Here is a 55,629-nt window from a genome sequence, read left to right on the forward strand (position 1 = left end):
AAAGGGCCTCCGCCGTCGCTACAGCTGCTCTGCTATCCATACTCAAATCATCCCGCGAGGGTCTGACAATAACGGCGAGGCTGAATCGCTATGTGCATAACTCAGAAGCTACATGCCCCCAGCATGCGTCCATTCGACGAGCCGAGCAGAATCCTGCAGGGCCCATCGTGTCCTCGGACGCTGGCGTGGGCATAGATGTCCCTTTGCACCATCCGGGGGCTGAATGCCTGCCGTTTTGTGGATGGGCGGTATGCTCCGGTAACCTATTCAGGTTGGTGACGTGTCCGAGCGGCCGAAGGTGCAACACTCGAAATGTTGTTTGGTGTCAAAGCCAACGTGGGTTCAAATCCCACCGTCACCGCCAATTGGCAAGGCCCCTGCTTCCCTTCATAAACAAAGGGAAGCGGGGGTTTTGTTTTCCCGCAAACTTGGCCCCTTGATTTGTTGAGGTGGCCGTACATCGTGCAGCGCCGAACCTGAAGCAGGTCGGCGATGCGTTGGACAGTATGGTCGCCGGCGCACGTACGGCTGCTGGCGGCCGCCAGTTTCAGTGCCCCTGCAGGCGTTAGTGCTCAGTCCCAGCCGCAGCCGCCTTCTTGGCGCTCTTCTCTGCGTCCTTTTCGGCGCGCAGCGCCTCCGCCACGTGCTGCTCCTCGGCTTTTTCCTGGTGGATGACCTCTGCCAGGAGCTTCTCCATCTCCTTGGCCACGCCGGCGGCTGAGGCCGGGTTCTGGCCGGTCACCAGCCGGTCGTCGACCACGACCATTTCCTCAAAGACACCAGCGGAGACATGGGTGGCACCCTGCTCCTCAAGCCGGTCTACCAAAAAGAACGGGATGACCTTGTCCTTCCCTGCGGCAACCTCCTCGTCGTTGGTGAAGGCAGCGACCTTCCTGCCCTCGACCAGCCGAAAGCCGTTGGCCAACTCGACCTTCAGCAGTCCGGCCGGCCCGTGACAGACAGCGCCCACCACACCGCCGGCGTTGTAGACGCTGGCTACAAGGTTCTGCAGGCCTTCGCTGTCCGGGAAGTCCCACATGGTGCCGTGGCCTCCCACGAGGAAGACGGCGTCGTACTGGTCGGGATCAACGACGTCGACGCGGGCAGTGTTGTAGAGACCGGCGCGCGTGGTCTCGTCCTCCGTGAAGGCGACCTGGATGGGATCTTTTGAGTCCACCTCGTCGCGCGGGGGCTGGCCGCCCTGGATGGAAGCGAAGTCGACGAAATGCCCGGAATCCTTGAAGACCTTCCAGGGATGTGCGGCCTCGGCCACGTTGTACCCGGTCTTCTCTCCGGTATCGCCGATCTCGGAAACGCTGGTCAGTACCATGAGGATTTTCTTCATGAAGTGCTCCTTCCGTCTAGCTTCCACCCTACGCCCGGCCCAATTCGGGCCCTCCCTGTCTTAGAAGGCAAGGGCCTTTGTTGTACCCGAGGGACCGCTCCTCTGTTAGAGCTTGTCCGTCCTGTCGTCCCCCTTGTGCCCGCCGCGCAGGTTCTCCTGGACCTTGCCGAAGAGGTCCTTAATGGTGGACTCGGTGTTGGTGAGCATGTCCGGCTGCAGGTAGACGTGCTGACTGCCCGGGAGGCTGTAGCTGGACTGCAGGCCGCCACTTCCTTCGACGCCCTGCAGGGCGATGGTCACGCCGCCTTCCTTGCGCGCAATGGCCGAGATTTTTCCGAACACCAGCGTGAATTCGTCTGGCTCAAAACTGACGGTCTGACCCACGTGGGTCCTGTTGAGTTCGCTGGCCGGGGTGGCTTTTTCGTTGCCAGTTCCTGAGTAGTTCATCATGTGCTCCCTGAGGTGGTTGGCGACTTACGCCAGCAGTCTAGCCTCGCCCCCATGTCGCGGTACATGGCCCTACTGGATGCCTGCACAAACGGGTGCGGCAACCGTGGTCACATCCTCCATTGAGCAGACAGTGCCCTTGGGGTTGGATGTATTGGACCGGCATACCTGTCCGGCACCCGATCTTTAAGGACCAACCGTGACTTCGATGACGAATCGCGCCAATGGGCGGACGCAGACTCTTCCAGGTCTGCGAAGGCCTCGAAATCCCTTGGAGCCAGCCGTGACCGAAACCTGCCCCGACGACTGCCATTACTGCTCAGGCCCCGAAACAGACTGACTTCGCGTGCACAGATTGGGCAGCGGCCGCCAGCCCTGCGAGACTGGGTCCTGAAGCCAACGCCGACCTGCCAGGAGCTGCCCGCATGACGCCCGAGAACCGCACCTCCGCCCGGCCAAACCGCATCACCGAACTGTTCGGCACGGACGTTCCGGTGGTGCTGGGTCCGTTCGGCGGAGTGTCTTCCGTGGAGCTGACAGCAGCCGTGAGCGAAGGCGGCGGGCTGGGTTCCTACGGCCTCTACGGTTACGGTGCCGACGCCATTCGGAACACCGCAGCTGAGCTCAGGAAGGCAACGGCGAAACCGTTCGCCCTCAACCTCTGGATTCCCACCGGCGACGAAGCCACCTCACTCCCCCAAGCGGACTTCGACCACTACCTCGAAACCCTGAAGCCGTACTTTGACGAACTGGGCCTGCCGCTTCCGCACATGCCGGACCGCTACCTGCCCAATTACGAAGAACAGGTGGAGGCTAGCCTGGAGGCGGGTCCCGCCGTCGTCAGCTTTGTCTTCGGTGTGCCCGCGCCGGAACTGGTGGAGGAGGCTCACCGGCGTGGAATAGTCCTGGTGGGCACCGCCACGACCGTCGCGGAAGCCATCGCCCTGGAAACCGGTGGCGTGGATGCTGTAGTCGCCAGCGGCATGGAGTCCGGCGGGCACCGCGTCTCGTTCCTGAAGCCCGCGGAGGAGTCCCTGATCGGAACCTTTGCATTGGTTCCGCAGGTGGTTGACGCCGTCGACATTCCAGTCATCGCTGCCGGCGGCGTTGCAGACCGCCGCGGCTACGCTGCTGCACGAGCCCTCGGCGCCGACGCGGTCCAGGTGGGCTCGGCGTTCCTGGCCACCCGCGAATCCGCGGCTGTGCCTGAATACCGGGCCATCCTCCACAGCCCGGCCGCGCGGGAAACAGTGCTGACAAGGGCACTCAGCGGACGGCTTGCCCGCGGGATCCCCAACCGCATCATCGCCGAACTGTCAGTGGCCAAACTGTCAGAGGCCAAACTGGCGGCGGGTGGACTCTCGGAAGCCGGAATAGCCCCGTTCCCCGTCCAGAACTGGCTCACCGGCCGCTTCCGCCCACAGGCAGCCGCCCTGGGAAACACGGAGCTTATGTCACTGTGGGCGGGGCAGGCCACACCGCTGATCCGGCATGACTCCGCCGCTGATGTCCTGGCGGAACTGCTCGCCGGCAGTCCGGCTTTGTAAGCTCGATACATCCGCGGTTATCCCAGCCATCGAATGTGGGACGATCGCCCGTTGACACCGGAGGCACTCCTTGACCAAAAAGACCGGCAAATCGAAGAGCAAGAACAAGGACCGGCGGCACCTGAAGGCTGTTCCGTCGGCGCCCAAGATGCCGTTGCAGCTGGTCCTGAACCATCGGGCAATTGACTCGATGGCTGTCGATTTCATTCAATGGAACGCGGCTGAAGCCCCTGACCCTGCCGATGCGTTCGAGTGCCTCGAACTGGTCAAGCTCTTCCTCACGGCGCAGCACACCATCAACGGTTCGAGTTCGGCCACCGCAATCGACAGTGACGGCGTGGAGCAGGCGGCCGGAGCAATTGCGGTGTCGTTGGACCCCGATGAAATGGATGAGGTCTTCGACAACATCTACTTCGCACTGCACTCCTACATCCATTTCCTGAAGGCGACCGGCCGCTGGAGCGGCACGGACGCCGCCTACGAGGAACTCCATGCTGCGCTGGGAAACGGTATCACCGCAGCTGTCCCGCAATTGCCGGTTATCCAGGTACCTGACCTCAGCGACGACCACCAGGAGGCTGCGTTCAATGCCATGCCGCTGATCCAGCATGCCACCTCCCTGCTGGACTGGATCGGAACCGGCAAGGAAATCACCAGCACGGGTGCCCTGCGGCTTAAGGACATCGAGCCGGCAGCCGCAGCCGTAGGAGTACATGCCTGTGGAAAGCGGGCCGCGAGTCGGACCCTCCCACTTTTCGATCTGGAAACTGCCGAGAGCCGGCCCAAAACGTTGCTGGAAGTTGGAACCATGCACGACGTGCCTGTGCTCCGAGACATCTGGTCAGCTCTGGTGGGGGCAAACCTGATCACGCTCGGATCCACCAAAGCCATTCCCGGCCCGGAAGTGGCCGCCTGGAACAGCACGAGGATCGAGGAACGGCTGGACATCCGCCGGATGCTGTCGGTGGTCCTTTTGGTCGGAGTGCTCACCGACGAGGACCAGGTGTGGGACCAGGAAGCGGTAGCCGGGACACTGCTGGCCGTCCTCACCTATGGCACCACCGATGAACCGATGCCCGTGGCGGAACTCGAACGGATGGCGTCGCCGGACCTTGAGGGCGCCTTGCTTCAGGACGTAGACCTTGAAGACACGAAACTCGAAGAAACGGGCCTCGAAGAGGTCTACGCGTCGCTCGCGGCCCTGCAGGCACAGCAGAAGCTGACCCTTCTCGCCGAACTCGGATTGGTGGAGGCGGCGACCGATTACCGCGTTCCCCCGGTGGCCATCCAGTGCCTCGACCTGGCCATGGGTTTCTTCAACTTGGCAGACGAGCCATCCGAAACGACAGAATCTCCATCGAACGTGATCGCGCTGCACCGCCCGTCACACACCGGTGGCCCGCCCAAAGGCCGCTAGAATCTGAACGTCGCCGAAGAACACTGGAAGAACGCGACTGAAGCCCGTCACCGGCGACCGCAATAAGGAGGATCCGTGCGCACCAACCACGCCCGGCCACCCTTCCATTTCCTTCGCGCCGCCTCCCTGTCCACGGGAATCCTGACACTTGCCGCAGGCGCCCACGTCGCCGGCGGCGGCGACCTTCCCGCCCCAGGCATCCTGCTGGCCGTGCTCGCACTGACAGTCCTGGCAGCCACCACGGCCACGAGGCTGCGACTCAATTTTCCAGCCATGCTCACTGTCCTCGGCGCGGGACAGTTCATCCTGCACGAAGCCTTCACGGTCTTCAGTTCGTCGGGTACCGCTGTAAGCGCTGCCGCCTCCGGGCTCCATAACGCCCACCTCGCCGGCGCCGCCGCGCCCGTCATCGCTGCCACCGGACACGTCCACGATGCCGGATCAGCGGGCATCCTGATGCTCCTGACCCACGCACTCGCCACCGGCGCGTGCGCCCTCCTGCTTGCCAAGGGTGAAGCCGCGCTGTGGGCTCTGGCCGCGTGGCTGAGGCCCCTCGTCCGGCTCCCCGAAGCAGTAACACCCGACGCCGGCACACCGCGTGCGGTGACTGCCCCACCGGCGGTTCTCCCCCTCCGCCCCTGGCGGAACCTCAGGCAACACAGCCGACGCGGCCCGCCTTCCGCCGTCGTACTTTCCTGACTACGCCCGCACCGCACTTCCGCAGGCCGCGGGCCCCATCCCGTACTTCCGCACGCCCCCATCCGGCGTGCGTCCGAAAGGCAACCCCATGACCACCACATTCCTTCGCCGCACCCTCACCGCAGTGGCAGCCACCGGCGGCGCAGCCGTCCTGATCCTGACCGCAGCAGCAGGCGCGTCCGCCCACGTCGGCGTCAAGCCGGACAAGACCGACGCCAACTCGTACGCCCTCCTGACCTTCGGCATCCCGCACGGCTGCGAGGAGTCCGGCACCACGAAAGTGGCCATCACCCTGCCGGCCGAACTCAACGACGCCGAGCCAACGGTGAACCCCAACTGGACCGTGGAAAAGGTGACCGAACAGCTCGCCGAGCCCAAGAAACTGGCCGACGGCTCCTCCATCACCAAACGCACCAGCCAGATTGTGTACACGGCCAAAACTCCGCTGGCCCATGAACTGCGCGATGCCCTGGTGCTGTCGGTCAAGCTGCCCGACGCGGCAGGCTCCACGCTCTACTTCCCCACGCTGCAGTCGTGCGAAACGGGACAGACCGACTGGTCGGAGATCGCCAAGGACGGGCAGGACCCGCACTCCCTGAAGGCCCCGGCACCGTCCATCACCATCACCCAGCCGGCCAGCGCGGACGGCCACGGCGCTGCTTCCGCGGCGCACACCACCGAAACCCCGGCCACCGAACAGGCAGCCGCCGTGACTGACAGCGGCGCGGACGCCCGCAGCTGGGCTGGGCTTGCCGCCGGCCTCGGCGGCCTCGCCCTGGGCGGGGTGGCCTTCGCGCGCAGCGGCTCGAAGCGCCGGCAGGAATCCGCCACGTAACATCGCGGGATTTGATGTCCGGATGATCACGATCCGGGCATCAAATCGTCCTGCCTGCCCGTGGCATCGTTGACTCCCGTCGCAGCAGCAACAAAGGTGGTGCCATGACGTCTCAGCGCATTGCACAAGGGTTTGTTATTACGACGGCGGTCGCGGCGGCGGCGCTGATGCTCACCGCCTGCGGACAGAGCCAGCCGCAGGCGCAGGGGACGACGACGCCGGTGACGAACTCCGCCAGCCCGTCCAGCACTCCGTCATCTCCGGGCGCGTCCGCGTCGCCGTCGGCGACCAACACCCAGGCCGGTCCCGCGCTCTGCAAAGCGGCCACACTGTCGGCGGCTACCGATGCGTCCGGCGGCGGCGCGGCGGGCAGCGTCTACATGAAGCTGAACCTCACGAATACGGGAACGGCGCCCTGCCTGCTCAAGGGCTACCCGGGGGTGTCACTGACCGCCAACGCCGACGGTGCACCGATTGGTGCGGCGGCAACCCGCGACGAATCCACCCCCGTCGCGGACGTCCTGCTGGCGCCCGGCCAGACCGGAACCACTGTCCTCCGCTACACCCAGGCCGCGAACTACAGCGACTGCACGCTGACGGACGCGGCCGGTTACCGCATCTACCCGCCCGAAGACACAGCGTCGTTGTTCCTGCCCCAGCCCACCAGCGCGTGCACTAATGCGAACATCGCCCTCCTGAGCGTCGGAGCCTTCCAGCCTGCCTGAAAATGTGGGAAGGATTCGGTCCGCTGCCAGGTTAATTCGCCGGCTGCAGATGGGTCCGGAGTTCCTCGAGTGTCGGCGGATTTGCGCCGGGCCGCCGCACCGTGATGGCGGCCGCCATCGCAGCTGTGCGTCCTACTTGCTCAAGAACAGCGGGTGCCAAGCCATCGGGTCCCGCAGGCGAGGAGTCCCAGGATCAGGGCTGCCATATACGAGTCCCCGGCGCCAATCGTGCCAGCGACCCGGGAGGCCTCTGCCGGGATGCTGGTGTGCCGTGACCGCGAATTCTTCAGTCAGGCGAAGAACTGCGTGACGTTCAGGTTGTTTACGGTGGCTGTGCCACCGATGGAATAGAGCGCGAGGTCGGTACTGGTGGGTGCCGGGAAGATCAGCTCGGTCATGGTGACCTGGCCGTCCTGGGCGAAGACCTCAACGGAGCAGCGGTCCACAAAGATGGTGAGCTTGTAGTCACCGTCGATAGCCCGGATAGCGGCGGAGTCGATGGAGGCGAAAGTTTCGTGGAAACCTGTCTGCCCGGAATCGCGCCGGTCAACGACGAGGGTGCCTTCAACGGGTCTGATGCCGATGCGGGTTCCCTGGCCGCCGTTGCCGCGGACCACAAGCCCGAATTCCGTGGCGCTTCCGGGCCTCAGGGTGACATCGATGCGCTGGACGCTGCCCGCTGCACCATCAAGGATGTGTGTACCGTCGGCGATTTCCATATGCGCAAGCCTGAACGCCCGGGCAGGGTCGGAAATCGAGGCGAAATCTCCGGTGGCCTCTTGAATCAGTCGCGCATTTCCGTCAATGGTGCGGAGGGATACTTCGCGGGCCAGCGTCATGGGGCTGCGCCAGGGCGAGGTGGGGATCTGATTCGCGTATTCCCAGTTGTTCATCCAGGCGATCATGAGGCGGCGGCTGTCGGGGGCATCACTGAAGGAGACTGCGGCGTAGTAGTCCCGTCCCCAGTCCAGCCACTGGTACTCGCCCAACCGGTCCGGGTCCTGGAGTCCTTCGGTCACGGTGGTGGCCGAGGTGAACGTGGTCCCGTCGAAGTCACCTACAAAGTACTGTCCGGCGGAGCCGTTGTTGGGTCCGCCGGGGTTGAGGTTCACGGTGAGGACCCACTGAACGTTCTCTGGGTCGCCGTCGACGGGGAGGGGGAAGAGATCAGGGCATTCCCAGACGCCTCCGGTGGCGTTAGCCGGGCCGAAGGTGCTCAGCATCTCCCAGCTCTTCAGGTCCTCGGACTTGTAGAGCACCACTTGGAAGTCCTTGGCTTCCACGGCGACCATGACCCAGTAACTGCCGGCACCGCCGTCGTACCTTATGACCTTCGGGTCGCGGAACTCGGCGGATCCGCGGTTCAGTACGGGGTTGGCGGTGTGTTTGGTCCAGGTGTGGCCGCCGTCGCGGCTGTAGGCGAGGGACTGGGCCTGGAGGCCTTCGTGCGCGGAGCCGGGTTTGAAGGCGCTGGTGTAGACGGCGACCAGGGGCGGAGCCGAGTCGGTCCCGAATCCGCTGGTGTTGTCCCGGTCGAAGACGATGCTGCCGGAGAAGATGTCTTCTTCCTCGTCACAGGAGATGGCGACGGGGTGTTCGGTCCAGGTGGTCAGGTCCGGGGAGGTGGCGTGTCCCCAGGACATGTTGCCCCAGACGTTATCCAGCGGGTTGGTCTGGTAGTAGAGGTGGAAGACGCCGTCGTGGTGGATGAGGCCGTTGGGGTCATTGAGCCACGTGTTCCGGGCGGCGTAGTGCAGGGCCGGGCGGAAGGTGTCGGCCGTGGTGGCGGTCGCGGCAGTCATGAAGGTGAGGTCTCGTTTCTGTGCAGGTCTGCGGAGAACCCTTGTCCGCAGGGTTCCCTGAACGTGGGGTGGGCCGGTTTGCGCCGGCCCACCCGGCTTCTCGGAGCTAGGAGTTCTTTTTGTAGCGGTCGTAGGCCTGCTGGTAGACCTCGATCATTTTGTCGATGCCGACGTTTTTGAGCTGGGTGACGTAGCCGTCCCATTCCTGCTCGATGCCGCCGGAGACGATCCACTTGGCGACGTTCTGCTTGACCAGCGAGGTGGTGTCCGTCTGGATGGTGCTGATCTGCTGCAGTTCTTCGTTGGAGAGGGCCACCGGGGGGTAGCCGTCGTTGCCGGCGAAGGGCTTGTAAAATTCGTTGACGACCTTCTGGCGTTCAGCGGCACGCGGTTCGGGAGCGACGACGGTTGTGAAGTTCTCTGCGGTGTTCGCCTTCGGGCCGCCCGGGGCGACCTTTTGGCGTCGTTCGCCTTCGCTGGTTCCGGCCGGGGCGGGGATCTGGGTCAGGAGGCCGCTGGCGTCCTTCTGGAGGGTTTCACCGACGGGTCCCCAGTTCGCTTGGGCGGACTGGATGGGGTCGTAGAGGTTGTCGGCCCAGCGCATGGTCGCGGCCGGGTATTTGTTGGTCCGGGTGATGGCGAAGGCGCCGCGGGCGATTTCCTGGTTGTTGGACTGGCTGGCGATCCGTTTGCCGTCCACGCCTTCAAGCACGGGGACGATGGAGTAGTTGTTGGCGCGGTCAGCGCCGACCATTTCGGGGATTTCCCACCAGACAAAGGAGCCGAGGTTTTCCGTGGCGGACTTGCCCTTGGCCAGGTAGGCCTTGTCGTCCTGGGAGAAGGATTCGGGGTCGATCAACCCTTCCTTGTACCACTCGTGCAGGGTCTGGATGGCCTTCTTGTAGCCGTCCTGCGTGGCGGTGAAGATGACTTTATCGTCCTTGACGATGCGGTGGTCCATGTTGTCCGGCACTCCGCCAAGGGCCGCGATGAGGTCAACGATGTCGCCGGTCCAACCGCCGGGCCTGAAGCTCAGCGGGAGGGTCCTGCCGGTCCCGGACGCGTCCTGGGTCTTGAAGGCCAGCAGGGCGTCGTGGAACTCGTCGATGGTCTTCGGCATCGGGATGTTGAGCTTTTGCAGCCAGGAAGTGTTGATGATCAGTTCATTGGGGAACTGGACCAGGCCGAGTTCTTCCACCGATGGAAGGGAATAGATGTGCCCGTCCGAGGAGGTGATGGCTGCCTTGATGTCCGGCCGTTCGGAGAGCAGCTTGGAGAGGTTGGGTGCGTTCTTTTCGATCAGGCCCTCGAGTGGGATGAGGGTGCCGCTGGCGGAGTAGGTGGCGATTTCGGCGTCGGTCAGGCCGGTGTTGAAGAAGGCGTCGGGCAGGTCCCCGCTGGCGAGGATGAGGTTCTTTTTTTCCTGGAAGACCGTTTCGGGCAGGTTTTCCCAGTTGATGTGGATATTGGTGGTTTTTTCCCATTCCTGCACCACGGTCATGGTGTTGTAGTCCGGCGCCAGGGCGGTCTTGGTGCCGGAGAATGTCAGGTCGAGTTGCTTGCTGACGATCGGGAAGCCTGTTTGCTGGAAGCCGAACTCGGCGGAGGCGTCTTTGATCTCCGTGGTGCCGGAGCCTCCGCCGGAGCAGGCGGTGAACATCAATGTTCCGGCCAGGACGGCGCCGAGGGCGGCGTATTTACGGCTGAGTGACATGGTCATTCCTATTCTGAGGTGGGTTCTTGCGGTGGGTGTGCTGCCGTCCGACGGCGGTTGCCAGGGCGGTCGATGCGGGGAGGTGCTATTTGACGGCGCCGATCATGGCGCCCTTGGTGAAGTGCTTCTGCATGAATGGCAGGGCAATCATGAGTGGCAGGCTCGAGACGACGATCATGGCGTATTTGGTGAGCTCTGCGATCCGTTGCGCGGCGGCATAGGATTCGATGTCCCCGCCGGTGGTTCCGGTGGAGGAGACGTCTGACTGGATGAGGATGTTGCGCAGGACGAGCTGCAGCGGGTATTTGGAGTCGTCGTTGAGGAAGATCAGTGCGTCGAAGAACGAGTTCCACTGGGCCACGACGTGGATCATGATCATGAGCATGATCAGCGGTTTGGACAGTGGGAGCACCATTTTGAAGAAGAATTTGAAGTCGGTTGCCCCGTCCATCTGGGCGGCTTCGCGTAGCTCGTTCGGAATGGTGTGCTCGAAGAAGGACCTGGCGATGATGAGATTCCAGACGCCGACCGCGCCGGGAAGGACCACTGCCCAGACGGTGTCCAGCATGCCCAGGTCGCGGACCACCAGATACTTGGTGATGAGGCCGCCGTCGAAGAACATCGTGATGACGAACAGGAGCATCAGGATCTTCCGGCCCGGCATGTCCTTGCGGGACAGGGCGTAGGCGCCGCACAGGATGGTGCTGACGCTGACGGCGGTACCGAGCACGGTATAGATGACGGTATTGCCCAGGCCATTCCAGATCCGGCTATCGGCGAAGATCCGTTCGTAGCCTTCGGTAGTCATACCGGAAGGAAACAGCCAGACCTTACCTTCGTAGACGGCATTCGGGTCGCTGATGGAGGCGATCACGATGAAGTACAGCGGGTACACCACGGCCAGGATGGACAGCATCAGGACAGCTGTGGCGGCGATACTGAAGGCGCGGTCGCCGTATTTGTCGCGCAGGGTCCGCTGGGGGCGGCCCTGGTTGATGGTCCGGCTCGGGGTGTCGGTTGTGCGGGGGTTGGTTGTCAGAGACATTTCGGCATCACCACAGGGTCGCTTGGTTGGCCCGCCGCGCAATCGTGTTGAAGACGAGCAACAGCGCCAGGTTGAGGAGGGAGTTGAACAGGCCGATGGCGGCCGAATAGCTGAACTGCGCCTGCTGCAGGCCCGCATGATAGACGTAGGTCTGGATGATCTCCGAGGTCGAGATATTCAGGGGCGTCTGCATCAGCAGTGCCTTCTCGAAGCCGACGTTGAGCAGGTTGCCGATGGCCAGAATGAACAGGATGGTCACCACCGGCATGATGCCAGGGAGGTCGATGTGCCGGATACGCTGCAGCTTGGAGGCACCGTCCACCTTGGCCGCGTCATGAAGCGCCGGGTCGATGGCCGCCAGCGCCGCCAGGTACACGATCATCGAGAAGCCGGCGTTCTGCCAAACATCAGAGATCACGTAGATGGGTCGGAACCACTCCGCCGAACCCATAAAGAAGATTGGCTCACCGCCGCCCAGTTGGATGGCGTTGTTCACCAGCCCCGACCGTGGGGAGAGGACCACGAACATGATGCCCACCACCACCACGGTGGAGATGAACGCGGGCGAATACAGCACCGTCTGGGTGAACTTCTTGAACTTCTCGCTCTGGAGCTGGTTGACCAGCAAAGCCAGGATGATCGGAATGGGGAAGGCAAGCAGCAGGCCCAGGACGGCGATCCACAAGGTGTTACCGACCACTTGCCCGAACTGGTAGGAGTTCACGAACCTGATGAAGTGGGTCAGGCCCACCCAGGGGCTGTCAGTGAACCCGTCCACCGGGTTGTAGTTCTTGAACGCGATCTGCACGCCGTACATCGGCCAGTATTTGAAGACCAGGATGTAGATGATCGCCGGGGTTAGTAATACGTATAACTGCCAGGCACGGGAAATCCTCTTCAGGCGGAGCGAAAGAGAATTTTTTCGTTGCGGCAACGGCGCCGCAACCGGACGCCCGCGTCGGGCCGGGATGGTGCGGCTCATGGCATCTCCTTAGGGTGGGTCACTGAGTTCCGTTCGATCAGAGGGCAGTCCATGAGCTCGACCCGGCCATCGGGTTCCGCGTCCTGGAGGATCAGGTCAACCGCGCGCCGGCCCATGGCGACGAACGGCAATTCAAAAGTGGTCAGTCCGGGGCGAAGAAACGGCGCCAGAGTCGCCTGATTATCGAACCCCACGATCGAGACGTCCCCGGGGATTGAGAGCCGCAGGTCCGAGACGGCCTGGTAGGCGCCCCAGGCGCCACGGTCATTCGCGCAGAAAATCGCGGTGGGCGGGTTGCTGGAGGTCAGCAGCTCCATCGCGTACTTGTAGCCATGTTCCTCACCGCCTTGACCGAAACGGACCAGCGACGGATCAACGTCCAGCCCCGCTTCCTCAAGTGCCGCGCAGTAGCCCTCGTAGCGGCCGACGGCGGCAGGAAGACCGCTTTCCAGGGTTTCGATATTGATCATCCCCACCCTGGTGTGGCCTGCCTCGAGCAGTCGACTCGTGGCCGCATACCCGCCTTTGACCTCGTCCGGGGCGACACTCGGGACCCGACCGACCCTGTCTTGCGAATTCAGCACTACGGACCTGACGCCCGCCAGGGCCTCCGGAACTTCCAGCCGGCGGTGATACATGGCGGCGTAGACCACGCCGGCAACCTTATAAGAGAGCATGGTGTCCAAGGAAGCGGCCTCGAGCTGCCTGTCACCACCGGTGTTTACCGAGAGCAGGAGGAGCCCGTCCTCCCATGCCCGCTGCTGCGCGCCTTCGATGATGGCGCCCGCAAAAGGAGTGGTGGCCACGGAATCGCCGATGAAACCGATCATGCCGGCCACGCCCTCGCGAAGAACTTTAGCGTGGGCGTTCGTGCGGTAGCCGAGCCGGTTCACGGCGTCCCGAACACGCTTACGCGTATCCTCGGAGAAACGCGACCCGGAGGCCGAATTCAGCACCAATGACACGGTGGCCTGTGAAACACCGGCAGCAGCAGCGACGTCGTGCATTGTCGGTCCTGACTTTGGCCGTGATCCAGCCATGATGGGCACCTCCTCGGGCCAGTTGGTTTTGTGGGTTATTCGTATAACTTCGGTCAACTGTAGCGTGCATCACATCGGGCGTCAACAGATGATCCGCATCGCTCTGGGCTCTGGGCCTGACAGACGCTGATAAGTACACTTAGCTTCCATGACGTCGCTCTGGTTGGACCGCGGGCAATCATTCAGCTCTGACCCGTTCGAGGCAGGGAGCCGCTACGACACCGTGGTGGTGGGGGCCGGTCTGACGGGGCTGGTAACCGCACTGTTGCTGGCCAGGTCGGGGCAGCGCGTCCAGGTCCTGGAGGCCAGATTTCCCGGGGCCGTGACCACCGGAAACACAACGGCGAAAGTCAGCCTGCTGCAGGGGACCGTCCTGTCTGCCCTGGCCAGACAGTACGCGCAGAAGCAGGTTGGGGCCTACGTTGAGGCCAACCGGGAAGGGCAGTCGTGGCTGCTCCGCTACCTCGACGAACACCACGTGCCGTATCAGCGCCGGGATGCCTACACCTACGCCACCACTGCCCAAGGGACCGAGCGCCTGCTTGAGGACCTCGGCGCCGCGACCACCGCCGGCCTGGACGTGGAGTACGTGCGCGATGCACGCCTCCCCTTCCCCATCCAAGGCGCCCTCCTGCTGACCGATCAGGCCCAGATCAACCCTATGGACGTCCTGGATGCCTTGCTCAGGGACGTCCGTGCCCGCGGCGGGAGCGTAGTAGGCAGGACCCGGCTGCGGAATGTCTCCGGGAGCGGACCACTAATTGTCCACACAGACCAGGGCACCGTCACCGCCAACAACGTCGTTCTCGCCACCGGAATCCCCGTCCTCGACCGCGGACTCTACTTCACCAAACTCAAACCCCTACGCTCCTACGCCGCGGCCCTGGAGCTGTCTGCCGGGGTCACCGCGCCGCCCGGAATGTACCTCTCCGCCGAGGAACCCACCCACTCCTTGCGGGATTATGAGGCTGACGGCCGTCAGTTCCTGCTTGTGGGCGGGCACGGGCATCAGGTGGGGCGGACTGAATCGGAAAAGTCCCATCTGTCGGGACTGCTCGACTGGGCTACCGGACACTTCCCGGGTGCGGTAACCACCCACACGTGGTCGGCCCAGGACTACCAGGCCACCAACCTCATGCCCTTCTTTGGCAAACTGCCACGGGGCCGGGGCCACATCTTCTTCGGCACCGGTTACAACAAGTGGGGCATGACCAACGCGGGGGCCGCCGCCCTTGGCATCTCCGCGGACATCCTCGGCGGCAGCCTCCGCTGGGCCAACACGATCCATCACCGCGTGACGTCTCCGGGCGGGGCGCTGACCGCCGTCGCCGTCAACGCGGGCGTGGCTGCGCGGCTGGCCACCGACTGGGGGAAGCTGGCGGTTGGCAAGTCGGTGAGTGGCAGGCCGGTGGTTGAGCCTGCCGAAACCGCGGTTCCGGAGGCAACTGCCGGAGGTCCCGTACCGGCCGACGACGGCGGGCGGGTATATCGCGACGGCGCCCGGCCCACGGCGGTCTCCACTGTGGACGGCACCACCTGCAGGGTCTCCGCCGTCTGCACGCATCTGGGCGGGATCGTGCACTGGAACGACAGCGAACTGACCTGGGACTGCCCGCTGCACGGCTCGCGCTTCAGCCCGGACGGCAAGCTCCTCGAAGGACCCGCCACCAAGGATCTTCCGAGGCTTGAGCAGCGTTGATCCACGCCTCCAACGCTGCCGGCAATACTGTCGGTGGGGTAGGGCATGATGGAGGAATGCAGGAGGATCAGCCAGCGGAAGCGGGCCACGCAGCCCGCCCGGCCGGGCGCAAAGAGGAACCCATGGGCCGTTTCAGCCGGCCCACGCGGGACTGGTTCCTTGGCGCGTTTGCGGAGCCCACCCCTGCCCAGACCGGCGCCTGGAACGCCATCTCGTCCGGCTCGCACGCACTGGTGGTGGCACCCACCGGTTCAGGAAAGACGCTCGCGGCGTTCCTCTGGGCCCTGGATCGTTTGCTCGTTGAGGCCCCTTCCCCTGCTCCGGAACTGGGTGACCCTGAATTGCCGGGCGTGGATGCTGTATCGGTCAAAGGGCCGGTGAAAGGGCAGGCCAAAGGACGACGCCCCCGCCCGCCCAAACGCAAGACCCGCGTCCTGTACATCTCGCCGCTGAAAGCCCTCGGTGTGGACGTGGAACGCAACCTCCGCTCGCCGCTGATCGGGATCACCCAGACTGCCAAGCGGCTGGGACTTCCAGCGCCCCTGATCACCGTGGGGGTCCGGTCCGGTGACACCACGACGGCGGACCGTCGCGCGCTGCTCAGCAACCCGCCGGACATCCTCATCACCACGCCGGAATCGCTGTTCCTGATGCTCACCTCCAGGGCGCGCGAGACCCTCACCGAGGTGGACACAATCATCGTTGACGAGGTCCACGCCGTGGCTGGAACCAAGCGTGGCGCGCACCTGGCGGTCTCCCTGGAACGGCTGGATGCGCTGCTGTCCAAGCCCGCCCAGCGGATCGGCCTCTCCGCCACGGTGGAGCCGCGCGAGTTGGTGGCCCAGTTCCTGGCCGGTGCTGCGCCGGTGGAAATCGTGGCCCCGCCGTCACGGAAAAACTGGGACCTCACCGTATCCGTCCCCGTGGAGGACATGTCCGACCTCCCGGGCGCCGCGGGCGCCTTCGACTCCGGTCCGGCATCCGGGCTGCAGCCCCAGGCCTCGATCTGGCCCCATGTGGAGGAAAAGATCGTTGACCTGGTGCTGGCCAACCAGTCCACCATCGTCTTCGCCAACTCCCGTCGCCTGGCTGAACGGCTCACGGCGCGGCTCAACGAGATCTACGCCGAACGGCAACTGATCGCGGTCGGCGGCGGCTGGGACTCGCCTGATGCTGGTGCCGCAGATCCAGGTTTTCCGTCCGGCGACGGGGCATTCAGTCCTGCTTTCAGTCCTGCCTCCACTCCTGCGTCCACCGCGACGCCGGCCCACATGATGGCGCAGGCCGGCAGCACGGCGGGAGCCGATCCTTTGCTGGCCCGAGCCCACCACGGTTCCGTTTCCAAGGACCAACGGGCACTCATTGAGGATGATCTCAAGTCCGGCCGGCTGCGCTGCGTCGTGGCCACTTCGTCCTTGGAACTCGGCATCGACATGGGCGCTGTGGACCTCGTGGTGCAGGTGGAATCACCGCCGTCGGTGGCCAGCGGACTCCAACGCGTGGGCCGCGCCGGGCACCAGGTAGGGGAAATTTCGCAGGGAGTGCTGTTTCCCAAGCACCGGGCAGACCTGGTGCACACGGCCATCACCGTGGAGCGGATGCTCGAAGGGAAGATCGAGCGGCTCTTTGTCCCGGCCAATCCGTTGGACATCCTGGCCCAGCAGACCGTCGCGGCCACCGCCCTGGGCAGCATCGATGTGGAGGAATGGTTCGCCACTGTCCGGCGGTCCGCCCCGTTCGCGTCCCTCCCCCGGTCCGCCTACGAAGCAACCCTTGACCTGCTGGCCGGCCGATATCCGTCCGATGAATTCGCCGAATTGCGTCCCCGGATTATCTGGGACCGGAACGCCGGCACCATCGAAGGCAGGCCCGGGGCCCAACGGCTTGCCGTCACATCCGGCGGCACCATCCCGGACCGCGGCCTCTTCGGTGTGTACATCATCGGCACCGAGGTGGAAGGCTCCGGTGCACCGGGCGCTGATGGCAAACCCGCCGCGTCCCCTGCCAAGGGCGGCCGCCGCGTCGGTGAGCTGGACGAGGAGATGGTCTACGAGTCCCGGGTGGGTGACATCTTTGCGTTGGGCGCCACCAGCTGGAAGATCGAGGACATCACTCATGACCGCGTCTTGGTCTCCCCCGCCTTCGGCCAGCCGGGCAAACTTCCCTTCTGGAAGGGGGACTCACTGGGGCGGCCCGTTGACCTGGGCCGTGCCCTGGGCGCCTTCGTGCGTGAGCTGTCCGCGTCCGACGTCGGCCCTGCCACCGCACGCTGCAAGGCCAGCGGCCTGGATGAATTCGCCGCAAACAACCTGATCCAGTACCTCAGTGAACAGAAGCTGGCCACCGAGGTGGTCCCCTGCGACACCACGCTGGTGGTGGAACGCTTCCATGACGAACTGGGCGATTGGCGGGTGATCCTGCACAGCCCCTTCGGGATGCCGGTGCACGCTCCCTGGGCACTCGCCGTCGGGCAGCGCCTCCACCAGCGGTACGGCCTGGACGGCTCTGCCATGGCGGCGGACGACGGCATCGTGCTGCGGGTCCCCATGATGGAGGACGAGCCGCCCGGCGCCGAGCTGTTCTGGTTTGACCCCGAAGAACTGGAGCAAATTGTCACCGCAGAGGTGGGCGGCAGTGCGCTGTTTGCCTCCCGCTTCCGGGAGTGTGCGGCGCGTGCCCTGCTCCTTCCGCGGCAAACCCCCGGCAAGCGGCAGCCGCTCTGGCAACAGCGCCAGCGGTCGGCGCAGCTGCTCGACGTCGCTCGGAAATACCCCACGTTCCCCATCGTGCTGGAGACCGTCCGCGAATGCCTCCAGGACGTGTACGACCTCCCGGCCCTGAAGGACATTGCGGCCTCGGTGGAACGACGCGAACTCAGGATCGTGCAGACCACCACACAGCAGCCCTCACCGTTCGCCAAGTCCCTGCTGTTCGGGTACGTGGCCCAGTTCCTGTATGAAGGCGACTCGCCCCTGGCCGAGCGCCGGGCCGCGGCCCTGGCCCTGGACTCGACGCTCCTGAACGAGCTGCTCGGCCGCGTTGAGCTCCGTGAACTGCTCGACGCGAAAGTCATCGAGGCCACCGAGCTTGAACTCCAGCGCCTTGCGCCGGACCGCCGGGCCCGCGGCATGGAAGGCGTCGCCGATCTTCTCAGGTTGCTGGGTCCGCTGACGCCGGAAGAGGTCGCCGCCCGCCTGGAGGCTCCGCCTGTCGAAACCCCGGAAGCCGATCCGGGGGTTGAGCCATCGCCGGGGGTTGAGCCTGTCGAAACCCCGCATGCCGACACTCCTCTGGCCACGACGCACCTGACCACACTGCTGCGGGCCAACCGGGCCATAAGAGTCAACATCGGCGGTGCCGAGCGCTACGCTGCCGTCGAGGATGCCGCCCGGCTCCGTGATGCCATCGGCGTTCCGCTGCCCATGGGCGTTCCCCTTGCCTTCATCGAACCGGTGGCAGACCCCTTGGGCGACTTGGTTTCCCGGTACGCCCGCACGCACGGACCCTTCACGTCGACGGAAGCCGCGGCCCGGTTGGGGCTTGGCGTCGCCGTGGTCAACACCGCATTGAAACGGCTCGCCGCGGACGGTCGCGTGGTAGAAGGCGAGTTCCGGCCGCACGCCGCCCCGCCGGAACAGGCGGCCAACTATGGGCCATCGGACGACACACCAGTTGAGGATGTCCAAACGGCTCAACCGCTCCCGGAAGGATCCATGCAGACGCACCTGCCCGCGCCCACCACCAGCGAATGGTGCGACGCCGAAGTGCTCCGCAAGCTCCGGCGTCGTTCGCTCGCAGCCCTGCGCGCCGAAGTGGAACCGGTGGACGCCGCCGCCTATGGGCGTTTCCTGCCGGCCTGGCAGCATGTCCGTACGCCGGGAGCCGGGCGCGGGCAGCCGTCCTTGCGGGGGCTGGACGGAATTGTCACCGCGATCGACCAGCTGTCCGGCGTGCCGGTACCTGCTTCGGCGTGGGAGCCGCTGGTCCTGGCCAGCAGGGTTTCGAACTACCAGCCCGCCATGTTGGACGAGCTCATGGCCGCCGGTGAGGTACTCTGGTCCGGGGCGGGAGCGCTGCCTGGAAACGACGGCTGGGTCAGCCTCCACCTGGCCGATTCCGCCGAACTGACGCTGAATCCCGCCGTCGAATATGAACCCGGAGACGCGCAGCAACGCCTGCTTGACCACTTGAGGAACAACGGCGGCGGTTATTTCTTCCGCCAGCTGAAGGACGTGGCCGGTGGCATGGACGCGGTGCTCAGCGACCAGGAAGTGGTGTCCGCGCTGTGGGATCTGGCGTGGGCGGGCCGCATAACCGGAGATACCTTCGCCCCGGTCCGCGCCCTCATCGCCGGCGGCCACACGGCGCACCGCCAAGTGGCCCGCTCGCCCCGCGCCCGTGCCCCCAGGCTGAGCAGGCTCGGCCGCTCGCACGGTACCGGCCTTCTGGGATCGCCCGGGCTGGGCTCACCTGCGCTGGGCGGCGGACGGTACGGCTCATTGTCGGGCACTGCGGCAACACCCCCGCTGGCCGCGGGTCGTTGGTCTGCCCTGCCCTCGCCCGAGCTGGACGCCACCATCCACGCCCGGGCCACGGCTGAACTGTTGCTGGACCGGTATGGCGTGGTGACCCGGGGATCGGTCATGGCGGAGCAGATCCTGGGCGGGTTCGGCCTGATGTACAAGGTGCTGGCCCGGCTGGAGGAGGCCGGACGCTGCCGTCGTGGGTACTTCATCGAGCACCTCGGGGCCGCCCAGTTCGCTGTCCCCGCAACCGTGGACCGGCTGCGCTCCTATTCCGAGGACACTCAGCTGGCAAAGCCCGAGCCAATGGCACTGGCCCTTGCGGCCACGGATCCTGCTAACCCCTATGGGGCTGCTTTGTCCTGGCCTGCCCTCGACGTGGAGGCCGGAACGGGCCACCGGCCTGGGCGGAAAGCCGGGGCGCTGGTGGTCATGGTAGACGGCGCCCTGGTCCTCTATGTGGAGCGCGGCGGCAAAACGCTGCTGGCCTTCAGCGAGGACGCAGCCGTGCTGTCCGCCGCCGGCGCGGCTTTAGTAGGTGTGGTCACCCGGGGAGCCGTGGACAAGCTCATCATGGAAAAGGTCAACGGCCACGGCATCCTGGACACGCCGGTGGCAGCGGCGCTGGCCGCCGCCGGGGCATACTCCACGCCCAAAGGTCTGAGAATCCGTGCCTGAAGGTGATTCCGTCTGGCGGGCCGCCGCCGAACTGCACAAGGCCTTGGCGGGGCAGACGCTCGTTGCGTCGGACTTCCGCGTGCCGAGGTTCGCAACGCTCAACCTGGCCGGCTGGACCGTGGCGGAGGTGGTCCCGCGCGGCAAGCACCTGCTGATGCGCGTGCTGGGACCGGACGGGAATGGACCGGAGGAGCGGAAGCTCACCATCCATTCGCACCTGAAGATGGAAGGCACCTGGCAGGTCTATCCGCCGGGAGGGCGCTGGCGGAAGCCTGGATTCACCGCCCGGTGCGTCCTGCGCACGGCGGCAGCGGACGCCGTCGGATTCTCCCTGGGCATCGTGGAAGTGGTCCGTACCGCGGACGAGGACACCATCGTGGGCCACCTGGGCCCGGACCTGCTGGGTCCGGACTGGGACCCGGCCGAAGCAGAGCAGCGGATCCGCGCGGCACCCGATGTACCCATCGGCGTCGCCCTGCTGGACCAGCGCAACCTGGCGGGCATCGGCAACATCTACCGCTGCGAGGCCTGCTTCCTGTCCGGGGTGCACCCGGCGACTCCGGTCTCAGCTGTCCACAACGTCCGGATCATGATGACCGATGCCAAGCAGCTGTTGGAAGCCAACCTGGGCCCGGCACGCCGGGTGACCGTCCTCAACCCGCGAGGCATGCCCGTGGGACGGATGGCGGGCCGCCCGGGCTACTGGGTGTACCGGCGCGAACACCAGCCCTGCCTGAAATGCCGGACCCCCATCCGCCGCGGTGTGCTGGGCAAACCCAACGGCGAGGAAGAACGGGACATCTACTTCTGCCCGCAGTGCCAGCCGATGCTGCCCTGAGCGTCGTGTCCTGAGCGGTCCTAGGCAATCCCAAGCAGTCCCAGGCCGTTCGAGGCGGTCCTAGGGAGTCCTGGCCACGCGTTCGACGGCGACCGGCTCGCCAGCGTCCAACTCGGCGGCATCGAACTCGCCGGCATCCTGTTCGAGGACTGCAGGTTCGGCTGGCAGAGCTGCGGGCACCATAAACCGCGGAAGCAACAGCTGGACCAAGGGCCCGATGGCGAGGGCGTAGACCACCGTGCCCACACCCACGGAACCGCCCAGCAGCCAGCCGACTCCCAGCACCACCACTTCGATCAGGGTGCGCGAGACCCGCACGGGCCAGCCGGTGCGCCGTGCCAGCCCGGTCATCAGGCCATCCCTGGCACCGGGACCGAACCGTGCGCCGATGTAGCAGGCGGACGCGATGCCGTTCAGCAACACGGCACCGGCAAGCATGCCGATCTGGCCGCCAAGATGCGAGAACGCAGGGATCAACGCGAGGCCGATGTCAGCGAAAACGCCCACCAGCACGGCGTTGCAGAGCGTGCCGAACCCTGGCCACTGCCGGAGCGGGATCCATAGGAGCAGCACCAGGAAACTCACAATGATGACCACCACGCCGATGCTCAGCCCAGTCCGGCCGGCCACTCCCTGATGGAAAACATCCCATGGATCCAGTCCAAGTCCGGCACGGATAAACATGGCCAGGGAGATGCCGTACATGGCGAGGCCGGTAAAGAGCTGGAGTAGTCTGCGAGTCAACATGACGACCACTCTGACAGATATCTGGCATTGAATTACATAGCCAGTCTGAGATACTGGCATCATGTCCCCTTCGCTGAACCCGCCCGCGCTGGCCCGTCTCCTGTGCGAGTGGAACCTCGGCGCCGCTCCCGCCTACCGCGAGCTGGCCGACGTCGTCCGTCTCCTGGTCCTGGACGGCCGGGTGGCCCTGGACACGGCCCTGCCCAGCGAGCGGGCACTGTCTGAGGCGCTGGGCGTCAGCCGCACCACCGTGACAGCCGCCTACGGCCACCTCCGCGAGCAGGGTTTCCTCAGCAGCGGGCAGGGCAGCAGGGGCCGGACCCGGATTCCGCGCCTGACGGCGTTGGGTACCACGGTGCTCACGGACCCGGGCCTTACAACCGCGGGGCGGACGCCCGGAACAACGTCTCCCGGGCTCGCGGCACCGGAGGGTCTGATTGACCTCGCCTATGCGTCGCTGCCTGCCAGCGGCGAGGTGGTGCATCGCGCGTTCGCGGCAGCCCTCACCGAACTTCCCGCCCTGCTGCCGGGATTCGGCTACGACGCCATGGGCCTTCTCCCGCTGCGCGAGACGGTGGCGGCGCGTTATACGGCGGCCGGCGTGCCGACCACTGCCGAGCAGATCCTGGTGACCTCGGGCGCGCAGCATGCCCTGAACATCATCATCCGCGCCTTGGCGGGCCGGCAGGACAGGGTGCTGGTGGAACACCCCAGCTACCCAAATGCCCTGGATGCGATCCGCGCGGCCGGGTGCCGGGCCATTCCGGTGGCGTTCACCGCAGCCCACGGCACCGGCAGTGACAGGGCCGACGGCGGTCCCGCCCTGGCGTGGGACATGCACGCCCTGCAGGCCGCCATGACACAGCAGCGTCCCAGGATGGCGTACGTCGTGCCGGACTTCCACAACCCAACCGGGCAGCTGATGCCCGATGTCCAGCGCCGCCAGCTGGTCCGGGCGGCCGTCGCTGCCGGGACGGTCCTGGTGGTGGACGAGACCCTCCGCGAGCTGAACCTCGACGGCGTCGAAACCAGCCCAGTGGCAGCCTTCAGTCCCGCCGTGGTCACCATCGGCTCGCTCAGCAAATCCCACTGGGCCGGACTTCGGACAGGCTGGATCCGCGCCTCCGAAGCCATGATCCAGCGCTTTGCGGCGGCACGGACGTCCCTGGATCTGGGCGGACCGCTTATGGAACAGTTGGCGGCCGCCCACCTGGTCCGCGCCCTCGACGAGCCGCTTCCCGCACGGCTCAGCGCCCTCCGGGACAACCGCGCCGCACTTTTGGAACTCCTTGCTGGACACCTCCCAGAGTGGGAAACGGCACGCCCGGCCGGCGGACTGTCCGTCTGGTGCAGGCTGCCAGCACCGGTCAGCACGGCGCTGACCATGATCGCCCCGGACTTTGGTATCCGGCTGGCCGCCGGGCCGCGGTTTGGCATCGGCGGCGCGTTCGAACGCTACCTCCGGGTACCTTTCACCCTGCCGCCGGACCAGCTGGAGACCGCCGTCCTGGCCCTGCGCTCAGCCCAGGACCGGCTCGATGCCGCCCCGCAGCTCCGCCGGTCCCTGAAGAACGCGCCGGCCCTGGCTATCGCGTGAGGCGTGGGTTTTCGGGATCAGCTGCCGCCGGCACCGCGGCCTGCGGCCCGGCCCATCCGCTGCTTGGCCGTATTGGTCCCGGCCCCGACCGGGACGTGAGCCGTAGCCTTGGCCAGCCCAAACTCCGGCATCCCGTTGTAGACAACCTCGATCCCGCCGGCCGGCACCTGGTACGTCTCATGCCACACGCCGACGTCGCCGGTCCCGGAGAGTTCCTGCATGAATCGTCGCCACGGTTCCAGGTGCGGGGACTCCCGGTCCGCGGCGAACTTCCGCAGGTGCTCGGGGCTCTCCCAGTAGCTGAGCAGGATGGTGGTGCGCCCGAACCACTGCTCACAGCCGAGCATTCCCGCCGCGGGGTCGGCGGCCAGGTGCTGGAGCATCCGCGGCATGGCGGCAGCCACCTTGCCGACGGTCCCGACCTTCCACCATCGGTTCGCCCGCATGCCGATCAGGAAGACCGTCACCGATTCGCGGCCCGGGTCAGCGGTGTACCGGCCCGGAAATACCCTCTGCGCCATGGGAACTCCTTCGGTTCGCGGTTTCATAACCTTGTTTCATAACACCGTTACGAAACAAGGTTATGAAACAATGGACTCCATGGCAAGACCCGTAGTGCATAACGATTCCCTCAGGCAGGGCCTTCTGGCCGTCACGGCTGACCTGATGGACCACGACGGTCCCGCACGCGTCAATCTGCGGGATGTGGCAGCGGCCGCCGGCACGTCCACCACGGCCGTCTACTCGCTGTTCGGCGGAAAATCCCAGCTCCTGACGGCCGTCGTGGACGACGGGTTCCGGTCCTTCCGCGACTCACAGGTGGCCGCGGCCCCGGGCGGGCTTCGGGGACTCGGCGCGGCCTACCGGACCTGGGCGCTGGAGCATCGGGCACTCTACCGGCTGATGTTCGGCGGCGCACTGGCCGCCTACGTCGATTGCCAGCCCAGCCCCGATGCTGCCGCCGATGCCATGGAGCCCCTAATGGAAGCAGTGGCCTCCGCCCAGTCTGCCGGCACCGTGCTGCAGGCACCGGCGGAAATGGTCGCCGTCGCAATCTGGGGGCAGGTCCACGGCCTTGTAAGCCTGGAACTGGCCCAGGTGGGCCCGCCGGACGCAGACTGGGCCGCGGCCTACAGCGCCTCCCTCGACGCGGTCGCCCGCGGCTGGGCCGCCTGACGCGACCGGACTTTCCCGACGCGCCGATCCGCCCGCGACGCGCAAATTATCTGACGCAGGTGGATTTCCCGGTGCGCCAGATAATGTGCGAGTCGATAACCGTGCGCCGGCCTCAGGCCAACCTACGCGTAGACCTTTTCGAGGAAGCCGCTCCAGGCCTCGGTGGTCGCTGAAGAGTCACCACTGCCGCTGAAGTCGTGCACAGTCATACCCACCGGAGCACCGAAGGCGTTGCGGCCGAAGAACCGGTACATCGCATCCGACGTCCGCAGGCCCAGGAAGTTCTCGTTGGAGAAGTCCACTTCCCCAGACAGCCGCCCCACGCCGTCGAGCTCCAGCTCAACGGCGGAACCCCGCGCCGCAGAATCCACGCCCATAGCTTTCTTCAGGCGGTCGAAACCGTCCGGGGTCTGCGACGCTGCCGGAGACAGGATGTCCGTAAATACCGCCGGCTTGCCGTCGAAGTACTGCAGGTACTGGCCCAGCGTGTGCAGGTAGAACGCCGTGTGCTTGCTGGCGCCGTCGTACTGCTCGTCCCATTGGTCGGCGAAGATCCCGCTGTGGACATAGTGCAGCCGGGCGCGGCCGCCGTCGAGCGGTTCCAGCACGTGCTCCAGCTGGTTGAACCAGCCATCCGGGCCGTCCATCCGGGAGACGAGATGCGTGGGATGCTCCTGCACGGTCTTGACGTCCGGCCACTGGTCCGTGGGGAACATCCACGCCGGCGTTCCACTTGTCACGGCTTCCCAGACACGCTCGGGCGTGCCGGGCAGTTCGGTGTCGTACACGATCTCAAATTCACGGTTGTCAGTCATTGTCCTGCTCCTTCGCTGAGAGGGGTTTGATGGGGGTTTTGAGAACGGGGTGAAGAGCGACGACGAGCCGGTGCTTTCGTCCGCCCCCCGCCGAAGTGCCACTTGGGGGCGAGCCGCCTGCCGGGGCGCCGCCCGGGCCGGCGACCGCGCCGCCGTCGTGATACTTCTCCACCAGGCGGGTCACGGCGACACCGAGTTCCTCGGCAAACGCTGCCCGGTCCGCGGCCGTCCGGAAGGTGATCTCGCCGTCGATGGCGAACGTTGCCAGTTTCTGCCTGGCCGCGGCCGCGCCGGCGATCAACTTACCCACCTCCTGGACCATCCGCCCGGCGAGCGCCAGCAGCCAGAAGGCCGAAAACCTGTCCGAGAACCGGTGCGGATCCGGTGCCACCGACGCGAGGGCCACCGGGGAAATCAGGTAGGAGGCTGCCGTCGCCTGGAGGACGCGCTCGGTGACGTTCCCCTTGCGCCGCTCCTCCACGAGTTCCACGAGTCCGTGCCGCTCGAGGGCCTTGAGGTGGTAGTTGACCTTCTGCCGCGGCAGGCCCACCTTGGCGGCAAGCTGCGTGGCCGACCCCGGCTCCGCGAGTTCCTGGAGGATGCGCGTCCGGATCGGGTCCAACGACGCTTCCGCCGCGGCCGGGTCCTCGATCACTTCGATGTCCAACATGCGTCCATCTTGCCAACCGACAACTTTTATTGTCAAGAACTTTTTTACCGTCGGTTGTCAGGGTCGCCGGGAACACTCCGATTCGATGGTTCCCTGCCCGATCGATGGGTCCAACCATCGAGTGCGCAGGGAACCGTCTAAACGGGCGCGGGCTGGGGCGGGCTCGGGGCGGGGCCAAGGGACCCGGCAAAGTAGAATGGACCGGTGATGCAATCCCCCCTCCCCGTGCGCGAAGGCGTCAACGCCACCCGCCTGCGCCTGCCGGACGAGGGGCCGTGGACCACCGCGATGGACTACATGATGCACCGGTGGGGCCACATCGATCCGCAGGGCATCGAGGACAGGTTCGACGCCGGCGAGATCGTGGGCGAGGGCGGCGTCGCCCTGGACCGGGCCACCAGGCTCGAGGACCACACCTTCATCTGGTACTACCGCTCATTGCCGCCGGAGACCCGCATCCCGGTGGAAATCAGCATCCTGCACCAGGACGACCACCTCCTCGTGGTGGACAAGCCGCACTTCCTGCCCACCACCCCCGGCGGTACCTACATCCAGGAATCGGCCCTGGTCCGGCTCCGGAACCAGCTCAACCTGCCGGACCTGATCCCCATGCACCGCCTGGACCGGATGACCGCCGGCGTGCTGCTGCTGTCCACCAACCCCGAAACCCGCGGAAATTACCAGGTGCTCTTCGAGAAGCGGCAGGTGCAGAAGGAATACGAGTGCGTCTCCGCCGCGGAGCCCGCCGCCGGACACCCCGCCGTCGACTTCCCCGTGGTGGTCCGGAACCGGATGACCAAGTCGCGCAGCTACCTGCTGGCCGAAGTGATCGACGGCGAGCCGAACGCGGAGACCCGGATCGAACGGCTTGAAACGTTCGACGGCGGCACTTCAGCAGGTGCCGCTGGCACCCGCGCGCCTGGCACCCCTGCGGCTGGCACCAACCTCGCCGAAACCCACTCCGCCCGCCTGGCGCGGTACCGACTGGAGCCGCACTCCGGAAAAACGCACCAGCTCAGGGTCCACATGGCCTCGCTGGGGCTGGGAATCGTGAATGACGCGTTTTACCCCGATCTGCTCGACAAGGCCCCGGACGACTACTCCAAGCCGCTGCAGCTTCTGGCCCGCGGCATCCGCTTTGTCGACCCCATCAGCAAAAAGCCCGTGGAGTACCGCAGCGGGCTCCACCTCAGCAAGGCTACTCAAACACCGCGCTGATCGAACACCGTCTTGAAGGCCTGCTCCATCTCGGGGCTGAACAGCACAAACTCCGCCAACTCGAGCGCGCTGGCCGGAAGTGAGGCACCAAACCCTGTGACGGCGTCGTACGCGGCCTCCGCCACCTGGCGCCCGTGCCAGCCGTACACTCCCCCGCCCACCGCCGGGACTGCGATGGAAGCCGCACCCAGCGAGTCCGCCAGCCGCAGGCTTTCGCTGAAGCACGAAACCAGTAGCGCCGGGTTGGCCTGCCCCACGTGCCGGTTGGGCCCAACAGTGTGGATTACCCAGCGTGCCGGCAGACGGAATCCAGGAGTGGCGACGGCCGCTCCGGGCGCCAGCCCGTGCGGCAGGTCCGTTTCGCGCAGTTCGCGGCAGGCGGCCAGCAGTTCCGGCCCGGCGGCCCGGTGGATGGCCCCGTCCACACCGCCACCGCCCAGCAAACTGGAGTTGGCCGCGTTCACGATCGCGTCAACCGTGCGTGTGGTGATATCGCCTTGGAGGATGATGATCCGCATGCCGCCAGTTTCCCACCTACGGGGTGCGGCTCATAGGCCCCGCATCACCGCAGCCGAGGCACGCAACCAGGCCTCGCGGGTGGCCGGCATCAGCGCCTGGTAGTTGAGCGGCCCGCCGGAGACGAGGGACTTGTCATGGGGAACGTCGAGGACTTCCCTTGTCAGCGTCTCGAAGTGGGTCCGGGTCCTGTCATGAAGCTGCAGATCGGTGTGCAGTGACGGCGCGGCCAGCAGGGTTACGGCGTTGCTGACTTTGTCCTGGTAGCCGCGTTCACGCAGCCCGTCCACGAGCCAGACCGCACTGGCCACCGTGTCTTCGCGGACCGTGGAAACGATGACCAACTCGTCCGCCGCCGCCACAGCGGCTTCCCAGTTCGAGGACCGCATGTTGTTGCCGGTGTCCACCATGATGATCCGGTAGAAGCGGCGCAGCGCCGAGTGCAGCCGGTCGAATTCACGGCTGCCGATGGTGGCGGCCCCGGCCGCGTCCTCGTCCGAGGCCAGCACATCAAACTGCGAGGATCCCTGGTAGCGCACATAGCGGTCCAGGTCCCCGATCCGGCCAAGGACAGGGTCTTCGAAGCGGTCCACTTCCCGCATCAGGTCAACGGCAGTGCCGGCGTGCCCGGCCAGAGGCGCCCGCCACCCCATGGTTCCGCGCGTTTCATTGTTGTCCCAGGCAAGCGTGTACCCGCCGCGCTGGATGCCCAGCGTCGCGGCCAGAAGCAGGGTTGCCGTGGTCTTGTGGGCGCCGCCCTTGGGGTTAACCACGACGACGGTCCGGGGGCCGTCCAGGCGCCGCTGAACCTCTTCGACGGCGTCCAGGTGGGCGAGTTCCCGCCTGCCGGGACCGAGGCTCAGGGAATTGCGGCTGAGCCGCCGGACAGCGCCCTGCCAGCCCAATTCGGCGAGCGGCGGGGCGGGCTGGGTGGGCCTGTCGGCGAGGAAATCCTGGAGGGTGGGAACGTCGTCGGGAATGGCTGCGGCCGGGAGGGCCGCGCGGGCTTGAAAATGGGCGGGAGCACGCAATGGCGCCGGGGGGACCTCGTCGGGCATGGCCGCGGGAGGGACTGCGATAGCCATGGCGGACCTTCCTTTCTGTAGTGGCTTCCCTATCTGTAACGGCTGCCCCATCTGTAATGGCTTCACTGTCTGCGGCTTCACTGCCCGGAGGTGCCGTGGCACGACGGACTCCGGCTCCGCCGCCATTCGCCACAGGCGCCTGCCGAGGCGGCCAAGCAGGTCGAGGAGGACCGACAGCAACCGGTACAGCAGAATGGCCAGGCCGATCACCGGCAGCGACAGCATCAGGATGGACAGGATGGAGAGCGCAGCGGCCGCCGGGTCGCCGGCGGCGATGGCCTCGCTGGCGAGCCCCGCGTGCTGCCGGATGGCGTTAGCGGTCTGCTCGATGATCATGGGGAGGTTCAGCAACATCCAGCCAAGCGCCAGGCACAGGAGCGGCACCACCGTGACTACCCAGATGGTGACGATGCGGCGCGCGAACGTCCGGAGCTCGGCAACCCGCGGATCCACCGCGCGTCCGGGAATGAGGCTGAGCAGAACCGGGCGGATTCGGTTGAACAAGTCGGGGACACCGGCGATGTCGGCCAGGACGAAGTAGCCGTCGAAGCGCAGCGTCGGCACCAGCTGCTGGATCATCTCGAAATGCATCAGTGCCGCCGCCAGCAGGAAAAAGCCCTGCCCTGTCAGCAGGTAGGCGCCGCCCAGGCCGATCAGGCACAGGCAGTTGAAGTACAGCCCGCCAAGGTCGGTGCGGATCCTGCCCGCCCGGCCCAATCGGTAGGAGTCGGTGACGTTGGTGAAGAATGCCGGGAAGACCAGATAGACGCCGACGCCGATCACTCCCGGCCTGGCGCCGCCGTACCGGCACGCGGTGGCATGCCCCAGTTCGTGGATCACGGCTCCCGCCGTCAGCATCGCGAAGATGCCAAGGAGCAGCGCCGGCGTTAGAAGTACCTGCTCCAGGGAAGCCAGGAAGTCGCCCTTGGCCAGCACCAGGATGTCGACGGCGGCCAGCCCGACCAGGACGGTGGCCACCACCGGACTCCAATACAGCGGGGCCAGGATCAGGGCTAGCGTGTTGACTGCCTTTTCCGGCAGCAGCGTTCCCCTCAGCCGCAGGGCCAGCAACGGGTTTGCCCGCGGCGGCGGCCCGGCCTCGGCTAAGTTCGCATCGGCGTCGTGAACGAGGCCCATCGGCGCCAGCCTGGTGTCGATGAGGTGGAGGAGTCCGCTCACACCGAGTTCGCGGCCGTAGGCGTCGCTGACATCGCGCGCCAGCTCATCAGCGGATTTCTCCGGCGAGACGGTGGCCATGACCAGCTGGAGAAGCTCCGACAGCTGGACAATCTGCCCGTCTCCGCGCTGCAGCAGGTAGCTGCGGTCCTTGAGACCAGACCCCTCAACCGGTCCCAGGAAAACAAGCCCGGGTGACGGCGACCAATGCCGGACAAAGTCAGCTTCGGGTGCTGTGGTCACGGTCCCCACCTAGGTTGAGCCACTAAGAACGGCGGGCATGCTCCGACGCTGAAGCATGCCCTCCGGGTTTCCTGTTGATCCTGCGGACCTACTGCTGCAGGACGATCACTTCCTGCCAGGCGGCCGAGTTCGCGATTGAACCGATCGAGGCCGCATTGATGGCGATCGAAAGGTTCACGGCGATCACGGGAGCAACGTTGATGTTGAAGAACAGCGTTTCCCTCATTGGAAGCAGTTCTGCAACCTCGGCGTCGAGATCCACCGGTAATAGCGCGGTTGATGCCGTCATAGCACCTCACTTCTCTCCCCCGGGCAATCCCAGGGTCCAGATATCGGATGATAGACGGACTTAACCCTGGACTACGGCGATGTTCTGAAGCGCAGTGCTGTGTGCTACCGCAAAGAACGACGCAGCGTTCAGAGCCACAGACGAGTTGCTTGCGTAAACACCCGCCCAATTCGTGTCCAGAAACAGGGTCTCCCGCGAAGGCAACAGCTCCACTTTCTGGCTTTCCAGTTCGTGAACGGTAAGTTCCTTCATCATGTCAATCACCCCCTTTCGACGTCCCGCGATCAGTCAACGCGTAGCCCCGTTGTGGCTTCGTTACTGGGCTGTTATTTTTCCGTTGTCGCATAAGACTAATGTGGTGACAGTTATGACTTGGGCGCCGAATAATCTTTGCCTAAGATGGTCATACTGGACAGTAATGTTCCTGGACGACGTAAATTGCAGACAAGGAAAGCAGGCGCCGATTCATGGCGGACATTGAAGGCACCATGGTCATCCGCGCGTGGGCGGAGCCTGCCCAGAACCATCGTGTACGGGCACGCCTGATCTCCAGCCATCCGGGCCAGGACCAGGAAATTGTGGAGACGGCCGGCGATGCAGAAGAAGTCATTTTGGCTGTGCAGCGTTGGCTCGATGTGCTGAAGGCATCAGAAACCACTGCCAGCGCATAACCGTAGATTCCTTATCGGCTGAGTCGATTCCGGCAAGCCCTTATTGAATGACAACCGGCGCCATACTGATTGACCAGTATGTGGACTTATTGCCGGTATATAAACCTCAAAAACCCCTGTTACTAAATTGCCTTGACATGATGCGCCCCAGTGCCACGATGGTTATCTGGGGTATCGCGTGTTGTCCGGTCGCTTGAAGGGGATAGGCATGACGGTGGCTCTCGCACAGGATTGGCATCTAAGCCTGCTGGGGGCCTGGCGGTTGCGCCGCGGCACCAATACCGTGACGGTGGCCAGCCGGGAACAGCGGCTCATCGCGTGTGTGGGACTCCTGGGCTGCAGGCACCGGAGTTTCCTGGCTGGCCTGCTGTGGCCAAAAAGCAGCGAAACGCAGGCTGCCGGGAACCTGCGCACCACCGTCTGGTGCATCTCCCACGCGTTCCCGCACCTTCTCCTGACGGGCGCGGACACGCTGGAGCTTCACGAAGCGGTCAGGGTCGATGTCACGGCGCTGCAGCGCCACGTCGCCACCCTGCAGTCCCAGCCTGAAGCCCGGATTCCTGACGGCTATCTCGACGACCTGAGCCGGGCTGACCTGCTGCCCGGCTGGTACGACGACTGGGTGATATTTGAACAGGAGCGGCTGCGGCAGTCGCGCCTCAGCGCGCTGGAGCTCATGGCCCGGCAACATCTGGCGGCCGGTGAACCCGGCAAAGCTGTTATCGCGGCGTTGTCCGCGGCAAGCATCGAACCACTGAGGGAATCCGCGCATCTGCTGCTGGTCCAGGCCCATCTGGCCGCCGAGAACCGAGCCGCCGCAGTCCGCGCCTACACGATGTTTGCCAGCCGCCTGGAGGGCGAACTCGGCGTCCTTCCCTCAAGCCAGCTGAGCGAGCTTGTCTCTGCGTTCCATCCGCACTGAGCGAGCATCTGCACTGAGCGAGGAATCATCATGGATACCCTCATCGAAATCCCCGGAGACCGCACGGCGGCCAAGTTCGCCTACGCGGCCGCCGGCCTGGGCGTAGTAGGCGTGGCATCACTGGGCGCCATGTACGCCATCGAAGTGCCAAAGAACGGACCCTACGTCTTCGGCACCATCAACGATGCCACCGGCGGCGTCTTCCAGTTGGTGATCATCCCGGTGATCGTCCAGGTTCACCGGCGCCTGCGCCGCACACCCGGCTCCGAGGCCGCCAAATGGCTGGTGATCGCGGCCAGTGGCGCAGGATCAGCAAGCTCGTTCCTCCTGGTCGCGAAGAAGCTCGATTTCACGGTGTCCACTGGCATCTCGGTGGGGGCAATGATGGTCCAGGCCGGCTGGTTCCTGCTGGCCCACCGGGCACTGCTCAAGAGGGGCAGCTATCCCCGGGATCTCGCGAAGCTGGGACAGTTCATTGGCGGCGCCTTGTTGGTGGCGTTGCCCCTGGCGGCGCTGACCGCGGTGGAACAGGCGCCGGCCTGGATCCGCTGGGGCATCGGCGGGGCGGGAATAGCCTTTGGCGCCACAGCGTGGGTCGCCTGGCCGTACTGGTATTTCCTCGCGGCCCGGCACCTCAGCCACGTCCCCAGGGAAGTTCCTGGCGGAGCCCCAGGTCCACGCCGTCGAAACATCGGCACCGGGTACTGAAGCACTTGCTGAACCCAACGCCCGGCAAGTCCGTGCCGCTGGCCGGCTCAGGCCGTGCTGCCGCGCAAATGTGCGGTACTTTGTGGCCATGGACTTTGGCAACGCCGACAGCTGGGGGGCGGCGATTTACTTCTGGATCGTCCCCGTGGTCCTCGGCGATGCCATCTTCCCGCCCATCCCCTCAGAGATGGTGGTGATTACCGGCGGCGCCCTCTCGGCCGACGGCCGGGCCAACGTCTTCCTGGTGGGGGCACTGTCCGCAGTGGCGTCCTGGGTCGGCGACATGGTGGTGTTCCAGCTCTTCAAACGCCGGCTCAGCCATGTCCTGGACCGCTGGCGCTGGGGCCGCAAGGTCCATACGGGCATCCACGCGGCCATCGCCAAGGCCGGCCGCTCCTCCACCTACGGAACCATCATCGGCGCCCGTTTCATCCCGGGCGGGCGGCTGGCGACGTCGGCGGCTTCGGGCATCGCCGACGTTTCGGCCCCGGGGTTCAGCCTGTGCGCCGGCCTCGGCGCGGTCCTCTGGGCCAGTTGGCTGGTGGGCCTGGGCTACTTCACGGGATCGGCAACCAACCTGCCGTTCTGGGCGAGTTCGCTGATCGGCGTGTTGCTGGGCCTGGTGATCGGGGCCGCCGTCGGCGTCATTGTCACCCGCCGGCGCGGCACCCGCTCACCCGTGGACGAGCCCGCCCCCGGCGAGTGAGCTGGGACGGCTGAGCTAAACGGGCGCCCAGCGGCCGCGGTTACGGCGGAGCACCGTCAGTGAGCCGGTGAGTGCAACGCGTTCGACGGCGTCGCGCATCATCGCTGCCGATTCGCGCGCCTGCTGGTTCTCACCGCTGTATTTGGTCGCCTCCACGAGGAAGCGGAGGTTCAGTTGGGGGACGCCGGCGGCAAGTTCGATCTGGTTGGATTCCACATGGTGACGGGTCTCCAACGCCTCGACCGCTGCGGCCATCACGGCTTCCGGCGGGTTGCCAGGCTTCAGTCCGGTGATTTTCAGGCGGGTCTGGAACGAAGGCATGCCTCAACCCTAATACGGCGTGTTCCTGGTCCCTTCCCTGTGGTGGGACAGCTGGACGGCGCCAGCGTCAGGCAAATAACCTCAAGCAGCTGCCGAGGTCCGTCAGGAACCGCACCACCATGGTTTTCCGCGCGGGACAGGACTAGAATGTGGCCTCGGTCTCATAGTCACACCTGACAATCATCAAGAAAGAAGACCGAACATGAGACGGACCACAATGCGAGTGATTGCGGCGGTATCGGCAGGCATGTTGGCATCAATGTTAGGGATCGGCGTCGCCTCCGCCGGCAGCCGGAGTGACCTGGCCGAAGTGCGACAGGCCACAACCCAATATCACGACGTTAGTGCGGCCATTGCCGCGGGCTACCAGCCCGTGGGTGAGTGCGTTCCAGGCATGGGCTTTCACTACGTCAACTTCAGTCAGTTCGGTCAGATGAAGCCATTGGTCCCGGACGCACTGACGTATGCAGCGAACAAAACGGGCCAGCTCAGACTGGTCGCAGCGGAGTGGTTTAAGGTCGACGCCGACCAGGACCTGGCGACCGACACAGACCGGCCGAGCATGTTCGGCAAGGCATTCGACGGACCAATGCTCGGGCACGCTCCCGGCATGCCAATCCACTACGACCTCCATGCATACCTGTGGCAAGGTAATCCGGACGGCGTCCTGGCAACCTACAACCCGAATGTTCACTGCCCCGAACCGTAAGAGCGATCCGTTCGGCGAGGTCAGCGGGCCGCTGGCTGTGCAACATGGGTCCTACCCGGTGTTGCGCAGGCCGGCCGCCACCCCGTTGACGGTGATCAGCATGGCCCGCTGGAGCCGTTCGTCGATCTCGGCGCCGCTGATGCTCCCGCCTTCGGCGTTCTGGGCAGCCCGCACGCGGCGGAGCAACTCCACCTGCAGGTAGCTGATGGGGTCCAGGTACTGGTCCCGGATCTCCAGCGACCGCTTGAGCGTCGGCTGCGCGTCCAGGAGCACGTTCTCGCCGGTCAGGTTCTGGATCTCGGTGACCGTGAGTTCGTACTCTTCACGGATGGCGCGGAAAATGTGGTGCAGGTCCTCGGGAACCAGGGTGGCCACGTAGTACCCGGCGATGTCCATGTCCGTCTTGGCCAGCGTCATCTCCACGTTGGAGACAACGGACCGGAAGAAGTGCCAGTTCTCCATCATCTCCACGAGCTGCGGGGAGTTTCCGGCCTCGCGGGCAGCCTTCAGGCCCGAGCCCACACCGAACCAGCCCGGGACGATCTGCCGGGACTGGGTCCAGCCGAACACCCAGGGGATGGCACGCAGGCCGCCAAGCCCCGCCCCGGAATCCGGGCGTTTGGACGGGCGTGAGCCGATGTTCAGCGAGCCCAGCTGCTCCACCGGAGTGGACGCCAGGAAGTACGCTGGCAGGTCAGGATGGTCGATCAGGTTCCGGTACCGGTCGAAGGCGCCGTCGGAGATGATTTCCATAACGTGCCCGTACCGTTCGCGCTGGTCGTCCGACGTGCGCGGATCCCGGTGCAGGGCCGAGCCCTGGAGCACTGCCGCGAGGGACAGCTCCAGGTTTTCCCGGGCCAGCTCCGGCAGCGAGTATTTGTCCGAGATGACCTCGCCCTGTTCGGTGAACTTGATCTCGCCTTCCAGCACGCCGTTGGGCTGGGCCATGATGGCGTCGTAGGTGGGTCCGCCGCCGCGGCCCACGGAACCGCCGCGGCCGTGGAACAACCGGACACGGACGCCGTGCTTGGCCGCAACGTCGCGCAGGTTGCGCTGGGTCTTGTGGATCTCCCACTGGCTGGTCATCACGCCGGATTCCTTGTTTGAGTCCGAGTAGCCCAGCATGATTTCCTGGACGTCGCCGCGCAGCCGGACCAGGTCGCGGTAGGACGGAACGGACAGCAGCTGGTCCACGATCTCCGCCGAGGCACGCAACTCCTCCACGGTCTCCAGAAGCGGCGCGAACCCGATCTTGGCGTAGGGGGCGTCGCCGAACAGGTTGATCAGGCCTGCCTCGCGGGCCAGCACGGCCGCGGCCAGGACGTCGTCCGCGCCGCGGGTCATGGAAATGATGTAGGTCTCGATGACGTCCGGACCGTACGTGCGCAGGGCGCGGCGGATCTCACGGAAGACGTCGTACGTGCCGTCAGCGACGCCGTCGAGCTTAATCGGGTGGCCGGACAGCGGCCGGCGTGAGGCGAGCTCCGAGCCGAGCACCTCGAAGCGTTCCTCACGGCTCAGTTCGGCATAGCGGATGCCGGGGCCGCCCAGCCGGTCCATCAGCTGGCCAACGGCGTCGTGGTGGTGGTCCGCGTGCTCGCGGATGTCCAGGGTGGCCAGGTGCAGGCCGAAGGACGCGACGGCGCGGCGGACACGGGCCAGCGCGCCGTCGGCAGCGAGCGACGCCGAGTGGTTGCGGAGGGACAGCTCCAGCAGCTCGAGGTCGTTGAGGAGTTCCTCGGTGGAGCTGTAGTCACGGCCGTGCTCGTGCGTGGAGTCCGCGGCCACCCGCTTGCCCGTGTTGATGAGCTTGGCTTTGATGCAGGTGAGCTTGAGGCGGTAGGGCTCCTGGGCGTTGAGCTCCAGGACGCGCCGGTCCAGGCCCGGCAGCTTCTTCAGGTCCGCGTCGATGGAGTCCAGCAGGGTCTGGTCCGCGCCGGACAAGGCGGTGGAGTTGGACAGGATGGAGATCAGCTCATCCATCATCGCGATGCTGATGCGGACGGCGTGCTGGTTCTGGATCTGCAGGATTTCCCGGGTGACCGCAGCCGTGACGTTGGGGTTGCCGTCCCGGTCGCCGCCGATCCAGGACCCAAACCGGATGGGTGCGTCCTGGGACGAAAGGCTGACGCCGTGCTCACCGAGCAGTTCCGAGAAGTCCGAAAGCATCTCGGGCATGGCATCGGTCAGGATGCCGCCGAGGTAGTAGATCGCGTTGCGGGCCTCGTCCACCGGGGTGGGGCGTACCTGGCGCAGTTCGTCGGTCTGCCACATCTGGTCGATGACTTCGGAAAGCTGGCGGTCCTGCCGGCGGCGCGCGGAGGTGCCTTCCTTCGTGGGCTCGGCCAGGACATCAGAGAGCTTGCGGATCTTGTCCAGCACGGAACGGCGCGAAGCCTCGGTGGGGTGGGCGGTGAAGATGGGGCGGACGTCCAGCCCGTTGACCACTTCCTGCAGGACTTCGGGCCCCGCTTGGGCGGCGATTTCGGTGACGGCCTTGGCCAGCCACCCGTCCTTTTCCTTCCGTGTCCGCAGGCCGCGGACCCGGTGGACCTGCTCGGCCGCGTTGGCCAGGTGGAAGTAGAACGCGAATGCACGGACCAGGTCGGTGGCCTGCTCGATCGGCAGGGAGCCGAGCAGTTCTCGGACCTGTTCAACGACGTCGTGCGCGCTCCATGGGCCGGTGGCGTCGGCACCGCCGCGGGCGGCTTCCTTGGACTCCTTGGTGAGGAGGCGGACCTGCTCCACCAGATTGAGGAGTTCGGGGCCGTGCTGGCGGACCAGGGATTCACCCAGCAGTGTGGAGACGCGCCGGACGTCGGCCCTCAGTTCAGAGGCGAGGTCGGTTGAGGAGTTCATTGCAGTGTTAGCCATGGAAACTGTCTTTCGAGGGTTCGGACTTGGCTCGTACACTGCGCTGGATACTGTGAGCCACGTTACTAGCTATCGATGCTACCTGCACGGGATGGCGAAGGCGGAATCCGTCTCAGATATTGCGCCGGTCGCCGCCCCTGCCGCGCCGGACTTCAGCGGACGATCTTGAAATTGAAATCCGGGGTCCCCAGCACCGATCACAGTCGCAGCCACACCGGGAGCATCATCTCCGCTCCCCGGGCGGTGGTGATGTCTCCGAGGTCAATAATATCGCGGTGGCCCAGCTCCTGGCGGAGCGCCGTCACGGTGTTCTTGGCACCGGCGTCGTCGCCGGAGACAAACACCGAGTGGTCCCCGCCGCCCAGCCGTCCGGGGTCAACCTTCAGCCCTGCGTTCATCGTGTTCAGGGTTTTGACCACCCGCGCCTCCGGAAACGCGTGCTGGATCCGTTCGGCGTTGCTGTCCGTGTTGACCGGGTTAAGCACCGGCGGCATGCCCTGGGAGAAGTCGAGCGGGTTGGAAACGTCCACCACCACTTTCCCCGACAGGTTGGCCGAACGCGCGGCACTGAGGGCACTGAGGGCGCCCGCTCCGTTCGTTGCATTGACTATCAGTTCCGCCGCGGCTGCGGCCTCCGCGAACGTTTCCAGGGCTATGTGCTGGTGCGCTGCGTGCCATTCGCTGAAGGGCGGCGTGCCCATGGCGTCCGGCGCGCTGCGGGCGAGAGTCTCCCCCGGGTCGCGAGTACCCACCACCACGTCGTGTCCCAGCGCGGACAGCGCGCCCGCGAGGGTCCGGCCTGCGAAACCCGTGCCCAGGACCGCGATTTTCATGGTTCCTCCAAGGTCAGCCGTGGGAGTCCGGAAACGAAGCTCCGCGCTTTCGACGTTACTCTCCGCCGCCTGCAAGACAAGGGCCGCGGCAGCAACGCGGCGCGAGGTCCGTGGTGCTCCGCGGCGGTCCGTGGTGGAATGGACAGCGTCCGCGCCGGGTTGTAAACCCTGACGTCGTAGCCGGGGAATCAGAACCCCTTTTGGAGGAACCATGGACACCACCGCAACCGCGCAGCTGGAACGCTGGCAGCGTTTCCGCACGAACCGGAACAAGGCCCTCGCCACCCGCCACGGCTGGCTGACGCTCACCTCCTTCCAGTGGCTGGAATCCCGGCCCGCCGCCATCGACGTCGCCCCCGGCCTCTGGTCAACGGACGGCACGACGGCGACACTCACCGCTGTGGCGCACGACGGCCTGACGCTGGTGGAAACGGGCGAGCCCATTGACGGGACCATCACCGCCTCCCTCGCCAACGAGGAATCCCTGATGTGGGTGCAGTTCGGCGGCGCGGACGGGCAGCAGGTAGTGGTGGAACTCGCCATGCGCGCAGACCGGTACGCCATCCGGACCCGCGATTCCGGCTCGCCGGTGCTGACGGAGTTCGACGGCGTTCCCACGTTCGACTACAACCCGGACCTCGTGATTGAGGCCGCCTACGAGGCGTATCCGGAACCGGTGGCCGTCCCGGTCGGAACGGCCAATCCGCTGGTGGACGGCGTCCATTATTCAGTGGGCGAGGTGGTTTTCCGGCTGCCGGGCGTCGAGCACCAGTACCGTCTGCACGCCGAGGAGGAAAAACTGGGCGCACTGACCATCACGTTCCATGACGGGACCAACGGTGAATCAACGGATGAGTGGCGGAAAGTCTCCACGCCCCGGCCACGCATTGACGCGGCCGGGAAGGCCACGGTGGTCCTGGACTTCAACCGCGCCATCAACTACCCCAGCGCCTTCACCCCGTTTGGCACCTGCCCCATGCCCGTGAAGAACAACAGCCTCGACGCGAAGATCGAAGCCGGCGAAAAGCAGCCTCTCCTCGCTGATTGAGCGCGAAAGGACACTTAAGCCCAGCGGAACGGGGCCTCAAATGTCCTTTCGCGCTAAATGGTGGGTCAGACGATCGCTGAGACGCCGGTGACCGCCCGGCCCACAATGAGCGTGTTGATTTCGAACGAGCCCTCGTAGGTGTAGATGGCCTCGGCGTCGGCGAAGATTTTGGCCATCCGGTAGTCGGTCACGATGCCGTTGCCGCCCAGGAGGGACCGGCCCAGCGCCACTGTCTCGCGCATCCGGGCGCTGGTGTAGGACTTGGCGAGGGCCACCTGCGGCATGTCCGCCACGCCGTCGTCCTGCAGCTGGGCAATACGCGCCATCATGGCCATGCTGGCTACGGCGTTGCCCAGCATGGTGACCAGCTGCTGCTGGATGAGCTGGAATTTCGCCAGCGGCCGGCCGAACTGGTGGCGTTCGACGGCGTACTGCCGGGCGACGTCGAACGCCGCCAGCTGCTGCCCCACCGCCTGCCATCCCACCATGATCCGCGAGCCACGCAGGAGCTGGTTGGTGTCCTCGAAACTGCTGATGCCGGCGAATCGGTCGGCCTCGGCGACCTGGACATCCTTAAGCACAATGTCCGCGTTCTGCACGGTCCGGAGCGCAATCTTGTTCTCGATCCGGCTCCGGCTCACGCCCGGCAAGGAAGCATCAACGATGAACCCTCGGACCGCGCCCTGCCCGTTGGCAGCCACGGCCTCGTCCTTGGCCCACACGAGCATGTAGTCGCAGAACGTCCCGTTCCCGATCCAGCGCTTGGCGCCGTTGAGCACCCACGCGTCGCCGTCGTCGTCGGGCTCTCCCGTTGCACTGGAGATGCGCCGGGCACTCGTTTCCATCCCGCCGGCAACGTCCGAACCGTGGTCGGGTTCGGTGAGCGCGAAGGCGCCCGTGATACGCAGGCTTGAGGCGTCCGCAAGCAGCCGCTCTTTCTGGCCGGCCGAACCGAAACCGTAGAGCGATTCCACAAAAAGGTCGTGGTGGACCAGGAAAAATGTTGCGATCGAGGTATCGACGCGCGTCATCTCTGCGATGACCAGTCCGGCGAACAGGTTGCTGTAGCCGCGCTGCGCCGGTGTGCTCAGCTCCAGCGCGGCGAGCTTGGGCAGGATGTGCGCCGGGAACTCCGCCTTGTTCCACCAGTCCGACGCGTAGGGGGCGATCTCCGTGGCCAGAAACTCCCGCAGCTCGGCCAGCTTGGCCCGCTCCTTCGAGCTGAGGAGTGACTCGAACGCGAAAAAATCGGCGGTGGGCAGCTCGTCGATCGCCCGTTCAGTGGTGGAGGGCTCGGTGGTGGAGGGCTCGGACGTGCCCGGCAGGCTCATTTCGGCCCCATTCGGATGGCACCGTCGAGCCGGATGGTTTCGCCGTTGATCATCGCATTTTCCACGATGTGGGCCACCAGACTCGCGTATTCGGCGGGCCGGCCAAGGCGCGACGGATGCGGGACCTGCCGGCCCAGCGAATCCTGCGTGTCCTGCGGGAGCGTTGCCATCATGGGTGTTTCAAAGATGCCCGGGGCGATGGTCACCACCCGCACCAGGGAGCGGGCCAGCTCACGGGCCAGCGGCAGCGTCATGGCGGCGACTGCGCCCTTGGAAGCGGCGTAGGCGGGCTGGCCGATCTGCCCGTCGAAAGCTGCCACGGAGGCGGTGTTGATGATGACGCCGCGCTCGGGGCCGCCGAGCTCAGTACTGATCGGTTCGGTGGATACCATGGCCGCGGCGGCCAGGCGCAGCACGTTGAACGTCCCGATGAGGTTGACCTGGATGACGCGGTTGAACGTGTCCAGCGGAAGGACGCCGTCCCGGCCCAGGACCTTGCCCGGCGTGGCGACGCCGGCGCAGTTGACAACAATGCGCAGGGGTCCCAGCGCCACGGCAGTGTCGACGGCGGCCTGCACCTCAGCCTCATTGGTGACGTCCGCGGGGACAAAGGCCGCTTGTGCCCCCGAACCGCCGGCGGCGTTCAGCGCTGCCACGTTCAGCGCTGAGGCGTTGAGCTCGGCGGCGTAGGCTGCACCGGCAGAGGACGGCAGGTCGATCAGCACCACCGAGGCGCCGGCGTCGAACAGGCGCTTCGCTGTGGCAGCGCCCAGCCCGGAAGCCCCGCCCGTAATCAGCGCGACAGTACCCAAGACGTCCATACATCCTCCTTGATGCGGCCCCAACACCATAAGACCGGCGCGGAACATTAGTTAGTGCATGTTAACTGAAAATCCTGTGGGCCGCACCCACTAGGCTGAACGGATGACCATGCCGGATGCCGAACCTGCCCACTGGCAGGACCGGGCCAACGTGGCGGCCCGCTCCGTCACCGGACTCTTCGGCCGGCGGCTGCTGTTCCTGCCGGGAACCCACGTGGCCGCCGTGCAATGGCCGTCAAAACACCTGAAGAACCTCCTCCACCCCTGGCACTACTGGTGGCAGGCGCACTACGTGGACTGCCTGGTGGATGCCGGGCGCCGCGAACTGGGCAACGGAGCCACCCCCGCGGCAAGGTTCAACGGCGCGCACCACCCCAGTGCCGGCAGGCTCGCGTCCAGGCTGGTCACGGGCATCCGGCTGCGCAACGCCTTCACCTTCGTCAACAACTACTACGACGACATGGCCTGGCTGGCGCTGGCGACGCACCGTCTGCAAAGCCTGGCCGAGGAGACGCGGCAGCCCGGTCGCCGCCGGAACGCCAGGGTCCGCAAGACGCTGACCCTGCAGTTCGATTCCGCCTCCACCGACGACCTCGGCGGCGGGACCTTCTGGAGCAAAAAGCGCGACTTCAAGAACACTCCGGCCACCGCCCCCGTAGCGCTCTACTACGCCCGGACAGGCCAGGAGGCCAAGGCGCAGCGGTTGGTGGACTGGCTCAATGGCGTGCTGTTTGATCAGGCCCGGGGCCTCTATGTTGACGGGGCGCGGCTCAGCCCGGCTGGCGAAGTGCTAGTGGAGAACAACCTCTACACCTACAACCAAGGCCCCGTACTGGGAGCCTTGCTGGAGCTCGGCGGCGACGCCAACCTCGCCAGGGCCGCGGCACTGGTGGCCGCGGTCGCAAAGCGGCTCACCGTACCGGGGCAGCGCATCCTCCGCTGCGATGGAACGGGCGACGGCGGACTCTTCACCGGGATTCTCTGCCGATACCTGGCACTCGCGGCCGTCGATGCCCGGCTCCCGGAGTCCGCCCGGAACACCGCGCAGGAGCTCGTGACAGCTACTGCCGAAGCCTTCTGGGCGGGCCGCCGGCCGGCCGGCCGCGGAGCGGCATCAGCCACGGCTGGGAACGTCCTGTTCTCCATCCACGCGGCACAACCGGCGGACACAACCTATCCGCCAGGTGCCGCCGTCGAACTTTCCACCCAGCTGCAGGCCTGGATGGCGCTGGAGGCCGCAGCGGCCATCCACAAAAGCCGTGAATGAATTAGGGCACGCAACAGTTCCGTAATGCATGTGATCCTGATCACTTAAGGGCTATGCCGCTTGGTGTCTTAGGTTTGGCTAACCTACAGTTTCTCGGGTGAGCCACCCCTTTATCCCCAGCTCACCAGGACCGTCGGTCCACACACTTTTCCCCAGAAAGTAGCACTCAATGAAGATCCGCAACAGCGCTCTGGCCGGCATCGCACTCGCCGCCACCGCAGCCTTGGGACTGACCGCCTGCGGCGGCACCACCCCGGCAGCCACCGGTTCCGCCTCTGCAGACGCCAAGGTGTCCGGCGAGATCACGGTCTACAACGCACAGCACGAATCCATGACCAAGGCCTGGGTGGAAGAGTTCACCAAGGAGACCGGCGTCAAGGTGACCCTGCGCCAGGGCAAGGACACCGAGATGTCCAACCAGATCATCCAGGAGGGCGACAAGTCCCCGGCTGACGTCTTCATCACCGAGAACTCCCCCGCCATGACCCAGGTGGAAAACGCAGGCCTGTTCGCCGATCTCACCGACGAGGTCAAGAAGCAGGTTCCGGCCGAGTACCGCCCGTCCACCAACAAGTGGACCGGCGTCGCAGCCCGCTCCACCGTGTTCGTGTACAACAAGGAAAAGCTCACCGAAGATAAGCTGCCCAAGTCCCTCTCTGACCTGGCCGGTCCGGAGTGGAAGGGCCGCTGGGGCGCATCGCCGTCCGGCGCCGACTTCCAGGCGATCGTATCCGCCTACCTTGAACTCAAGGGCGAGGCCGAAACCGAGAAGTGGCTCACGGCCATGAAGGAAAACTTCAAGGGCTACCAGGGCAACGGTGCGGTCATGAAGGCTGTCAACGCCGGTGAAATCGAAGGTGGCGTTATTTACCACTACTACTACTTCGGTGACCAGGCCAAGACCGGCGAGAACTCCAAGAACGTGGCCAGCCACTACTTCAAGAACCAGGATCCGGGCGCATTTGTCTCCGTATCCGGCGGTGGCGTGCTGAAGTCCTCCAAGAACAAGGCTGCTGCCGACGCGTTCCTCGCCTTCATCACGGGCAAGAAGGGCCAGGAGCAGCTGCAGACGGGCAAGGACTTCGAGTACACCGTGGGCGCCGGCGTGGCATCCAACGACAAGTTGGTTCCGCTGGCCGAACTGCAGGCACCGACGGTTGACTCCTCCAAGCTGAACTCCAAGAAGGTCACGGAGCTGATGACCAAGGCCGGTCTGCTCTAGCTTTTGGTTTCAACCCCAGAACTAACCGCCAAAGCGGCGATGGCGGGCAAGGGCAACAGCCCTCGCCCGCCATTGGCGGTTGCGCTCCTGGCCACACTGCTGGCCCTGTTCGCCCTCATCCCGCTGGGCTATGTCATCTACATGACGGCGGTCACTGGCTGGGATGCCAGCATTGAGCTGATCTTCCGCCCCCGGGTGGGCGAACTGCTGGTCAACACCCTCCTGCTGATGCTCATCGTGGTGCCCGCAACTCTGGTGGCGGGCGTGGGCGGCGCGTGGCTGGTGGAACGCACCAAGCTGCAGGGCCACAAGTGGTGGGCCGTGCTCCTGGCGGCGCCGCTGGCCATTCCCGCGTTTGTGAACAGCTACGCCTGGGTGTCCGCCATCCCTTCCCTGGAAGGCGTCTGGTCAGGCGCGCTGATCGCCACTCTGTCCTACTTCCCGCTGGTCTACATTCCGGCCGCGGCCACGCTCAGCCGGCTGGATCCGGCCATCGAGCAGTCGGCGGCATCCCTGGGCCTGGGCCCGTGGCAGGTCTTCTTCCGCGTGGTGCTGCCCCAGCTGCGCATCGCCGTCACCGGCGGTGGCCTGCTGGTGGGCCTGCACCTGCTGGCCGAGTACGGCGCCTTCGCGATGATCCGCTTTGAGACGTTTACGACGGCGATCATGCAGCAGTACGCTTCCACGTTCAACGGCACGGCGGGAAATATGCTGGCCAGCGTCCTGGTGTTCTTCTGCCTGATCCTCCTGGTGCTGGAGGTCCGCAGCCGCGGCACGGCCCGCTACGCGCGGATCGGCTCCGGCGCCCAGTCCAAGCCCCTGCGGCTCCCCCTGCACCGCTACCAGGTTCCCGCCCAGCTGGGACTGATGGCGCTCACTGGCCTGGCGTTCGGCCTGCCGCTGTGGTTTGTGATCCGCTGGATCGTGGCCGGCGGCGCCGAGATCTGGGATGTGGACGAGTTTGTCCCCGCACTGCTGCAGACCCTGGGGCTGGGCCTTGCCGGCGCAGTGGCCGCGACTGTTGTCGCCTTCCCCATGGCGTACCTGGCCGTCCGGCATCCAGGGTGGTTCAGCAAGTCCCTGGAGCTCTCCAACTACGTCACCAGTTCCATGCCCGGCATCGTAGTGGGTCTGGCCTTCGTCACCGTGGCCATCAACGTTGCCCCGGACATCTACCAGACCACCGGGCTGCTGGTGGCCGCATACGTGCTGCTGTTCATTCCGCGCGCGTTGGTGAACATCCGCGCCGGGCTGGCACAGGCCCCCAAGGAACTGGACGAAGCGGCCCGCGCCCTGGGCAGGTCTCCGTTCAATGCCTTCCTGAAGATCACGTTGCGCCTCACGGCTCCCGCGGCCGCCGGCGGCGCAGCGCTGGTGTTCCTCGCCGTCGTGACCGAACTGACCGCCACGCTGCTGCTCTCCCCCAACGGGACCAGAACCCTGGCCAGCGCGTTCTGGAGCAAGAGCAGCGAAATCGACTACGCCGGCGCAGCCCCGTATGCCCTGCTGATGATCCTGCTCTCGGCACCCATGACCTACCTTCTCTTCCAGCAGTCCAAGAAAGTGGCCGGACAGTGACCGAACAATCCCCCGCCAGGCTTCCGGAACCGCGGATCGCGCCGTCGGTGGCACCCACCACCAACAGCCATCTGCAAATCACCGACGTCACCAAGAACTTCGGTTCCCAGGCCGTCCTCAAAGGTGTCAACCTATCCGTGGCCAAGGGCGGGACCACCGCCATCGTGGGACCCTCCGGCTCGGGAAAGACCACCCTCCTGCGGCTGATCGCCGGCTTTGAACACCCCGCCACCGGCAGCATCTCGCTCAACGGCAGCAAGGTGGCGGGCGACGGCGTGTGGTTGCCTGCGCATAAGCGCCAGGTGGGGTACGTGGCACAGGACGGGGCGCTTTTCCCGCACCTGACGGTGGGCCAGAACATCGCGTTCGGCCTGGACACGGCCAAGCTCGCGGGTGGCCGCCGCGGGGCCGCGGGCCGCATCAGCGAGCTGCTGGACATGGTCTCCCTGGACGCCTCCATGGCCAAGCGGCGGCCGCACCAGCTCTCCGGCGGGCAACAGCAGCGTGTGGCCCTGGCCCGTGCACTAGCCCGCGAACCCGAACTGATGCTGCTGGACGAGCCCTTTTCAGCCCTGGACGCCGGCCTGCGCGTGGCAACCCGGCGGGCCGTGGCCAAGGTCCTCAACAAAGCCGGCGTCACCACCGTCCTGGTCACCCACGACCAGGCGGAGGCCCTGTCCTTCGCGGACCAGGTGGCCGTGATGCGCGGCGGCAAGCTGGCCCAGATCGGCAACCCGTTTGTGGTTTATACCCGCCCCGCCGACCGCGCCACCGCGGAATTCCTGGGCGACGCCGTCATCCTGGACGCCTGGATGGAAGGCTCGCTGGCCACCTGCTCGCTGGGCGGAATTCCTGTCCGCCGCCCGCCGGCCCAGGGCCGCGTGCAGCTGATGCTGCGTCCTGAGCAGATCCGCATTGCCGAGGATGGCCCCATCCGCGGCGTGGTGGTGGACACCGACTACTTCGGCCCGGAAACCACCGTGCGCCTCAAACTCTCTGTGCCACCCGAACTGGCCGACCGCGCCGACCACCGCTACCCCGGCGGCGGCGAAGTCATCACCATCCGGCACTGGAACGCCTCCATTGCCCGGCCGGGAATGGAACTCTGCCTGCGCGTGGTGGGCGAAGCCGTCGCCTTCCCGCTCGACCCCGCTTGTGATTGAGCCCGTCGCGCACCGGTGATTGAGCCCGTCGAAATCCGCCGCTACTAACCTCCGGCCGGCTTCTTCTTCTGCGGATACGGCGCCTCGCCCCGGGCCAGCATCTCCACAAAGCCGGCGATTTTCCGTTCCCGCGTGGACGCCTGATTCACGGAATTCGTCCGGTAAATCAGGGCATACCGGTTCACCGAGGTAAGGACGTCGAACATGGCCTGGGCAGCGGGGACGGCAGCGATGGCGGCGGCCAGATCCGGCGGAACTTCCGCCGTCGCCTGCCCCACATAGGCCGCTTCCCAGCGCCCGTCCGCCTTGGCGGCGTCGACCGCGGCGCGGCCGGCCGCAGTCATCCGGCCGGCAGCCTCGAGCTTCCCGATGCGGTCCACATTCCGCGCCGACCAGACGCTCTTCGGGCCGCGGCGGGTCATCCGCTGGAAGGAACTGTCGTCGTCGCGCCTTTTGCCCTGACCGTCGATCCAGCCAAAGCACAGCGCCTCCTGCAACGCTGCTTCGTAGTCCAGTTCAGTGGCGTTGCCGCCCTTCTTATGCAGCACCAGCCAGACGCCGGGGCTGGTGGCGTGGTGCTGTTCCAGCCACAGCCGCCACTCCGCCGCGTCCGCTACCAGCAGTTCCTCGAGTTCAATGGCCATGGCCCTATTCTGCCCGCCTTCTGCTGGAAGTGGCATGATGGCGGTAGCCGACCTGTCCTGGTTTCGAGGAGGAACCCATGCTGCGTGTCAGACCCGTCCATTTCACCTCCCGGCCGGACAGTTGGGAACAGCTCCTGGCTGCCCTGGGCCTGGCCAAGACCGTCGATGACGGCCCATGGCGGGAGTTCGACGCCGGTTCCGGCCGGCTGGCCCTGCACGTGGCCGACGCCGGCGGCACGGACGACGGCACCACTGCCTTGGGCGTGGAGGTGGGCGATCTGGCGGAATTCGGGCGGCGCACCGCCCTGGCCGCGGAGGAATCCGGGAACACGGTCGCCGAGCTCATCGCCGCCGATCACGGCGAGTCGTGCCGCATCACCGGCCGGGACGGCTTCAGCTTCCTGGCGGACAAAGGCGCCCGGGAGACGAACGCGGCTGACGCTGATCCGGCGCTGACCGTCGTCGGGGTCTGGTTTACGGAGGATCCCGGCGCCGCCGCCGTGACGCTGCAGGACATCGGCGCCAGGTTCCGCCCCGTCCCGGACGCCGACGAAACCGCCGACTTTACCGCCAAGAACGGCGGGGTGCTGATGGTGCGGCCGGCATCCGGGCCGCCGCGGTCCGGCCTGGGATTTGAGTACGACGGCGATCTGGGCGCCTTGCGGGACCGGCTCACCGCCGCCGGGCTGGACGTCAGCGAAACCGAGGAAGCCTTCGGCCGGACCCTGCACGTGGCCAACCCCGACGCCGCGGGCAGCGCAGGTACCGCCGACACAGCCGCAGCCACAACCGCCCCGCATGTCCCGCCCACGCTCTGGATCTCGCAGCGCCTCGCCGCGCCGTGATCCGCTCCAATCCGGACCGGGGTGCCCGGGGCTGTCTCTGCGGATAAGCCCGCCGAGGGGTGAGATTCCGGCGCTTTGGGCGCCGCTTTACGCTGATAGCTCACCCCTCAGCGGTCCGAGGCCGCCCAATGGGGTAAAACTTAACCATGAACGTTCGCACTCCTGACCCCAATCCCGGCTGGCTCTCCGAAGAAGACCTCTTTGAGGCCCGCGGGAGGCTCCCCATGATCTATGTGGAGGCCGTGCCGGTGAGGCTGGATCCGCTGGGTTTTGTGAACGAGGTCGGTACGCTGCTCCAGGCCGACGAGGACGGGAACATGATCCGGTCGCTGGTTTCGGGCCGCGTGATCTACCGCGAGACAATCCGCGCCGCACTCCTGCGCCATATGGAAAAGGACCTGGGGCCGCTCGCGTTTCCGCAGCTCCCCATCAGCCCGGTCCCCTTCACGGTGGCCGAATACTTCCCGGCCCCGTCCCAGACCGGCTTCACCGACGACCGCCAACACGCCGTATCGTTGGCGTATGTCATCCCCGTGACCGGCGAATGCGAACCCCGCCAGGATGCCCTGGAACTGACCTGGATGACCCCGGCGGAAGTGCTAAGCCCCGACGTCCAGCTCGAATTCAGCGGCGGCCGCGGCGCCCTGGTCCGCCAGGCGCTGGCCTTTGCGGGCGTGGGTCACTGACGCCCGCGGGTTCCCCGGCGTCCCCGACTTCCGGCGCCCCGCTTTGTAGACTGTAGGGCGGACCGCAAGAGAACTTAAGGACTCCCATGACCGAAAACCCAGCCGCCAGGCACTACAGCGAACAGCAGGCTGGATCTCTGACCACCGGCGATCAGCTCCTCCTCCCCGACGGTGAACGCACCGCCGAAATCCAGCACGTGGAGTTTGAACCGGACGATTTCGGGACCCCTGCGGTGGTCCTGGCAAACCTCACCGGCGGCGGCACCCTCCGCATCGCGGCCGGCTCCACCGTAAAGATCCTGGACACAACAGTCAGGGTCATCACGGTTCCGGACACCACCGTTCGGGGCACCCCCGTTCAGGACACGACGCCCGACGCCGTCACGCAGCTTACGGTCGCGGCGCAACACCCTGCCGAACAGCCCCAGCACACCGGCGAAGCGGGGGCAGCCCCGGCGGCTCCCGCCGTCGTCGTACCTCCCCCGCCGGCCATCCCGCCCGCGATGAGCGGCCCGTCCGCGGAAGAACTGGCGCGGATTCCGGCGCCGCAGGGCACACCCGAAGCGGTGGTGGAGGCTGCCGCGGAAGCCCACCCGGACGCCGTTGGCGTGCTGCTGCTGGCGGACAAGCTGGCCAAGGGCATCAACTTCAAGTCCGGCAGCTGCCTCAAGGACCTCAGCGACCTGGCCCACGAGCTGTTCATCACGCTCAAGGATCCGGACGGGGCGCTCACCGTGGCGGACCTGCTCAACGTCCTCCCGTTCGACGGCAACCCGGGCCGGTGGGCGTCCGTGGAGGCGTCGCTGGCGTTGTCCAGCTTCATCTGCCGCCAGGACCGGCAGGAGGAGCGCGCCGAAGTCTATGAAAAGCTGCTGCGTTTGCCGGAAACCCAGGAAACGGACCCGTTCAAGGCGCGGATGAACGCCAAGGTGCGCCAGCGTTCGCTGAACGAACCCAACCTGTACGACAAAGAGATCTTCCGCTCGATCGACAACTCCAACCACGAGGCCGAGCGGGAGTGGCGGCTGCTGCGCCTCGAATCCCTGCTGTTCCTGCGCGCACACGGCGGGTCTGAGACGATCGGCGTGGGCGAACTCCAGCGCCGGATCAGCAACGAACTCGAGGCCGTCCGGGCCTAAGCCGTCGGGGTGGGGGAATTGCCCCCTACCCGGGGCTGCGCCCGCGTTGTAGATTCGGGCTATGACGAACAATCTGAGCGTGGTGATAAATGCTGATGCGCCGCAGGTCTGGACCATGCTGCGTGAACCGGCCAAAGTTGCCCAGTGGCACGGCTGGGAGGCTGACGAACTGGCCGATGAGATTGACGGGATCTACTTCAGCAGCAACGTGGTTGAAGCCCCGGACCACACCAGCCTAACCACCAATGGCGGCGACGTCTTCGACCTGAAACCGGTGTCCGCCGGGACGCTGGTCAGTGTCACGCGGGCAGCCCTGGACCACAACTCTGAGTGGGCGGCCTGGGACGAGGACATCACGCAAGGCTGGCTGACGTTCCTGCAGCAACTCCGCTTCGCGCTGGAACACCACCCGCACGGCAAGCGGCATACGATGTTCTTCGAATTTCCCGGCGAGCCGGCTTCCGCCATCGAAAAGCTGGGCTTGTCGGACGTGCCTGCGCCGGGTGAGACGTATGGGCTGACGCTGTCCACAGGGGAGGAAATCACCGGCAAGGTCTGGTTCCGCAGCAACCATCAGGTAGGGCTTACCGTCCACAGCTACGCGGAGCACGGCGACGGCCTGCTGATCGTGGCGGACCAGCCCGTCATTGAAGGCGTAAGGCCCCACGGCGGCGCCATGGTGATCGCCTCGACCTTCGATCTGGGTGCCCACAAAATGGAGTCCATCCATTCGCTCTGGGACAGTTGGCGGGCTGAGAACTACCCCACATCGGAAGCGGCAGGCTGAGGGATCGGCGGCGCTTGCTGGCACACTGGAACCGTGCCAGCCAACCCCGCCCCCGCGCCATCCGTCTCCGTATCGGCAGTCCCAGCTGATCCCGTAGCAGCGGCGGCCGGCTCGGCCGCTGCAGCCGACCAGTCGCAGTTCTCCTTCACCGTTGGCACCCGCCTGGCTGACAGCTGTGCGCCGTCGGCTGGGCAGGCAGCTGCCAACGGCGGAAAATTCCTGGGCCGCACGGGGACCGTCACCACGCCCCATGGCGAAATCCGCACCCCGGCGTTCATCGCCGTCGGGACCAAGGCGACGGTTAAGTCCGTCCTGCCGGAATCCATGGCGGACCTCGGTGCACAGGCGCTCCTTGCTAACGCCTACCACCTGTACCTCCAGCCGGGCGCGGACATCCTGGACGAGGCTGGCGGGCTGGGTGCGTTCATGAACTGGTCCGGGCCCACGTTCACGGACTCCGGCGGGTTCCAGGTGATGAGCCTGGGATCCGGGTTCAAGAAGGTCATCGACATGAAGTCGGTGGACACCTCCGGGCCGGACGACGCCGTGGCTCCGGGCAAGGAACGCCTGGCGCATATTGACGACGACGGTGTCTGGTTCAAATCGCATCTCAACGGCGACCGCCACCGGTTCTCCCCCGAAATCTCCATGCAGGTCCAGCACCAGATCGGCGCGGACATCATGTTCGCGTTCGATGAGCTGACCACGCTGCAGAACTCCCGCGGCTACCAGGAGGAATCGCTGGAGCGCACGCGGTTGTGGGCCCTGCGCTGCCTGGAGGAGCATTTCCGTCTGACCACCTCCCGTGTCGGGAAGCCGTACCAGGCCCTCTTCGGCGTGATCCAGGGTGCGCAGTACGAGGACCTGCGCCGGAAGGCCTGCCGGGACCTTGGCGCCATGGACTTCGACGGCTACGGCATCGGCGGGGCGCTGGAGAAGGAAAACCTGGGCACGATTGTGCGCTGGTGCAACGAGGAACTGCCGGAGGACAAGCCGCGGCACCTGCTGGGCATCTCCGAGCCGGACGACATCTTCACCGCGATCGAGAACGGCGCGGACACCTTCGACTGCGTCTCCCCCACGCGGGTGGCCCGCAACTCCGCGTTCTACACGCCAGCCGGCCGCTTCAACCTCTCCGGCGCCAAGTACAAGCGCGACTTCGGCCCGCTCCAGGACGGCTGCGACTGCTACGCCTGCGCCAACTACTCGCGGGCCTACATCCACCACCTGTTCAAGGCCAAGGAAATGCTCTCGGCCACGCTGATATCCATCCACAACGAACGCTTTGTGGTGAAGATGGTGGACGACGCCCGGCTGGCCATCGAAGCCGGGACTTTCTTCGAGTTCAAGGCCGAGACCCTGGCGCAGTACTACCGCTAGCGCGTGTCACGGCTCGCTGCCCGCCCGCCTTCCCTGCGTCCCGCCGTCGTCCTCCACGCCGTTTCGATGGTTCCCTGCGCACTCGATGGCTGCGAACATCGTCTGCGCAGGGAACCGTCGAAATGGCGGCCCGGGGATGGCCGCTCAGACCCCGTAGCTCGGTTCGCGCTTCTTGATCCAGCCGATCACGAGGGACGTCACCGGCACAAACAGGAACTCCACGAGTGTCTTGTAAACAAAGCCCACCACCACGTAGTTCAGGAACGTGCCGAAGTCCGTGATGCCGATGACGGAGGCGGCGATGCTGCAGAAAATCAGGGTGTCCACGAACTCGCCCGCGCCTGAGGAACCCATCAGCCGCGCCCAGAGTGACTTCTCCCCGGAGCGGGCCTTCATCTTCACCAGGATCCACGAGTTAATGGTCTGGCCGGCCAGGAATGCCAACAGCGAGGCGAGCACAATCTGCGGCACCGGACCAAGGGCCCCCTCAAGGGCGGCCTGCTTGGACGTGCCGAACTCGTCATCGAAGCCGGGCAGGGCGATGATCACCCAGTAGCAAACAGAGGCGAAGACGGACAGTGCGAAGGTGGTGAAAATGGCCTTGCGCGCCACCTTGAAACCGTAGACCTCGCTGATGACGTCGCCCAGGATGTAGGCGAGCGGGAACAGGAAAAACCCGCCGTCCGTGATGATCGGACCGATCGCGACGCCCTTGGACGCCCCGATGTTGGACAGGATCAGCACCACGGCCATAAACGCCAGCATGATACCGAAGTACGGCGAACCGATTGATGCGAATCTCGGCGCCGTCCGGGCGGAGTCGGCGATGGGCTGGGCGTCACGGCCTGAGGGGGAAGACTTGGGGGATTCCATTCGTAGTGGTTCGCTCGGCGTACGGCTCGCGCAACGAAAGTTGCGCGGGACGCCGGCTGTATTAGCACTGTCACGACATTCTCCCACTGAACAATAGGGCCCGACGCCGGATGGCAGGATAGTGCCATGACTTTAGCTTCAGCTGCCCTCCAGTCCCCCGTTTCCGCTCCCGCCGTCGTCCTGACCATCGCGGGATCCGAAGCCACGGGTGGCGCCGGAGCCCAGGCCGACCTGAAGACGTTCCAGGAGCTGGGCGTGTTTGGCATCGCCAACCTGACCTGCATCGTGTCCTTCGATCCGAGCGACAACTGGAACCACCGCTTTGTGCCGGTGGACCAGCAGGTCATTGCGGACCAGTTGGAAGCCACGGCGGCGGCCTACGGCCCGGCGTCGGGCGCCGCCTTCGAGAGGGCGTCGGGAGAGCCGTCAGCTCCAGGCCGTCCGGTCCTGGACACCGTGAAGATCGGCATGCTGGGCAGCCCGGCCACCATCAGCACGGTCGCCGCGGCGCTGGAAACGGGCCGGTTCCGCAATGTAGTGCTGGATCCGGTGCTGATCTGCAAGGGCCAGGAGCCGGGCCACGCACTGGACACGGACCAGGCCCTGAAGGCGCAGATCCTGCCGCTGGCCACATTTGTCACACCCAACCACTTCGAAGCCGAATCGCTGTCCGGCCTGGCGATCATCGACGTCGAGTCCCTGAAAGCCGCAGCAGTCCGCATCCACGAGCTCAGCGGCGCCGCGGTCCTGGCCAAGGGCGGGGTGCGGCTGGCAGGCCCGGACGCCGTCGACGTTTACTACGACGGCGAGACCCTGGAGGTCCTCAGCGCTCCGAAGGTGGGCGAGGTGGCCGTGTCCGGTGCCGGCTGCTCCCTCGCCGCGGCGGTGACGGCCGAGCTGGCCAAGGGCGCCACGCCGCTGGAGGCTGCCCGGTCCGCCAAGGACTTTGTCACCGCGGGCATCCGCAACCGTGTGGCCTCCGGTGCGCCGTTCGACGCCCTCTGGCAGGGCGGCGCGCGCTAGTTTATTGAGTCTTCCAGCGGCGTCTTTTCCAGCCGGGCCTCTTCCAGCAGGGCGTCGGCCACCAGCGTGGCCGTCCGCACAATAAAGGCCCGACGGCGGTCCAGGCGGTCCGGAGCGGAGCCCGCCAAAAGTGCGTCGATCTGGGGCAGCACCGTCCAGCCGTCGCAGAGGGTCACGATGGTGAGGACCAGGTCGGCCGCATCCGTGCGGTCGATTCCGGGTAGAACTGCCAGCATCTGGTCCACTTTTGTGGCGCAGTGGTCCGCGCGTGTGGCCCGGTCCACGGTATTCCTCCCGCGCTCCAGGCCTTCCCAGAACAGGAGCCGGGCCAGGGCGCCGTCGTTCGTGTGACGGTCAAAAAGCCTTCCGGCGTACTCTCCGATGGACGCCGCGCCATAACCTTCGATGGGGACCTCGGACATCACCCGCACCAGTTCAGCGGCAAGGACGGCGTCGAACAGCTCGTCCTTCTTGCCGAAGTACTGGTAGATGCGTTCCTTGTTCACGCCCGCCGCGGCAGCAATGCGGTCCACGCGCGCCCCCGCAAGGCCCTTGTCACTGAACTACTCGGTGGCGGCGGTCAGCAGCAGTGCTTTGGTGCGGTCAGTATTCCAGGCCATGTCGCGAACAGCACCCTCAGCCCCACAGCAACTGCTCCCGCGTCAGCCGCCCCTGCTCAGGCTCCGGTCACTGCTCACGGACCGGTGCCGCCTGCACCCTCCATCCACGTCCGCGCGCCGCCATCACGTGGCTGGCCATCTTTCCGCTGGTGGCCGTGGGCATGATGCTTGTGGCACCCCTGACCGAGGGCTGGCACACGGTGCTCCGTGCCCTGGTTCTAACGCTCGTGGTGGTTCCGGTTGCTGTCTACCTCGTGGTGCCGCGGCTCTTTGCCGGGTACGGCGCCCTGCTGCGAAGCCGCAATTCCCGCAAGACCAGTTAGTTAGGCTCAGCCCGGGGAGGCCACGGTCACGAGCGCGGGTCGGCCACCGTTCCCATAAACAGCGGCAGGCCGGTTTCCACATGGACGATCTGGTAGTGGAATGGCCGGTCGAAGCTGATGGACCGCTCAGGCTGCGGCGGAGCGCTGGTGACAGCTCCGTTGATCTGGGTCACCGCGGCTGCGATGGTGCCCTTTTCGGCGACCGTGATGTTGGCAGCCTGCGCGGCCTGGGTGATCGCCATCTTGGGCTGGATGTTGTTGAAATCC

General features: G+C 65.9%; 51 protein-coding genes, 1 tRNA gene and 3 pseudogenes (1 of these 55 only partly in view). 29 read left to right on the plus strand and 26 right to left on the minus strand.

The window, feature by feature from the left end; translation table 11 throughout:
• Positions 1-274: 274 nt before the first annotated feature.
• Positions 275-364, plus strand: a tRNA-Ser gene (locus ACX80M_RS15940).
• A 201-nt stretch (positions 365-565) separates the two neighbouring features.
• Here ACX80M_RS15940 and ACX80M_RS15945 read toward each other — a convergent pair.
• Positions 566-1,345: a type 1 glutamine amidotransferase domain-containing protein gene (locus ACX80M_RS15945; protein WP_459309960.1), complete on the minus strand. Its 780-nt coding sequence runs from the start codon at positions 1,343-1,345 to the stop codon at positions 566-568.
• 105 nt (positions 1,346-1,450) lie between these two features.
• Positions 1,451-1,795, minus strand: coding sequence for a hypothetical protein (locus ACX80M_RS15950; protein WP_252599772.1), 345 nt, complete (start codon positions 1,793-1,795; stop codon positions 1,451-1,453).
• A 422-nt stretch (positions 1,796-2,217) separates the two neighbouring features.
• Here ACX80M_RS15950 and ACX80M_RS15955 point away from each other — a divergent pair, with 422 nt between their 5' ends.
• The 5 genes from ACX80M_RS15955 to ACX80M_RS15975 all read left to right on the plus strand — a co-directional run bounded on the left by ACX80M_RS15955 (position 2,218) and on the right by ACX80M_RS15975 (position 7,015).
• Positions 2,218-3,339 carry an NAD(P)H-dependent flavin oxidoreductase gene (locus tag ACX80M_RS15955; RefSeq protein ID WP_459309961.1) on the plus strand — a complete coding sequence of 374 codons (1,122 nt, stop codon included), beginning with the start codon at positions 2,218-2,220 and terminating at the stop codon, positions 3,337-3,339.
• Positions 3,340-3,409: 70 nt separating this feature from the next.
• On the plus strand, positions 3,410-4,756 hold the full coding sequence (locus ACX80M_RS15960) for a hypothetical protein (protein ID WP_252599774.1): 1,347 nt from the start codon (positions 3,410-3,412) through the stop codon (positions 4,754-4,756).
• A 75-nt stretch (positions 4,757-4,831) separates the two neighbouring features.
• Positions 4,832-5,455, plus strand: coding sequence for a hypothetical protein (locus ACX80M_RS15965; RefSeq protein ID WP_252599775.1), 624 nt, complete (start codon positions 4,832-4,834; stop codon positions 5,453-5,455).
• An 88-nt stretch (positions 5,456-5,543) separates the two neighbouring features.
• Positions 5,544-6,290 carry a YcnI family copper-binding membrane protein gene (locus ACX80M_RS15970; protein WP_459309962.1) on the plus strand — a complete coding sequence of 249 codons (747 nt, stop codon included), beginning with the start codon at positions 5,544-5,546 and terminating at the stop codon, positions 6,288-6,290.
• Positions 6,291-6,394: 104 nt separating this feature from the next.
• Positions 6,395-7,015: a DUF4232 domain-containing protein gene (locus ACX80M_RS15975; protein WP_252599778.1), complete on the plus strand. Its 621-nt coding sequence runs from the start codon at positions 6,395-6,397 to the stop codon at positions 7,013-7,015.
• A 31-nt stretch (positions 7,016-7,046) separates the two neighbouring features.
• Here ACX80M_RS15975 and ACX80M_RS15980 read toward each other — a convergent pair.
• From ACX80M_RS15980 to ACX80M_RS16005, 6 genes and pseudogenes are all read right to left on the minus strand, one after another.
• Positions 7,047-7,278, minus strand: a pseudogene (locus ACX80M_RS15980) (PfkB family carbohydrate kinase); the annotation flags it as partial.
• A 27-nt stretch (positions 7,279-7,305) separates the two neighbouring features.
• Positions 7,306-8,817 (minus strand): glycoside hydrolase family 32 protein, encoded by a 1,512-nt coding sequence (locus ACX80M_RS15985; RefSeq protein WP_252599780.1) that lies wholly within the window; start codon positions 8,815-8,817, stop codon positions 7,306-7,308.
• Between the two features lie 106 nt (positions 8,818-8,923).
• The gene (locus ACX80M_RS15990; RefSeq protein WP_252613943.1) at positions 8,924-10,531 is read right to left on the minus strand and encodes an ABC transporter substrate-binding protein; all 1,608 of its coding nucleotides are present in this window, start codon (positions 10,529-10,531) and stop codon (positions 8,924-8,926) included.
• 85 nt (positions 10,532-10,616) lie between these two features.
• Positions 10,617-11,576 carry a carbohydrate ABC transporter permease gene (locus ACX80M_RS15995; protein WP_252610795.1) on the minus strand — a complete coding sequence of 320 codons (960 nt, stop codon included), beginning with the start codon at positions 11,574-11,576 and terminating at the stop codon, positions 10,617-10,619.
• A 7-nt stretch (positions 11,577-11,583) separates the two neighbouring features.
• A complete protein-coding gene (locus ACX80M_RS16000; RefSeq protein ID WP_252610793.1) occupies positions 11,584-12,558 on the minus strand; it encodes an ABC transporter permease in 975 nt (324 codons plus the stop codon).
• Positions 12,555-13,565 (minus strand): LacI family DNA-binding transcriptional regulator, encoded by a 1,011-nt coding sequence (locus ACX80M_RS16005; RefSeq protein WP_252599786.1) that lies wholly within the window; start codon positions 13,563-13,565, stop codon positions 12,555-12,557. Before ACX80M_RS16005 ends, ACX80M_RS16000 begins: the two co-directional genes overlap by 4 nt.
• Positions 13,566-13,746: 181 nt before the next feature.
• Here ACX80M_RS16005 and ACX80M_RS16010 point away from each other — a divergent pair, with 181 nt between their 5' ends.
• The 3 genes from ACX80M_RS16010 (at position 13,747) to ACX80M_RS16020 (ending at position 21,336) form a co-directional block, all read left to right on the plus strand.
• A complete protein-coding gene (locus tag ACX80M_RS16010; RefSeq protein WP_459309963.1) occupies positions 13,747-15,297 on the plus strand; it encodes an FAD-dependent oxidoreductase in 1,551 nt (516 codons plus the stop codon).
• Positions 15,298-15,419: 122 nt separating this feature from the next.
• Positions 15,420-20,498, plus strand: coding sequence for a DNA glycosylase AlkZ-like family protein (locus ACX80M_RS16015; RefSeq protein WP_459309964.1), 5,079 nt, complete (start codon positions 15,420-15,422; stop codon positions 20,496-20,498).
• On the plus strand, positions 20,491-21,336 hold the full coding sequence (locus ACX80M_RS16020) for an Fpg/Nei family DNA glycosylase (RefSeq protein WP_252599789.1): 846 nt from the start codon (positions 20,491-20,493) through the stop codon (positions 21,334-21,336). The genes ACX80M_RS16015 and ACX80M_RS16020 overlap by 8 nt, the downstream gene beginning before the upstream one ends.
• 60 nt (positions 21,337-21,396) lie before the next feature.
• Here ACX80M_RS16020 and yczE read toward each other — a convergent pair whose 3' ends face one another.
• Positions 21,397-22,083: a membrane protein YczE gene (yczE, locus tag ACX80M_RS16025; protein ID WP_252610234.1), complete on the minus strand. Its 687-nt coding sequence runs from the start codon at positions 22,081-22,083 to the stop codon at positions 21,397-21,399.
• 61 nt (positions 22,084-22,144) lie between these two features.
• On the opposite strand from yczE, the gene yczR reads away from it, so the two are divergent.
• Complete coding sequence (gene yczR, locus ACX80M_RS16030; RefSeq protein WP_459309965.1) at positions 22,145-23,680, plus strand: MocR-like transcription factor YczR; 1,536 nt, start codon at positions 22,145-22,147, stop codon at positions 23,678-23,680.
• A gap of 17 nt (positions 23,681-23,697) precedes the next feature.
• Here the strand turns inward: yczR and ACX80M_RS16035 are convergent, their stop codons facing one another.
• The gene (locus ACX80M_RS16035; RefSeq protein ID WP_459309966.1) at positions 23,698-24,201 is read right to left on the minus strand and encodes a DUF4188 domain-containing protein; all 504 of its coding nucleotides are present in this window, start codon (positions 24,199-24,201) and stop codon (positions 23,698-23,700) included.
• Between the two features lie 79 nt (positions 24,202-24,280).
• Here ACX80M_RS16035 and ACX80M_RS16040 point away from each other — a divergent pair, with 79 nt between their 5' ends.
• Complete coding sequence (locus ACX80M_RS16040) at positions 24,281-24,856, plus strand: TetR-like C-terminal domain-containing protein (RefSeq protein ID WP_252599793.1); 576 nt, start codon at positions 24,281-24,283, stop codon at positions 24,854-24,856.
• Positions 24,857-24,978: 122 nt separating this feature from the next.
• Here the strand turns inward: ACX80M_RS16040 and ACX80M_RS16045 are convergent, their stop codons facing one another.
• Both ACX80M_RS16045 and ACX80M_RS16050 read right to left on the minus strand, forming a co-directional pair.
• Complete coding sequence (locus ACX80M_RS16045; protein WP_459309967.1) at positions 24,979-25,671, minus strand: SRPBCC family protein; 693 nt, start codon at positions 25,669-25,671, stop codon at positions 24,979-24,981.
• A complete protein-coding gene (locus tag ACX80M_RS16050; protein WP_252599795.1) occupies positions 25,664-26,341 on the minus strand; it encodes a winged helix-turn-helix domain-containing protein in 678 nt (225 codons plus the stop codon). The genes ACX80M_RS16045 and ACX80M_RS16050 overlap by 8 nt, the downstream gene beginning before the upstream one ends.
• A 207-nt stretch (positions 26,342-26,548) precedes the next feature.
• Between ACX80M_RS16050 and ACX80M_RS16055 the strand changes: the two genes are divergently transcribed.
• Positions 26,549-27,559 carry an RluA family pseudouridine synthase gene (locus tag ACX80M_RS16055; protein ID WP_252599834.1) on the plus strand — a complete coding sequence of 337 codons (1,011 nt, stop codon included), beginning with the start codon at positions 26,549-26,551 and terminating at the stop codon, positions 27,557-27,559.
• Here ACX80M_RS16055 and ACX80M_RS16060 read toward each other — a convergent pair.
• The 4 genes from ACX80M_RS16060 to ACX80M_RS16075 form a co-directional block, all read right to left on the minus strand.
• A complete protein-coding gene (locus ACX80M_RS16060; RefSeq protein ID WP_252599796.1) occupies positions 27,544-28,077 on the minus strand; it encodes an O-acetyl-ADP-ribose deacetylase in 534 nt (177 codons plus the stop codon). The two genes, ACX80M_RS16055 and ACX80M_RS16060, sit on opposite strands and share 16 nt — an antisense overlap.
• A 30-nt stretch (positions 28,078-28,107) precedes the next feature.
• Positions 28,108-30,579 carry a MinD/ParA family ATP-binding protein gene (locus ACX80M_RS16065; protein WP_252599797.1) on the minus strand — a complete coding sequence of 824 codons (2,472 nt, stop codon included), beginning with the start codon at positions 30,577-30,579 and terminating at the stop codon, positions 28,108-28,110.
• A gap of 88 nt (positions 30,580-30,667) precedes the next feature.
• On the minus strand, positions 30,668-30,868 hold the full coding sequence (locus tag ACX80M_RS16070) for a hypothetical protein (RefSeq protein ID WP_157768951.1): 201 nt from the start codon (positions 30,866-30,868) through the stop codon (positions 30,668-30,670).
• A gap of 60 nt (positions 30,869-30,928) precedes the next feature.
• Positions 30,929-31,123, minus strand: coding sequence for a hypothetical protein (locus ACX80M_RS16075; protein WP_205630648.1), 195 nt, complete (start codon positions 31,121-31,123; stop codon positions 30,929-30,931).
• 212 nt (positions 31,124-31,335) lie between these two features.
• Between ACX80M_RS16075 and ACX80M_RS16080 the strand changes: the two genes are divergently transcribed.
• From ACX80M_RS16080 to ACX80M_RS16095, 4 genes are all read left to right on the plus strand, one after another.
• On the plus strand, positions 31,336-31,539 hold the full coding sequence (locus ACX80M_RS16080) for a hypothetical protein (protein ID WP_252599798.1): 204 nt from the start codon (positions 31,336-31,338) through the stop codon (positions 31,537-31,539).
• A 208-nt stretch (positions 31,540-31,747) separates the two neighbouring features.
• The gene (locus ACX80M_RS16085) at positions 31,748-32,461 is read left to right on the plus strand and encodes an AfsR/SARP family transcriptional regulator (protein ID WP_459309968.1); all 714 of its coding nucleotides are present in this window, start codon (positions 31,748-31,750) and stop codon (positions 32,459-32,461) included.
• 30 nt (positions 32,462-32,491) lie between these two features.
• A complete protein-coding gene (locus tag ACX80M_RS16090; RefSeq protein ID WP_252599800.1) occupies positions 32,492-33,169 on the plus strand; it encodes a hypothetical protein in 678 nt (225 codons plus the stop codon).
• A gap of 88 nt (positions 33,170-33,257) precedes the next feature.
• Positions 33,258-33,875: a DedA family protein gene (locus ACX80M_RS16095; RefSeq protein ID WP_252599801.1), complete on the plus strand. Its 618-nt coding sequence runs from the start codon at positions 33,258-33,260 to the stop codon at positions 33,873-33,875.
• 15 nt (positions 33,876-33,890) lie between these two features.
• Here ACX80M_RS16095 and ACX80M_RS16100 read toward each other — a convergent pair whose 3' ends face one another.
• A complete protein-coding gene (locus ACX80M_RS16100) occupies positions 33,891-34,196 on the minus strand; it encodes a hypothetical protein (protein ID WP_252610212.1) in 306 nt (101 codons plus the stop codon).
• A 217-nt stretch (positions 34,197-34,413) separates the two neighbouring features.
• Here ACX80M_RS16100 and ACX80M_RS16105 point away from each other — a divergent pair, with 217 nt between their 5' ends.
• The gene (locus ACX80M_RS16105) at positions 34,414-34,905 is read left to right on the plus strand and encodes a hypothetical protein (RefSeq protein WP_459309969.1); all 492 of its coding nucleotides are present in this window, start codon (positions 34,414-34,416) and stop codon (positions 34,903-34,905) included.
• Between the two features lie 51 nt (positions 34,906-34,956).
• Here the strand turns inward: ACX80M_RS16105 and ppc are convergent, their stop codons facing one another.
• Positions 34,957-37,779, minus strand: coding sequence for a phosphoenolpyruvate carboxylase (gene ppc / locus ACX80M_RS16110; protein ID WP_252613945.1), 2,823 nt, complete (start codon positions 37,777-37,779; stop codon positions 34,957-34,959).
• A gap of 197 nt (positions 37,780-37,976) precedes the next feature.
• Entirely contained in the window at positions 37,977-38,612 is a 636-nt protein-coding gene (locus tag ACX80M_RS16115) for an NADPH-dependent F420 reductase (RefSeq protein ID WP_252613946.1), read from the minus strand.
• A 211-nt stretch (positions 38,613-38,823) separates the two neighbouring features.
• On the opposite strand from ACX80M_RS16115, the gene ACX80M_RS16120 reads away from it, so the two are divergent.
• Positions 38,824-39,660, plus strand: a complete 837-nt coding sequence (locus tag ACX80M_RS16120; protein WP_252613947.1) for a DUF1684 domain-containing protein — start codon at positions 38,824-38,826, stop codon at positions 39,658-39,660.
• A 65-nt stretch (positions 39,661-39,725) separates the two neighbouring features.
• On the opposite strand, the gene ACX80M_RS16125 is transcribed toward ACX80M_RS16120, so the two are convergent.
• Positions 39,726-40,991 carry an acyl-CoA dehydrogenase family protein gene (locus ACX80M_RS16125; RefSeq protein WP_252613948.1) on the minus strand — a complete coding sequence of 422 codons (1,266 nt, stop codon included), beginning with the start codon at positions 40,989-40,991 and terminating at the stop codon, positions 39,726-39,728.
• Positions 40,988-41,812, minus strand: a complete 825-nt coding sequence (locus ACX80M_RS16130; RefSeq protein ID WP_459309970.1) for an SDR family NAD(P)-dependent oxidoreductase — start codon at positions 41,810-41,812, stop codon at positions 40,988-40,990. The genes ACX80M_RS16125 and ACX80M_RS16130 overlap by 4 nt, the downstream gene beginning before the upstream one ends.
• A gap of 103 nt (positions 41,813-41,915) precedes the next feature.
• Here ACX80M_RS16130 and ACX80M_RS16135 point away from each other — a divergent pair, with 103 nt between their 5' ends.
• The 4 genes from ACX80M_RS16135 to ACX80M_RS16150 all read left to right on the plus strand — a co-directional run bounded on the left by ACX80M_RS16135 (position 41,916) and on the right by ACX80M_RS16150 (position 47,042).
• Positions 41,916-43,079 (plus strand): glycoside hydrolase family 76 protein, encoded by a 1,164-nt coding sequence (locus ACX80M_RS16135; protein ID WP_459309971.1) that lies wholly within the window; start codon positions 41,916-41,918, stop codon positions 43,077-43,079.
• A gap of 169 nt (positions 43,080-43,248) precedes the next feature.
• Entirely contained in the window at positions 43,249-44,301 is a 1,053-nt protein-coding gene (locus ACX80M_RS16140; protein ID WP_252599809.1) for an iron ABC transporter substrate-binding protein, read from the plus strand.
• A 39-nt stretch (positions 44,302-44,340) separates the two neighbouring features.
• Positions 44,341-45,879 carry an ABC transporter permease gene (locus ACX80M_RS16145; RefSeq protein WP_252610255.1) on the plus strand — a complete coding sequence of 513 codons (1,539 nt, stop codon included), beginning with the start codon at positions 44,341-44,343 and terminating at the stop codon, positions 45,877-45,879.
• Positions 45,876-47,042: an ABC transporter ATP-binding protein gene (locus ACX80M_RS16150; protein WP_252599810.1), complete on the plus strand. Its 1,167-nt coding sequence runs from the start codon at positions 45,876-45,878 to the stop codon at positions 47,040-47,042. Before ACX80M_RS16145 ends, ACX80M_RS16150 begins: the two co-directional genes overlap by 4 nt.
• A 44-nt stretch (positions 47,043-47,086) precedes the next feature.
• Here ACX80M_RS16150 and ACX80M_RS16155 read toward each other — a convergent pair whose 3' ends face one another.
• Positions 47,087-47,686, minus strand: a complete 600-nt coding sequence (locus tag ACX80M_RS16155) for a YdeI/OmpD-associated family protein (protein ID WP_459309972.1) — start codon at positions 47,684-47,686, stop codon at positions 47,087-47,089.
• Positions 47,687-47,763: 77 nt separating this feature from the next.
• On the opposite strand from ACX80M_RS16155, the gene ACX80M_RS16160 reads away from it, so the two are divergent.
• From ACX80M_RS16160 to tgt, 5 genes are all read left to right on the plus strand, one after another.
• Positions 47,764-48,531 carry a VOC family protein gene (locus ACX80M_RS16160; RefSeq protein WP_252599812.1) on the plus strand — a complete coding sequence of 256 codons (768 nt, stop codon included), beginning with the start codon at positions 47,764-47,766 and terminating at the stop codon, positions 48,529-48,531.
• A 146-nt stretch (positions 48,532-48,677) separates the two neighbouring features.
• A complete protein-coding gene (locus ACX80M_RS16165) occupies positions 48,678-49,217 on the plus strand; it encodes an NUDIX hydrolase family protein (RefSeq protein ID WP_056349560.1) in 540 nt (179 codons plus the stop codon).
• A gap of 86 nt (positions 49,218-49,303) precedes the next feature.
• The gene (locus tag ACX80M_RS16170) at positions 49,304-50,356 is read left to right on the plus strand and encodes a DUF6707 family protein (protein WP_252599813.1); all 1,053 of its coding nucleotides are present in this window, start codon (positions 49,304-49,306) and stop codon (positions 50,354-50,356) included.
• A 61-nt stretch (positions 50,357-50,417) separates the two neighbouring features.
• Entirely contained in the window at positions 50,418-51,143 is a 726-nt protein-coding gene (locus tag ACX80M_RS16175; RefSeq protein ID WP_252599814.1) for an SRPBCC family protein, read from the plus strand.
• 33 nt (positions 51,144-51,176) lie between these two features.
• Entirely contained in the window at positions 51,177-52,523 is a 1,347-nt protein-coding gene (gene tgt, locus ACX80M_RS16180; protein ID WP_374210013.1) for a tRNA guanosine(34) transglycosylase Tgt, read from the plus strand.
• A 144-nt stretch (positions 52,524-52,667) separates the two neighbouring features.
• Here tgt and ACX80M_RS16185 read toward each other — a convergent pair whose 3' ends face one another.
• Positions 52,668-53,396: a queuosine precursor transporter gene (locus ACX80M_RS16185; RefSeq protein WP_252599815.1), complete on the minus strand. Its 729-nt coding sequence runs from the start codon at positions 53,394-53,396 to the stop codon at positions 52,668-52,670.
• A 126-nt stretch (positions 53,397-53,522) separates the two neighbouring features.
• Between ACX80M_RS16185 and ACX80M_RS16190 the strand changes: the two genes are divergently transcribed.
• The gene (locus ACX80M_RS16190; protein WP_252599816.1) at positions 53,523-54,419 is read left to right on the plus strand and encodes a hydroxymethylpyrimidine/phosphomethylpyrimidine kinase; all 897 of its coding nucleotides are present in this window, start codon (positions 53,523-53,525) and stop codon (positions 54,417-54,419) included.
• Here ACX80M_RS16190 and ACX80M_RS16195 read toward each other — a convergent pair.
• Both ACX80M_RS16195 and ACX80M_RS16200 read right to left on the minus strand, forming a co-directional pair.
• The gene (locus tag ACX80M_RS16195; protein ID WP_256472820.1) at positions 54,416-54,841 is read right to left on the minus strand and encodes a hypothetical protein; all 426 of its coding nucleotides are present in this window, start codon (positions 54,839-54,841) and stop codon (positions 54,416-54,418) included. The genes ACX80M_RS16190 and ACX80M_RS16195 overlap by 4 nt on opposite strands.
• Positions 54,842-54,877: 36 nt before the next feature.
• Positions 54,878-54,970, minus strand: a pseudogene (locus tag ACX80M_RS16200) (TetR family transcriptional regulator); the annotation flags it as partial.
• Positions 54,971-55,200: 230 nt separating this feature from the next.
• On the opposite strand from ACX80M_RS16200, the gene ACX80M_RS16205 reads away from it, so the two are divergent.
• Complete coding sequence (locus ACX80M_RS16205) at positions 55,201-55,362, plus strand: hypothetical protein (RefSeq protein WP_252599818.1); 162 nt, start codon at positions 55,201-55,203, stop codon at positions 55,360-55,362.
• 26 nt (positions 55,363-55,388) lie between these two features.
• Here ACX80M_RS16205 and ACX80M_RS16210 read toward each other — a convergent pair.
• Positions 55,389-55,629: pseudogene (locus ACX80M_RS16210) on the minus strand (serpin family protein) (it continues 1,029 nt past the right edge of the window).

This window comes from Pseudarthrobacter sp. MDT1-22, assembly GCF_054511035.1.

What these genes read in the sequence shown, in the direction of transcription:
- ACX80M_RS15995 (WP_252610795.1), bottom strand. Translation starts at nt 11,576, where the DNA reads ATGTCTCTGACAACCAACCCCCGCACAACCGACACCCCGAGCCGGACC.
- ACX80M_RS16160 (WP_252599812.1), top strand. Translation starts at nt 47,764, where the DNA reads ATGCTGCGTGTCAGACCCGTCCATTTCACCTCCCGGCCGGACAGTTGG.
- ACX80M_RS16075 (WP_205630648.1), bottom strand. Translation starts at nt 31,123, where the DNA reads ATGATGAAGGAACTTACCGTTCACGAACTGGAAAGCCAGAAAGTGGAG.
- ACX80M_RS16130 (WP_459309970.1), bottom strand. Translation starts at nt 41,812, where the DNA reads ATGGACGTCTTGGGTACTGTCGCGCTGATTACGGGCGGGGCTTCCGGG.
- ACX80M_RS16010 (WP_459309963.1), top strand. Translation starts at nt 13,747, where the DNA reads ATGACGTCGCTCTGGTTGGACCGCGGGCAATCATTCAGCTCTGACCCG.
- ACX80M_RS16115 (WP_252613946.1), bottom strand. Translation starts at nt 38,612, where the DNA reads ATGAAAATCGCGGTCCTGGGCACGGGTTTCGCAGGCCGGACCCTCGCG.
- ACX80M_RS16100 (WP_252610212.1), bottom strand. Translation starts at nt 34,196, where the DNA reads ATGCCTTCGTTCCAGACCCGCCTGAAAATCACCGGACTGAAGCCTGGC.
- ACX80M_RS16090 (WP_252599800.1), top strand. Translation starts at nt 32,492, where the DNA reads ATGGATACCCTCATCGAAATCCCCGGAGACCGCACGGCGGCCAAGTTC.
- ACX80M_RS16170 (WP_252599813.1), top strand. Translation starts at nt 49,304, where the DNA reads ATGACCGAAAACCCAGCCGCCAGGCACTACAGCGAACAGCAGGCTGGA.
- ACX80M_RS16015 (WP_459309964.1), top strand. Translation starts at nt 15,420, where the DNA reads ATGGGCCGTTTCAGCCGGCCCACGCGGGACTGGTTCCTTGGCGCGTTT.
- ACX80M_RS16105 (WP_459309969.1), top strand. Translation starts at nt 34,414, where the DNA reads ATGCGAGTGATTGCGGCGGTATCGGCAGGCATGTTGGCATCAATGTTA.
- ACX80M_RS16205 (WP_252599818.1), top strand. Translation starts at nt 55,201, where the DNA reads ATGATGCTTGTGGCACCCCTGACCGAGGGCTGGCACACGGTGCTCCGT.
- ACX80M_RS15985 (WP_252599780.1), bottom strand. Translation starts at nt 8,817, where the DNA reads ATGACTGCCGCGACCGCCACCACGGCCGACACCTTCCGCCCGGCCCTG.
- ACX80M_RS16000 (WP_252610793.1), bottom strand. Translation starts at nt 12,558, where the DNA reads ATGAGCCGCACCATCCCGGCCCGACGCGGGCGTCCGGTTGCGGCGCCG.
- ACX80M_RS15950 (WP_252599772.1), bottom strand. Translation starts at nt 1,795, where the DNA reads ATGATGAACTACTCAGGAACTGGCAACGAAAAAGCCACCCCGGCCAGC.
- ACX80M_RS16035 (WP_459309966.1), bottom strand. Translation starts at nt 24,201, where the DNA reads ATGGCGCAGAGGGTATTTCCGGGCCGGTACACCGCTGACCCGGGCCGC.
- ACX80M_RS16040 (WP_252599793.1), top strand. Translation starts at nt 24,281, where the DNA reads ATGGCAAGACCCGTAGTGCATAACGATTCCCTCAGGCAGGGCCTTCTG.
- ACX80M_RS16045 (WP_459309967.1), bottom strand. Translation starts at nt 25,671, where the DNA reads ATGACTGACAACCGTGAATTTGAGATCGTGTACGACACCGAACTGCCC.
- ACX80M_RS16005 (WP_252599786.1), bottom strand. Translation starts at nt 13,565, where the DNA reads ATGCACGACGTCGCTGCTGCTGCCGGTGTTTCACAGGCCACCGTGTCA.
- ACX80M_RS16060 (WP_252599796.1), bottom strand. Translation starts at nt 28,077, where the DNA reads ATGCGGATCATCATCCTCCAAGGCGATATCACCACACGCACGGTTGAC.
- ACX80M_RS16155 (WP_459309972.1), bottom strand. Translation starts at nt 47,686, where the DNA reads ATGGCCATTGAACTCGAGGAACTGCTGGTAGCGGACGCGGCGGAGTGG.
- ACX80M_RS16080 (WP_252599798.1), top strand. Translation starts at nt 31,336, where the DNA reads ATGGCGGACATTGAAGGCACCATGGTCATCCGCGCGTGGGCGGAGCCT.
- ACX80M_RS16165 (WP_056349560.1), top strand. Translation starts at nt 48,678, where the DNA reads ATGAACGTTCGCACTCCTGACCCCAATCCCGGCTGGCTCTCCGAAGAA.
- ACX80M_RS16145 (WP_252610255.1), top strand. Translation starts at nt 44,341, where the DNA reads ATGGCGGGCAAGGGCAACAGCCCTCGCCCGCCATTGGCGGTTGCGCTC.
- ACX80M_RS16095 (WP_252599801.1), top strand. Translation starts at nt 33,258, where the DNA reads ATGGACTTTGGCAACGCCGACAGCTGGGGGGCGGCGATTTACTTCTGG.
- ACX80M_RS16125 (WP_252613948.1), bottom strand. Translation starts at nt 40,991, where the DNA reads ATGAGCCTGCCGGGCACGTCCGAGCCCTCCACCACCGAGCCCTCCACC.
- ACX80M_RS16195 (WP_256472820.1), bottom strand. Translation starts at nt 54,841, where the DNA reads ATGTCCGAGGTCCCCATCGAAGGTTATGGCGCGGCGTCCATCGGAGAG.
- yczE (WP_252610234.1), bottom strand. Translation starts at nt 22,083, where the DNA reads ATGTTGACTCGCAGACTACTCCAGCTCTTTACCGGCCTCGCCATGTAC.
- ACX80M_RS15955 (WP_459309961.1), top strand. Translation starts at nt 2,218, where the DNA reads ATGACGCCCGAGAACCGCACCTCCGCCCGGCCAAACCGCATCACCGAA.
- ACX80M_RS16055 (WP_252599834.1), top strand. Translation starts at nt 26,549, where the DNA reads ATGCAATCCCCCCTCCCCGTGCGCGAAGGCGTCAACGCCACCCGCCTG.
- ACX80M_RS16140 (WP_252599809.1), top strand. Translation starts at nt 43,249, where the DNA reads ATGAAGATCCGCAACAGCGCTCTGGCCGGCATCGCACTCGCCGCCACC.
- ACX80M_RS16050 (WP_252599795.1), bottom strand. Translation starts at nt 26,341, where the DNA reads ATGTTGGACATCGAAGTGATCGAGGACCCGGCCGCGGCGGAAGCGTCG.
- ACX80M_RS16085 (WP_459309968.1), top strand. Translation starts at nt 31,748, where the DNA reads ATGACGGTGGCTCTCGCACAGGATTGGCATCTAAGCCTGCTGGGGGCC.
- ACX80M_RS16175 (WP_252599814.1), top strand. Translation starts at nt 50,418, where the DNA reads ATGACGAACAATCTGAGCGTGGTGATAAATGCTGATGCGCCGCAGGTC.
- yczR (WP_459309965.1), top strand. Translation starts at nt 22,145, where the DNA reads ATGTCCCCTTCGCTGAACCCGCCCGCGCTGGCCCGTCTCCTGTGCGAG.
- ACX80M_RS16135 (WP_459309971.1), top strand. Translation starts at nt 41,916, where the DNA reads ATGACCATGCCGGATGCCGAACCTGCCCACTGGCAGGACCGGGCCAAC.
- ACX80M_RS15975 (WP_252599778.1), top strand. Translation starts at nt 6,395, where the DNA reads ATGACGTCTCAGCGCATTGCACAAGGGTTTGTTATTACGACGGCGGTC.
- ACX80M_RS16120 (WP_252613947.1), top strand. Translation starts at nt 38,824, where the DNA reads ATGGACACCACCGCAACCGCGCAGCTGGAACGCTGGCAGCGTTTCCGC.
- ACX80M_RS16190 (WP_252599816.1), top strand. Translation starts at nt 53,523, where the DNA reads ATGACTTTAGCTTCAGCTGCCCTCCAGTCCCCCGTTTCCGCTCCCGCC.
- ACX80M_RS16185 (WP_252599815.1), bottom strand. Translation starts at nt 53,396, where the DNA reads ATGGAATCCCCCAAGTCTTCCCCCTCAGGCCGTGACGCCCAGCCCATC.
- ppc (WP_252613945.1), bottom strand. Translation starts at nt 37,779, where the DNA reads ATGGCTAACACTGCAATGAACTCCTCAACCGACCTCGCCTCTGAACTG.
- ACX80M_RS15945 (WP_459309960.1), bottom strand. Translation starts at nt 1,345, where the DNA reads ATGAAGAAAATCCTCATGGTACTGACCAGCGTTTCCGAGATCGGCGAT.
- ACX80M_RS16070 (WP_157768951.1), bottom strand. Translation starts at nt 30,868, where the DNA reads ATGACGGCATCAACCGCGCTATTACCGGTGGATCTCGACGCCGAGGTT.
- ACX80M_RS15990 (WP_252613943.1), bottom strand. Translation starts at nt 10,531, where the DNA reads ATGTCACTCAGCCGTAAATACGCCGCCCTCGGCGCCGTCCTGGCCGGA.
- ACX80M_RS15970 (WP_459309962.1), top strand. Translation starts at nt 5,544, where the DNA reads ATGACCACCACATTCCTTCGCCGCACCCTCACCGCAGTGGCAGCCACC.